The 57,671-nt window shown below is 38.9% G+C and carries 53 protein-coding genes (2 of these 53 only partly in view); 23 read left to right on the top strand and 30 right to left on the bottom strand.

Translation table 11 applies throughout. From position 1 onward, the window contains the following. On the top strand, window positions 1-1,061 hold the 3' portion of the coding sequence (locus FCR2A7T_RS02120) for a prolyl oligopeptidase family serine peptidase (protein ID WP_035116862.1). It extends 1,024 nt beyond the left edge of the window; only the last 1,061 of its 2,085 coding nucleotides appear in the window; its start codon lies off the left edge, out of view; its stop codon occupies window positions 1,059-1,061. Window positions 1,062-1,088: 27 nt separating this feature from the next. Here the strand turns inward: FCR2A7T_RS02120 and FCR2A7T_RS02125 are convergent, their stop codons facing one another. The 11 genes from FCR2A7T_RS02125 to porW all read right to left on the bottom strand — a co-directional run bounded on the left by FCR2A7T_RS02125 (window position 1,089) and on the right by porW (window position 10,643). Then, window positions 1,089-1,580, bottom strand: a complete 492-nt coding sequence (locus tag FCR2A7T_RS02125; protein ID WP_131473126.1) for a hypothetical protein — start codon at window positions 1,578-1,580, stop codon at window positions 1,089-1,091. Window positions 1,581-1,829: 249 nt separating this feature from the next. After that, on the bottom strand, window positions 1,830-2,690 hold the full coding sequence (gene atpG, locus FCR2A7T_RS02130) for an ATP synthase F1 subunit gamma (protein ID WP_023569623.1): 861 nt from the start codon (window positions 2,688-2,690) through the stop codon (window positions 1,830-1,832). A gap of 77 nt (window positions 2,691-2,767) precedes the next feature. After that, the gene (gene atpA / locus FCR2A7T_RS02135; RefSeq protein WP_023569624.1) at window positions 2,768-4,342 is read right to left on the bottom strand and encodes a F0F1 ATP synthase subunit alpha; all 1,575 of its coding nucleotides are present in this window, start codon (window positions 4,340-4,342) and stop codon (window positions 2,768-2,770) included. Between the two features lie 39 nt (window positions 4,343-4,381). Next, window positions 4,382-4,909: an ATP synthase F1 subunit delta gene (atpH, locus tag FCR2A7T_RS02140; protein ID WP_023569625.1), complete on the bottom strand. Its 528-nt coding sequence runs from the start codon at window positions 4,907-4,909 to the stop codon at window positions 4,382-4,384. A gap of 6 nt (window positions 4,910-4,915) precedes the next feature. Beyond that, window positions 4,916-5,416 carry a F0F1 ATP synthase subunit B gene (locus tag FCR2A7T_RS02145; protein ID WP_023569626.1) on the bottom strand — a complete coding sequence of 167 codons (501 nt, stop codon included), beginning with the start codon at window positions 5,414-5,416 and terminating at the stop codon, window positions 4,916-4,918. An 89-nt stretch (window positions 5,417-5,505) separates the two neighbouring features. Further along, on the bottom strand, window positions 5,506-5,697 hold the full coding sequence (gene atpE / locus FCR2A7T_RS02150; protein WP_008255642.1) for an ATP synthase F0 subunit C: 192 nt from the start codon (window positions 5,695-5,697) through the stop codon (window positions 5,506-5,508). 33 nt (window positions 5,698-5,730) lie between these two features. Next, a complete protein-coding gene (gene atpB, locus FCR2A7T_RS02155) occupies window positions 5,731-6,879 on the bottom strand; it encodes a F0F1 ATP synthase subunit A (RefSeq protein WP_023569627.1) in 1,149 nt (382 codons plus the stop codon). Window positions 6,880-6,960: 81 nt separating this feature from the next. Continuing rightward, a complete protein-coding gene (locus tag FCR2A7T_RS02160) occupies window positions 6,961-7,392 on the bottom strand; it encodes a hypothetical protein (RefSeq protein ID WP_023569628.1) in 432 nt (143 codons plus the stop codon). After that, window positions 7,385-7,609, bottom strand: coding sequence for an AtpZ/AtpI family protein (locus FCR2A7T_RS02165; RefSeq protein ID WP_035116872.1), 225 nt, complete (start codon window positions 7,607-7,609; stop codon window positions 7,385-7,387). Before FCR2A7T_RS02165 ends, FCR2A7T_RS02160 begins: the two co-directional genes overlap by 8 nt. Further along, window positions 7,581-7,982: a bactofilin family protein gene (locus FCR2A7T_RS02170; protein WP_023569629.1), complete on the bottom strand. Its 402-nt coding sequence runs from the start codon at window positions 7,980-7,982 to the stop codon at window positions 7,581-7,583. The genes FCR2A7T_RS02165 and FCR2A7T_RS02170 overlap by 29 nt, the downstream gene beginning before the upstream one ends. Window positions 7,983-7,985: 3 nt before the next feature. After that, on the bottom strand, window positions 7,986-10,643 hold the full coding sequence (gene porW, locus FCR2A7T_RS02175; protein WP_035117025.1) for a type IX secretion system periplasmic lipoprotein PorW/SprE: 2,658 nt from the start codon (window positions 10,641-10,643) through the stop codon (window positions 7,986-7,988). 270 nt (window positions 10,644-10,913) lie between these two features. Here porW and FCR2A7T_RS02180 point away from each other — a divergent pair, with 270 nt between their 5' ends. Continuing rightward, window positions 10,914-11,966: a ferredoxin--NADP reductase gene (locus FCR2A7T_RS02180; RefSeq protein ID WP_023569632.1), complete on the top strand. Its 1,053-nt coding sequence runs from the start codon at window positions 10,914-10,916 to the stop codon at window positions 11,964-11,966. A 63-nt stretch (window positions 11,967-12,029) separates the two neighbouring features. On the opposite strand, the gene FCR2A7T_RS02185 is transcribed toward FCR2A7T_RS02180, so the two are convergent. Both FCR2A7T_RS02185 and FCR2A7T_RS02190 read right to left on the bottom strand, forming a co-directional pair. Next, window positions 12,030-13,067, bottom strand: coding sequence for a glycosyltransferase family 9 protein (locus tag FCR2A7T_RS02185; protein ID WP_035116874.1), 1,038 nt, complete (start codon window positions 13,065-13,067; stop codon window positions 12,030-12,032). Between the two features lie 11 nt (window positions 13,068-13,078). Next, window positions 13,079-13,684 (bottom strand): DUF4254 domain-containing protein, encoded by a 606-nt coding sequence (locus FCR2A7T_RS02190; protein ID WP_023569634.1) that lies wholly within the window; start codon window positions 13,682-13,684, stop codon window positions 13,079-13,081. A 67-nt stretch (window positions 13,685-13,751) separates the two neighbouring features. Here FCR2A7T_RS02190 and upp point away from each other — a divergent pair, with 67 nt between their 5' ends. Further along, a complete protein-coding gene (gene upp, locus FCR2A7T_RS02195; protein WP_023569635.1) occupies window positions 13,752-14,405 on the top strand; it encodes a uracil phosphoribosyltransferase in 654 nt (217 codons plus the stop codon). On the opposite strand, the gene FCR2A7T_RS02200 is transcribed toward upp, so the two are convergent. Next, complete coding sequence (locus tag FCR2A7T_RS02200; protein WP_023569636.1) at window positions 14,400-15,329, bottom strand: DUF6427 family protein; 930 nt, start codon at window positions 15,327-15,329, stop codon at window positions 14,400-14,402. The two genes, upp and FCR2A7T_RS02200, sit on opposite strands and share 6 nt — an antisense overlap. Window positions 15,330-15,453: 124 nt before the next feature. Between FCR2A7T_RS02200 and FCR2A7T_RS02205 the strand changes: the two genes are divergently transcribed. Then, complete coding sequence (locus FCR2A7T_RS02205) at window positions 15,454-15,684, top strand: DUF6341 family protein (protein WP_023569637.1); 231 nt, start codon at window positions 15,454-15,456, stop codon at window positions 15,682-15,684. A gap of 48 nt (window positions 15,685-15,732) precedes the next feature. Here FCR2A7T_RS02205 and purD read toward each other — a convergent pair whose 3' ends face one another. After that, entirely contained in the window at window positions 15,733-17,004 is a 1,272-nt protein-coding gene (gene purD, locus FCR2A7T_RS02210) for a phosphoribosylamine--glycine ligase (RefSeq protein WP_023569638.1), read from the bottom strand. A gap of 115 nt (window positions 17,005-17,119) precedes the next feature. Here purD and FCR2A7T_RS02215 point away from each other — a divergent pair, with 115 nt between their 5' ends. Genes FCR2A7T_RS02215 through FCR2A7T_RS02225 form a run of 3 tightly spaced genes read left to right on the top strand, consistent with a single transcriptional unit; the run spans window position 17,120 to window position 20,690 of the window. Further along, entirely contained in the window at window positions 17,120-18,433 is a 1,314-nt protein-coding gene (locus FCR2A7T_RS02215; protein ID WP_035116876.1) for a phenylacetate--CoA ligase family protein, read from the top strand. After that, window positions 18,430-19,524 carry a non-hydrolyzing UDP-N-acetylglucosamine 2-epimerase gene (wecB, locus tag FCR2A7T_RS02220; RefSeq protein ID WP_035116878.1) on the top strand — a complete coding sequence of 365 codons (1,095 nt, stop codon included), beginning with the start codon at window positions 18,430-18,432 and terminating at the stop codon, window positions 19,522-19,524. The genes FCR2A7T_RS02215 and wecB overlap by 4 nt, the downstream gene beginning before the upstream one ends. Continuing rightward, a complete protein-coding gene (locus FCR2A7T_RS02225; RefSeq protein ID WP_035116880.1) occupies window positions 19,524-20,690 on the top strand; it encodes a glycosyltransferase family 4 protein in 1,167 nt (388 codons plus the stop codon). The genes wecB and FCR2A7T_RS02225 overlap by 1 nt, the downstream gene beginning before the upstream one ends. Here FCR2A7T_RS02225 and FCR2A7T_RS02230 read toward each other — a convergent pair. From FCR2A7T_RS02230 to FCR2A7T_RS02240, 3 genes are read right to left on the bottom strand one after another with little or no spacing between them, the layout of a single operon-like run. Further along, complete coding sequence (locus FCR2A7T_RS02230; RefSeq protein ID WP_023569642.1) at window positions 20,687-22,039, bottom strand: undecaprenyl-phosphate glucose phosphotransferase; 1,353 nt, start codon at window positions 22,037-22,039, stop codon at window positions 20,687-20,689. The two genes, FCR2A7T_RS02225 and FCR2A7T_RS02230, sit on opposite strands and share 4 nt — an antisense overlap. Beyond that, the gene (locus FCR2A7T_RS02235; RefSeq protein ID WP_023569643.1) at window positions 22,040-23,023 is read right to left on the bottom strand and encodes a UDP-glucuronic acid decarboxylase family protein; all 984 of its coding nucleotides are present in this window, start codon (window positions 23,021-23,023) and stop codon (window positions 22,040-22,042) included. Continuing rightward, the gene (locus tag FCR2A7T_RS02240) at window positions 23,023-24,126 is read right to left on the bottom strand and encodes an O-antigen ligase family protein (protein ID WP_158634616.1); all 1,104 of its coding nucleotides are present in this window, start codon (window positions 24,124-24,126) and stop codon (window positions 23,023-23,025) included. Before FCR2A7T_RS02240 ends, FCR2A7T_RS02235 begins: the two co-directional genes overlap by 1 nt. A gap of 688 nt (window positions 24,127-24,814) precedes the next feature. On the opposite strand from FCR2A7T_RS02240, the gene gmd reads away from it, so the two are divergent. From gmd to FCR2A7T_RS02285, 9 genes are all read left to right on the top strand, one after another. Next, window positions 24,815-25,879, top strand: a complete 1,065-nt coding sequence (gmd, locus tag FCR2A7T_RS02245; protein WP_023569646.1) for a GDP-mannose 4,6-dehydratase — start codon at window positions 24,815-24,817, stop codon at window positions 25,877-25,879. A 2-nt stretch (window positions 25,880-25,881) separates the two neighbouring features. Further along, window positions 25,882-26,925, top strand: coding sequence for a GDP-L-fucose synthase family protein (locus tag FCR2A7T_RS02250; protein ID WP_023569647.1), 1,044 nt, complete (start codon window positions 25,882-25,884; stop codon window positions 26,923-26,925). A 15-nt stretch (window positions 26,926-26,940) separates the two neighbouring features. Then, window positions 26,941-28,260 carry a lipopolysaccharide biosynthesis protein gene (locus FCR2A7T_RS02255; RefSeq protein WP_023569648.1) on the top strand — a complete coding sequence of 440 codons (1,320 nt, stop codon included), beginning with the start codon at window positions 26,941-26,943 and terminating at the stop codon, window positions 28,258-28,260. Next, complete coding sequence (locus tag FCR2A7T_RS02260) at window positions 28,253-28,993, top strand: FkbM family methyltransferase (RefSeq protein ID WP_051369483.1); 741 nt, start codon at window positions 28,253-28,255, stop codon at window positions 28,991-28,993. The genes FCR2A7T_RS02255 and FCR2A7T_RS02260 overlap by 8 nt, the downstream gene beginning before the upstream one ends. A 12-nt stretch (window positions 28,994-29,005) precedes the next feature. Further along, window positions 29,006-29,731 (top strand): glycosyltransferase family 2 protein, encoded by a 726-nt coding sequence (locus FCR2A7T_RS02265; protein ID WP_023569649.1) that lies wholly within the window; start codon window positions 29,006-29,008, stop codon window positions 29,729-29,731. A 1-nt stretch (window position 29,732) separates the two neighbouring features. Beyond that, entirely contained in the window at window positions 29,733-30,449 is a 717-nt protein-coding gene (locus FCR2A7T_RS02270) for a class I SAM-dependent methyltransferase (protein WP_023569650.1), read from the top strand. A 77-nt stretch (window positions 30,450-30,526) separates the two neighbouring features. After that, complete coding sequence (locus FCR2A7T_RS02275; protein WP_158634618.1) at window positions 30,527-32,377, top strand: ArnT family glycosyltransferase; 1,851 nt, start codon at window positions 30,527-30,529, stop codon at window positions 32,375-32,377. 249 nt (window positions 32,378-32,626) lie between these two features. Then, complete coding sequence (locus tag FCR2A7T_RS02280; protein ID WP_131473125.1) at window positions 32,627-33,556, top strand: O-antigen ligase family protein; 930 nt, start codon at window positions 32,627-32,629, stop codon at window positions 33,554-33,556. A gap of 17 nt (window positions 33,557-33,573) precedes the next feature. Then, a complete protein-coding gene (locus tag FCR2A7T_RS02285) occupies window positions 33,574-34,662 on the top strand; it encodes a glycosyltransferase (RefSeq protein WP_023569653.1) in 1,089 nt (362 codons plus the stop codon). Between the two features lie 132 nt (window positions 34,663-34,794). Here FCR2A7T_RS02285 and FCR2A7T_RS02290 read toward each other — a convergent pair whose 3' ends face one another. Further along, entirely contained in the window at window positions 34,795-35,274 is a 480-nt protein-coding gene (locus FCR2A7T_RS02290; RefSeq protein ID WP_023569654.1) for a hypothetical protein, read from the bottom strand. Window positions 35,275-35,373: 99 nt separating this feature from the next. Here FCR2A7T_RS02290 and FCR2A7T_RS02295 point away from each other — a divergent pair, with 99 nt between their 5' ends. The 4 genes from FCR2A7T_RS02295 (at window position 35,374) to FCR2A7T_RS14620 (ending at window position 44,856) form a co-directional block, all read left to right on the top strand. Next, window positions 35,374-36,630 carry a WcaI family glycosyltransferase gene (locus FCR2A7T_RS02295; RefSeq protein ID WP_023569655.1) on the top strand — a complete coding sequence of 419 codons (1,257 nt, stop codon included), beginning with the start codon at window positions 35,374-35,376 and terminating at the stop codon, window positions 36,628-36,630. Then, window positions 36,608-37,879 carry an O-antigen ligase family protein gene (locus FCR2A7T_RS02300; protein ID WP_035116890.1) on the top strand — a complete coding sequence of 424 codons (1,272 nt, stop codon included), beginning with the start codon at window positions 36,608-36,610 and terminating at the stop codon, window positions 37,877-37,879. Before FCR2A7T_RS02295 ends, FCR2A7T_RS02300 begins: the two co-directional genes overlap by 23 nt. 133 nt (window positions 37,880-38,012) lie before the next feature. Then, the gene (locus FCR2A7T_RS14615) at window positions 38,013-41,369 is read left to right on the top strand and encodes a CotH kinase family protein (protein WP_023569656.1); all 3,357 of its coding nucleotides are present in this window, start codon (window positions 38,013-38,015) and stop codon (window positions 41,367-41,369) included. A 151-nt stretch (window positions 41,370-41,520) separates the two neighbouring features. Continuing rightward, complete coding sequence (locus FCR2A7T_RS14620) at window positions 41,521-44,856, top strand: CotH kinase family protein (protein WP_023569657.1); 3,336 nt, start codon at window positions 41,521-41,523, stop codon at window positions 44,854-44,856. Between the two features lie 10 nt (window positions 44,857-44,866). On the opposite strand, the gene rfbD is transcribed toward FCR2A7T_RS14620, so the two are convergent. From rfbD to FCR2A7T_RS02360, 10 genes are read right to left on the bottom strand one after another with little or no spacing between them, the layout of a single operon-like run. After that, on the bottom strand, window positions 44,867-45,733 hold the full coding sequence (rfbD, locus tag FCR2A7T_RS02315; RefSeq protein WP_035116892.1) for a dTDP-4-dehydrorhamnose reductase: 867 nt from the start codon (window positions 45,731-45,733) through the stop codon (window positions 44,867-44,869). Continuing rightward, window positions 45,727-46,278 (bottom strand): dTDP-4-dehydrorhamnose 3,5-epimerase, encoded by a 552-nt coding sequence (gene rfbC / locus FCR2A7T_RS02320; RefSeq protein ID WP_023569659.1) that lies wholly within the window; start codon window positions 46,276-46,278, stop codon window positions 45,727-45,729. The genes rfbD and rfbC overlap by 7 nt, the downstream gene beginning before the upstream one ends. Window positions 46,279-46,318: 40 nt before the next feature. Then, window positions 46,319-47,176 (bottom strand): glucose-1-phosphate thymidylyltransferase RfbA, encoded by an 858-nt coding sequence (gene rfbA, locus FCR2A7T_RS02325; RefSeq protein WP_023569660.1) that lies wholly within the window; start codon window positions 47,174-47,176, stop codon window positions 46,319-46,321. A 3-nt stretch (window positions 47,177-47,179) separates the two neighbouring features. Then, window positions 47,180-48,199 carry a dTDP-glucose 4,6-dehydratase gene (gene rfbB / locus FCR2A7T_RS02330; protein ID WP_023569661.1) on the bottom strand — a complete coding sequence of 340 codons (1,020 nt, stop codon included), beginning with the start codon at window positions 48,197-48,199 and terminating at the stop codon, window positions 47,180-47,182. Beyond that, window positions 48,199-49,182 carry a hypothetical protein gene (locus tag FCR2A7T_RS02335; protein WP_035116893.1) on the bottom strand — a complete coding sequence of 328 codons (984 nt, stop codon included), beginning with the start codon at window positions 49,180-49,182 and terminating at the stop codon, window positions 48,199-48,201. The genes rfbB and FCR2A7T_RS02335 overlap by 1 nt, the downstream gene beginning before the upstream one ends. 10 nt (window positions 49,183-49,192) lie before the next feature. After that, the gene (locus tag FCR2A7T_RS02340; protein ID WP_023569662.1) at window positions 49,193-50,881 is read right to left on the bottom strand and encodes a DUF6909 family protein; all 1,689 of its coding nucleotides are present in this window, start codon (window positions 50,879-50,881) and stop codon (window positions 49,193-49,195) included. A gap of 42 nt (window positions 50,882-50,923) precedes the next feature. Next, window positions 50,924-51,796 carry a carboxypeptidase-like regulatory domain-containing protein gene (locus FCR2A7T_RS02345; RefSeq protein ID WP_023569663.1) on the bottom strand — a complete coding sequence of 291 codons (873 nt, stop codon included), beginning with the start codon at window positions 51,794-51,796 and terminating at the stop codon, window positions 50,924-50,926. Between the two features lie 7 nt (window positions 51,797-51,803). Next, window positions 51,804-53,291: a GH3 auxin-responsive promoter family protein gene (locus FCR2A7T_RS02350; RefSeq protein WP_023569664.1), complete on the bottom strand. Its 1,488-nt coding sequence runs from the start codon at window positions 53,289-53,291 to the stop codon at window positions 51,804-51,806. Window positions 53,292-53,296: 5 nt separating this feature from the next. Further along, window positions 53,297-53,647: an SdpI family protein gene (locus FCR2A7T_RS14625; protein WP_051369485.1), complete on the bottom strand. Its 351-nt coding sequence runs from the start codon at window positions 53,645-53,647 to the stop codon at window positions 53,297-53,299. Then, window positions 53,647-54,120, bottom strand: coding sequence for a hypothetical protein (locus FCR2A7T_RS02360; protein ID WP_035116894.1), 474 nt, complete (start codon window positions 54,118-54,120; stop codon window positions 53,647-53,649). Before FCR2A7T_RS02360 ends, FCR2A7T_RS14625 begins: the two co-directional genes overlap by 1 nt. Window positions 54,121-54,329: 209 nt before the next feature. Here FCR2A7T_RS02360 and tatA point away from each other — a divergent pair, with 209 nt between their 5' ends. Beyond that, complete coding sequence (gene tatA / locus FCR2A7T_RS02365) at window positions 54,330-54,515, top strand: twin-arginine translocase TatA/TatE family subunit (RefSeq protein WP_023569666.1); 186 nt, start codon at window positions 54,330-54,332, stop codon at window positions 54,513-54,515. A 57-nt stretch (window positions 54,516-54,572) separates the two neighbouring features. Here the strand turns inward: tatA and FCR2A7T_RS02370 are convergent, their stop codons facing one another. Beyond that, entirely contained in the window at window positions 54,573-56,696 is a 2,124-nt protein-coding gene (locus tag FCR2A7T_RS02370; protein ID WP_023569667.1) for a Tex family protein, read from the bottom strand. 246 nt (window positions 56,697-56,942) lie between these two features. On the opposite strand from FCR2A7T_RS02370, the gene FCR2A7T_RS02375 reads away from it, so the two are divergent. Beyond that, entirely contained in the window at window positions 56,943-57,524 is a 582-nt protein-coding gene (locus tag FCR2A7T_RS02375) for a hypothetical protein (protein ID WP_023569668.1), read from the top strand. A gap of 75 nt (window positions 57,525-57,599) precedes the next feature. Then, a protein-coding gene (locus FCR2A7T_RS02380) for a DUF1294 domain-containing protein (protein ID WP_023569669.1) crosses the window boundary here: on the top strand, window positions 57,600-57,671 show its 5' end (the start). The gene runs 192 nt beyond the window's last position; the window shows 72 of its 264 coding nt (coding positions 1-72); its start codon is at window positions 57,600-57,602; its stop codon lies off the right edge, out of view.

Genomic DNA, 57,671 nt, shown 5'->3' on the forward strand with positions numbered 1-57,671 from the left:
ATATCGTTTGCAAATACAAAACGGTCGGGAAAAATTACCTGATTGTGTATGAGAACTCCGGGGCTTTTTTCAAGAAAATCGATCTTCCCGTGGGAGTCGATTTACGATTCAAATTTTATGATCCGGAAACCAAAACCCTTTTTGTTACCTTTTTTTCCCGAACAATTCCAAACCAAAATTATACCATAAATCTGTTGACCGGCGAAGCCAATGCGTATTACAATGACTTCATTAAACCCAAACCAACCATTTTTCCGTTAAATTATTTTGAGACAAAATCCGTTACCTTCAAAAGCAGAGACGGGAAAGATGTTCCGATTACGATTGTACATAAAAAAGGACTTCCATTAGACGGCAAAAACCCAACATTGCTTGAGGCCTATGGCGGATTTGGAATTGTCAGCGGTCCTGATTTTGAATCCGGTTTGCTTTATTTCCTTGGAAACGGCGGCATATATGCCTTTGCGGAAATTCGAGGCGGTGGTGAAAAAGGGATTAATTGGCACAAAGACGGAAAAGGCCTTAAAAAAATTAACGGGTTTAATGATTTCATCGATGCGGCAGAATTTCTGATTCGGGAAAAATACACCTCGCCCAATAAACTTGCGATTTCCGGGACTTCGCATGGCGGTTTGGTAGTGGGTGTAGCAATGACCCAACGACCGGATTTGTTTAAAGTCGTTGTTCCGGTTGCCGGGGTATTTGATATGGCCCGATACAATTTATTTACAACCGGAAAATACCATTTGGATGAATTTGGTGATCCGGATAACAAATCCGAATTTGAAGCGTTACTGAAGTATTCTCCCTATCACAACATACAGGAAAATGTAAATTATCCGATAACATTGGTGCTTTCGGGTGAAAATGACGACAGGGTGACACCTTTTCAATCGTATAAATTTGCTGCAAAACTTCAAAACAGAGTCGCTCAGAAAAATCCGATTTACATTAACGTTCTGAAAAAAACCGGACACAGCGGAAGAGGTCATACCTATGATGGTCGCATCGAATCGCAATCAGAATTTTTTGGCTTTTTGCTCTATCATTTAAACAAATAGCTTGCCACTCGTAAAATAAAACCTAAATTATTGGGGCTGAAATTCAGATTCCTGTTCGCTGACTTTTTTTATCAGATAGTAATTCAATTCCCTGTTTACAAAATATTCCAGCAAAGCCTGATCATCATCAATCGGAAAAGGCGGGTTTTCGAATAAAGTTGATTTAACGGTCGTGGATCCTGAAGAAACATCGTCGGCAGGATTTGCATTATTAGGAAAATTGGCAAGATAAAGTAATTCCGACAAGGCAATCACTTTGGTTTTTTGTCCTCTGAAATACAATTCGCCCAGAAAAATTGCATCGGAAATCGGTTCTTTTAACTCAATGTAAAAATGAGTTCCTGCACCGCCCCCGCGAACACCGGAAACCCAGTTTTCAAAATAAGTGTTTTTAATTTCTATCGGAGCGTTTGCTAACACTCCTTTGTCGGCCGAATCGTAATTTGTCGAATCAAATTCTTCCTTTGAGCAGCTTTGGAAGAAAAAAAATAGGGCGGTAAGTGCTAAAATTCTTTTCATTTCTTTGTTTTTTAAATGGATTGTTCCGGGTGAGGAATCGCAATAAAAAAACAGAACCTGACTCCTATTCCCGATAGGATATGAATGCATTACTCAACTGTTGATACAGAAAGCTGCAAAAAAAGTGAACCGCAAAAAAAGATTTTAAGCGTTTTAAGGTCGTAACAGATTGATAGTTAATCCGTTAAACAAAGGTAGTAAAAAAGGACCAACAGTTGTTGATCCTTTAGTCTATTTCAAGAAATATTCTTAATTATTTAAAGCTTCCGCTCCACCAACAATCTCTAAGATTTCGTTAGTAATAGCAGCCTGGCGTGCTTTATTGTATGTCAATTTCAATTGATTTCTCAATTCGGTTGCGTTGTCCGTTGCTTTGTGCATTGCGGTCATACGTGCACCGTGTTCTGCAGCGAAAGAATCTCGTACCGCTTTGTACAATTGTGTTTTTAATGACTTAGGAATTAAAGTCAACACAATTTCTTCTTTTGACGGTTCGAAAATATAATCGGAAGTGGTAACCGCTTTACTTTCAATTGGCGCCAATGGTAAGAATTGTTCGGTAACTACAATTTGTGTAGCAGCATTTTTAAATTGATTGTATACCAATTCGATTTTATCGTACTCTCCATCTACAAATAAATGGGTCAATGCTTCTGCTACGTGTGCAGCATTGTCAAAGGTTAAGTCGTCAAAAATATCGCTACGGTTGGCTACCACGTAATTCGTTTTCACCAAAGCATCGTGTGCTTTTTTACCGATAGCAAAAACACCTACCTGTTTTCCGGCATAAGTGGTTTCGGAAAGGTTTTTAACCTGTTTTAATACGTTGGCATTAAAAGCCCCACACAAACCTCTGTTTGATGTTACTACAACCAACAATACTTTTTTAACCTCACGCTGATCAGTATATTTTCCGGCGAAGTCACCTTCCAAAGAAGCACTCAGGTTTTGAATTAATTCGGTTAATTTTTCGGCATAAGGGCGCATTGCTGTAATCGCATCTTGTGCTTTTTTCAACTTTGCCGCAGATACCATTTTCATCGCCGATGTGATTTGCATCGTAGATGAAACCGAAGTAATCCTGTTACGTATTTCCTTTAAATTTGCCATTGTTACTTTGAAAATGTGACAATTTGAATATTTGAAGATGCAGTATCACATCTTCAAATCGTCAAACCATCAAATTATTAATATTTTGCAGAAATCTCTTTTGCGGCTTTCTCTAATACATCAGTGATGTTATCATCGAATTTACCCGCTTTTAAAGCGTCCAACACATCTCTGTGTTTCGCGTTCATGTATTCCAAGAAATCTTTTTCAAATTCTTTTACTTTTTCAACCGGAACGTTTCTCAATAAGTTTTTCGTTCCAGCATAGATAATCGCAACCTGCTCTTCTACTGTAAACGGAGTATTTACCGCTTGTTTCAAGATTTCAACGTTACGTTTACCTTTTTCGATTACGTTTAATGTAACCGCATCCAAGTCAGATCCGAATTTAGCAAACGCTTCCAATTCACGGAATTGCGCCTGGTCTAATTTCAAAGTACCGGATACTTTTTTCATGGATTTAATCTGTGCATTACCTCCAACACGCGATACCGAAATACCTACGTTAATTGCCGGACGAACCCCAGAGTTGAATAAATCACCATCCAAGAAAATCTGACCATCCGTAATCGAAATTACGTTGGTTGGGATATACGCAGAAACGTCACCCGCTTGTGTTTCGATGATTGGTAACGCCGTTAACGAACCACCACCTTTAACGATTGGTTTTAACGTTTCCGGTAAATCGTTCATGTTTTTAGCAATACTGTCATCCGCGATTACTTTACAAGCTCTCTCTAATAAACGAGAGTGAAGGTAGAAAACGTCTCCAGGATACGCCTCACGTCCCGGCGGTCTTCTTAACAACAAAGATACCTCTCGGTACGCCACCGCTTGTTTTGATAAATCATCATAAATGATCAAAGCCGGACGACCTGAATCACGGAAATACTCTCCGATAGCAGCACCTGCCATTGGAGCATATACCTGCATTGGAGCAGGGTCAGAAGCGTTAGCTGCTACGATAATCGTATACGCCATTGCGCCTTTTTCTTCTAATGTTTTTGCAATTCCAGCTACTGTAGACGCTTTTTGTCCTACGGCAACATAGATACAGAATACTGGTTTACCAGCATCGTAGAATTCTTTTTGATTCAAAATGGTATCGATACATACAGTAGTTTTACCAGTTTGACGGTCACCAATTACCAACTCACGTTGTCCACGACCTACCGGGATCATCGCATCGATAGATTTGATACCTGTTTGTAATGGTTCAGTTACCGGCTGACGGAAGATAACTCCAGGAGCTTTTCTTTCCAATGGCATTTCGTAAAGATCACCACCGATTGGTCCTTTACCGTCGATTGGGTTACCTAAAGTATCCACAACACGACCTACCATTTGCTCACCAACTTTTAAAGAAGCGATACGCTGAGTTCTTTTCACCGTTGAACCTTCACGGATTCCGGTAGAAGGTCCTAATAATACCACCCCTACGTTGTCTTCCTCAAGATTCAATACAATAGCTTCCAACCCGTTTTCGAATTGTACTAACTCACCGTATTGAGCGTTAGACAACCCGTAAACACGAGCGATACCGTCTCCTACCTGAAGAACTGTTCCCACTTCTTCTAAAGTAGCACCTGATTCAAAACCAGATAATTGTTTCTTTAATATTGCTGAAATTTCAGCAGCTTTAATTTCTGCCATTCTGTTTTATAATTTAAACGCCTTCCGACGTGGTAAATACTAATTTAAAAGTTCTCTTTTTAATGTTTGTAAGCTGTTTGCTACTGAAGCATTGTATTGTTTGTCGCCGATTCTTAAAATAAATCCACCAATAATGGACTCATCCACCACATTGTTAATGGTAACCGATTTATTAGAAAATTCTTTGATTTTTGCCAATACTTTTACCTCCAATTCCGGAGTGATAGGAAAAGCAGTCGTTACTTTGGCCACTTCCACACCGTTTAATTCATCAAACAAAAGAATGTATTGAGAAGCCACCGCTGGTAAAATCTCAAATCTTTTGTTTTCCAATAACAATCGGAACAAACTTTTTGTTTCATTTTGAACAGAAGCAAATACTTCGGATAAAGCAGAAACTTTTACTTCCCCCTTAACAGTTGGGTTGGATAAAAATTCTTTTAACTCAACGCTTTCCGCAACAGCTGTAACGATAGCCTTCATGTCATCGTTTACATTGTTTGCTTTACCGTTGGCGTTAGCAATATCTAAAATTGCTTTTGCATATCTAATCGCTGCTCTTGACATATACGATTAATTTAATTTAACTTCACCTAACATTTTCTCAACCAATGCGGATTGGGATTCTTTGTTAGAAAGTTCTGCTTTTAATAATTTTTCAGCGATGTCAACAGAAAGGCCAGATACCTGACTTTTCAATTCTGCTAAAGCGGCATTTTTCTCGCTTTCGATAGACGCTTTTGCCTGCTCAATCATTTTAGCACCTTGTACTTGCGCTTCTGATTTGGCATCAGCAATCATTTTTTCTTTGATTTCGCGAGCTTCTTTAATCATAGTATCACGTTCTGCACGAGCCTGATCCAATAATTTTTGATTGTCCGCTTTAAGGTTCATCATTTCTTTCTTTGCATTTTCTGCAGAAAGCAACGCGTCTTTAATTCCTTCTTCTCTTTCGTTAACCGCATCAAGAATAGGTTTCCAGGCAAATTTCTTAAGCAAAAGAATTAATCCTACGAAAAGCAAAAATTGCCAAAAAAACAAACCAAGCGAAAATTGATCTAGTAACTTTTCCATTATATAAAAATTCTAATTTAGAATACTTTTTAATTTTTTAAAACAACAGTTGTAACCAACCGTCACAACTGTTGTCTGCATTTTTCTGATTAAGCTGCGAATAAAGCTGCGAAACCAATACCTTCAATAAGTGCAGCTGCGATAAGCATAGCTGTTTGGATTTTTCCTGAAGCTTCTGGTTGACGAGCAATAGCGTCCATTGCTGAACCACCAATTTTACCGATACCTAAACCAGCTCCGATTACGATTAAACCAGCACCTACAATAGTTGGAATTTGCATAATGTATATATATTTAATTAAACATTCAATTTATTAATGATGATCATCGTGGTGATGCTCCTCGTTGGCCGCACCAAAATAAAGTGCCGATAACATGGTGAAAATATAAGCCTGTAAAGCGGCTACCAAAATTTCCAGTAAAGATAAAGCAAAAGCTAAGAAGAAAGACAAACTGCTTCCCAACCAGTTTTTGAAAATAAACATCAACCCAATGATACTCATTAATACTACGTGACCCGCTACCATGTTGGCATATAGACGAATCATTAATGAGAAAGGTTTGATAATGGTTCCTAACAATTCAATAGGTGCCAAGATAATTTTCATAGGTGTCGGAACGCCCGGCATCCAGAAAATGTGACCCCAGTAATTTTTATTAGCGGTAAGGGTTGTAATTACATAAGTAAGGATTGCCAAACAAGCGGTTACGGCGATGTTTCCGGTAACGTTAATCCCTAGTGGTGTTAATCCGAAAATATTCAGGAACCAGATAAAGAAGAAAATCGTCAACAAATAACTCATGTATTTTTTATAGTTCTTTCCGATGTTCGGAATAGCGATATCATCACGGATATAAAGAATGATTGGCTCGAAGAAACGACCTGCTCCCGAAGCGATTCCACCGTTTTTAGCATATGATTTTGCCAAATTGGTAAACAGGAAAAACATAATTAAAGCAACCACAAAAATCATGAAAACGTTTTTCGTAATGGAGAAATCCAACGGTTGTGCGTTGGTGGCATGGTGGTGTTCGTCTACCGCAACTTCTTCTTCTGCATTGGCAACTTTGTAGATTTTACCGTGGTACAATCTGTAATAGTTTCCATTGCTTTCTGCCGCATGCTCTCCGTGGTGAAATTCAGCTGAAGAAAAAACCTGAAGTCCGTTATCAATCAGAATAACCGGTAACGGAAAACCAATGTGCTTCTCAACACCTGCATCATCTTTATACGAAAACAAATGAAAATCATAAGAATCCATTAAGTGGTGCCCAATAAATTCTTTAATTTCCGTTTTCAAGTCCTTCGGAGCCTCTTCTGCATGATGCTGTCCTTCTGCAACGGCAGCCGCCTCAACAGGAACCGCAGTGGAATCCGTTGTTGTATTTGCATAGTTTACCAACGGTAAAAATGCTACTAAAGCTGCAACTATAAAGTGGAGTGGTTTTTTCGAAATCACCATAACTATTAATAACTTAATTTTAAGGATTCTTAAATTTGGTGCAAAGGTAAATATTTTATTAATATCGAACGGCTATTAGAATTATTTTTTAATGGAATTTATGTTTTGTTTATCCAATCCGTTTCCTTTATTTAATAATCGTATGGTTATTATCGTTTCTATTGCCAAAAAAAGAATAAAAATCACAAAAAAGTTTATTTTTTCCACAAAGTTCTGGTTCGTCTCCGCCAATATGGGACGCACTATAAAAAAAGACACTCCCATTTTCACGGAAGTAATGAGTAAAAAGGTCATTCCCACATAATCCAAGTTTTTATCTTTCACGATTAGAAGGATTATCAGGATGACCAGGGTAAAAACAAAAAAAACACCGTACAGGTTTTCCAGCGAATAATGAAACTTCTGATACGAAGCACTGAATTCCGGTAGTAACGAAATACTTTTATTACCGATATAAGCGATTAGGGTAAGCGAAAACGCAAGCAAAAGGGTTTGTACTTTTTCTTTATTCATTTTTATTCAGTTCGTTTACCTGTCGTATTACATTGTAAAGTGCCAAAAAAACACCTACGACAACTAAGATTTTATTATAGTAGACTTTCGGGTTCGGATGGTTCTCATCGAGCCATTGCCCCAACCAGGCGAAAGCAAAGATAACGATACCCATCTGAAACGGGATATTAATCAGTGCCAGCCATTTGTTAGGCGATTTTTTCTTCTGATCCTCCATTGGTTAAGGGATTTTTATGCAGATTTCGCATGACACACGAAGCGCTGAAATCGGCTCCGGGCTCCACCGACAATTTCCCTACGATGGCCTCGCCTTTTATGGAAGCTTTAGAGCGAATATTTAAAATATCGGTCACTTCGATTTTTCCGTTAAACTTCCCTTCGATGTCGGCAGTTTTACAAATGATATCACCCGTAACGCTGCCGGCCGGACCAATAACTAAACGCCCTGTAGAAGTAAAATTTCCGATCAGATGACCATCCAGACGGAAATCGGCTTGGGACACAATATTACCCTCTAGGCTTGTCCCTTCAACAATCCTGTTGGTTTTCCCTAACAAGTCGGTGTATGATTTCTGTGGTTTGTCGAACATGTCTTATTTTATTGTTGCCAGATAATCTGCAAGATTCTTTTTGATTTGAATAACTTTGTAATCTTCGTTCGAAATCACAAAAGCAGAATCCTGAATTTTGTAGCCTTTGAAATCCTTCAATACTGAAATCGTGGATTGCGCCCCTTCCTTACTGCTGAACCCGTGAACAATCAAAAAGCTCTTATCGGCTCGGTACACATCGTTCGATAACGTGATTTTTTCACTGTTCCGGTCTTTGATGTATTGCTGCAGTTTTTCGTTCAGCACTTTAACTTTAGCATCATTAGTATTAGGATACGGAATCTGGAATACGATTTTCCAACTGTTGGGTGTTGCTTTGCCCAATTCGAGTTGCTCTAATTTCGGGATATCGTTTTTCACTATAGCGTCTGCCTGCTTCCCTTCTTCGACGGTTGGATAATTTTGTGCGATGGCCATCAGGTTTTTCTTGTATTCGGAAACGCCATCCAATCGGGCAATAATTCGGGCACGCAACAATTCGAATTTCGGCGCCATTTCATCTCCTGAAAAATTCTGCAACATAGCTTCGGTTTGTTTTAGCGTTTCCTGATACTCCCCTTTTTCATACTGCTTGAATAACGTAGCATAAACCACCGCCGGACTGTCGGTAATCTGTACCGCATTGTTCAGTAAAATCTGTGCATAATGACTGTTTGGGTATCCTGAAATAATTTCCTGCTTCATCATTTCGGCTTTGGCCGGATTGATGATCTCATAAATCTTATACAAATTGTATTTTGTCGGTAACACCAAGCGTTCCTCTGGATTTTTGGTTAAGAGGGTTTCCAGTTTCGAGGCAGCCAATTCGTTTTCTCTGAATTTTTCCTTATAAATATTCCCCAATTGGAAATAGGCAAAATTGCGATCCCGCGACAAACTATCGATTATTTTTTGATCTGAAGGCAGTCTATTCAGATAAAAATCAGCCGTGTACTCCGGTTTTTCCGCTTTCACCAAGGCCTTCTCATCAGTTTTTACAACTTCTTCAATTGGCGTTTCTTCCTGAATATCCTGATTGTCGCCTGAAGCATCCGAAACGGAACCCCAACGCCAATCCTGTTTTAATTTACGGTCACCCCATTTTTTTCTAAACTCGGCTTTACCGTATGCTACCGTTGTCGGGTTGTAAAAGTAAAAACTGGATTGTCCGTCCATCGCGCCACGGGGTTGTATGGTTGGCGGCACCATTGTTAACGGCTCCATGGTAACCGGATCTCCGGACGGCGGCATCATTTTACCTCCCTTAATACCTTGAAGATCGTTTGCCCCTGTTTTATCGCCAGGGCTTTGCTGTTCTTTTTCGGCTTTTTTGGCCGCTTCAAGCGCTTTGCGTTCGTCTTCAATTTTTAATTTGGAAATGTATTCGTCATAAAAACGGCGTTGGTCATTCGGATGCATTGCTACAACTTTCAGAATACTGTCGTTATGATGAATGATGTCTTCGTATTTTATTACATCGTCCAGATTTTCACGTTTCTTTTTTATGGCGAAATACTCGCGTGAACGCTGGTCCAGCTTCATCATCGTACTGTCGTAATATTTTCCGGCAGTTCTGTATTTGGCCTCTTCAAAATAAATGGCAGCCAGATTGCGATAATTTACCGCCATCAGATAATTGTCCTGCGAAACAGAACGCAACGATTTATTGTAATATTTTTTGGCGTCACTTTTCTTATCCAACTTATCATAAAACAACCCTTTCTGATGATTGATTACATCCAGATAAGGTCGGTTTTCCCGGTCTTTTAAAAGCTTGTCGTATTGCTCTGAAAAGGCCAGCGTATCGCCTTTTTTATAATCAAACTGTTGTGCCTGTTTGGCGTGTGCCCAAATAACATAACGCCGTGGCGATTTCCGCTTCATGTCAATTACCTCCTGAAAGGCCGCATAGGCACTGTCGGGATAATTCAGACTTTCATATAATTGTCCTAAGATAAAATTGTACCGTGCCTTTTCTTCATTTTGCTCGGTAAGTTCGCGGGCGATTTTCAGTTTGGCAATGGCAGTATCTTTTACATTGGTATTCAGATAAGCCTGTGCTAAAATAGCATTCGCATCGGCATGTAGCTGTCCTTTTAATTTGCGGTCTTTTAATAAAATCTTTAAGTTTTTAATCGCCTGTGCGTCATTCTCCAGACGGATGTTGGTTTTTTCCCTCCAGATTTTGGCTTCATAAATTTTATCGCTGTTGGAATACTTATACAAGATATAATTGAAGGCTTCCAGTGCCGGAAGAAAACGGTTGTCGTAATAGCGGGATTTTCCCAACAACAGGTGTGCTTCATCCATTTGCGGATTTTTCTCACTGCCGTCGATATTCATGGAATGTTTCTGAATGGCCTTAATCGCTTTGGTCTCGGCACGGTCAAAATTAGCATTTTTGGTTTGCCCGGGTAAGATTGCTTCTGTTTTATCCTGCATACGCTCCACCGGGAGGATGGTCCAGAAATTATCTTTATAGGTGGTCTTCAGGTCTTCCACACCTTTATCGAAAGCTATCCGTCCATTGTATAAAATATTGTCTCTGGCAGCTAACGCATGCATGTTCCTGCTGACGAATGTGTTCTTTTTTGTGGAGCAGGCAATAAAAAAAGCCAAAAATCCAATGCCCAACAAATATTTTATTATCGTGTTTTTCAAGGTAAAACGTTTTATTCCTTTAACTTTCAAAATCGTTCTTTAGTATAAATACGGGTAAAAATACGTTTCTTTTTAATATGTGTGAAATTTGTAAGTAAAAATCGGCTGAAAGGGAAAGAAAGTCTTTGAAATTAATTGATCCCCGGAGTGAAATTCGGCAAGGATTATTGCAGTATTTTCAATACGCTGTCACTTTATTATTAATTTCTGCCTTTTATCATATTTAAAAATTTCAGAATAGTTATTTTTGCTCTTTAAACAAGTTAAATCATGTCTACATTTTATAAACTACTCATAAAAGAAGTACGACGCGAAACCCCGCAAGCCGTTTCTGTTGTATTCAATGTGCCGGAAGAATTAAAATCGCAGTATGCTTTTATTGCCGGACAATATGTGAACCTGAAGCTGACCTTGGACGGAAAAGAAATCCGAAGAGCGTATTCCATTTGTTCGTCACCCGAGAGCGGCGAATTACGCATTGCCATCAAAGCGGTTGCCAATGGTGTTTTTTCGCAGTTTGCCAACACCACACTGAAACAAGGTGATTTGATTGAAGTGGGAACTCCGGAAGGCCGATTCACATTCGAGCCCAAAGCCGACAACCAAAAAAATTATGCCGCTTTTGCTGCAGGAAGCGGAATCACCCCGATTATGTCAATCATCCTGTCGGCATTACACAACGAACCGAAAAGTACTTTTGTACTGACCTATGCCAATAAATCACCGGAAGAAACCATCTTCTACAAACAACTGCACGACTTACAATTGCAATACGTGGGGCGTTTCTTCGTTCATTTTACCTTTACCCAAGCCACTGTAGACGAGGCAATGTTTGGAAGAATTGAAAAATCCACCGTTAATTTTGTTTTGAAAAATAAACATGCGGAAAAGGAATTTGCCAAATATTACCTGTGTGGTCCGGAAGAAATGATTTCAACCGTAAGCCATGTTTTAAAAGAACACAATGTAGTTGAAAAAGACATCAAGTTTGAATTGTTCTCCACTACACCGAATGAAACCAAAACGGAAAATACTTTGGGCGGACACACCAAAATTACCGTGATGGTCGACGACGACGAAGTAAGTTTTGAAATGGCACAAAAACAAACCATTTTAGAAGCCGCTTTAAAACAAGGAATTGATGCACCATACTCCTGTCAGGGTGGAATTTGCAGCAGTTGCCTGGCACGCGTAACCAAAGGTTCGGCCGAGATGAAAAAGAATGCCATTCTTACGGATAAAGAAATTGCCAGCGGTTTAATCCTAACCTGTCAGGCGCATCCGACTTCCGATGAAATTTATGTGGATTACGACGATGTGTAATGGTTTCTAATCTGTTTTTTTTAGAAGACCCTGAACAAAATCCGATATTTTAAAAGAAAGGAGCTATTTCAGCTCCTTTTCTATTTTTTCTATAATCGTTTTAGGTAAAATGGTGCGCATTACGTCCTCATAACCTTCCACTTTTTTATTTCCATAAACAGAGGTTGGCAATAACGGATATTTCGTTCTGTCTGACGTCAAACAAAAATCGTCCGGTTGATTGAACGGTTTAAAACCGGCATGAGGATGTGTGGCGCCCCAAAGGGTAATTACTTTCACCCCCAACATGGCGGCTATATGTGCATTTCCGGAATCCATACTGAGCATTACATCCAAATTGGAAATCAAATCGAGTTCCTGTTGCAGTTGTAATTTTCCGGCGACCACTATTACATTTTCCAAGTTGTTTTTTAACCGGTTCAGAATTTCTATTTCTTTTGTTCCACCACCAAAAAGGAATACTTTATTATTTGCATCCTGTGCTAATGTATCAATTACCTGTTGCATTAAATCCTGCGGATACACTTTGCTCTGGTATTGGGCAAAAGGAGCAATTCCGATCCATTTTCCTGATTTTATTCCGGAAACCGTGATAATTTCTTCCGATAAAGAAGCTTTTTCAGGAAATTTTGGATTCGTCAGATCAATTGCAAAACCCAATTCGGCAAAAGTAGCGCAATGCCGTTCCACCATCGGTTTTACCGGAGCAAAAATTTTATTTTCGGTTCGGGTAAGGGCTTTTTTATCGGCCCGGCCTTTATCGGTTGCCGCCACTTTTTTTCCGCTTAGCCTAAATAAATTCCGCACCACTTTGGATCGCAATACGTTATGCAAATCGGCTACACTATCAATATTCTGTTGTCGTAAATCGGAATACAATCGCAACAAACCGGCAAACCCTTTATGTCGTTTTTGCAAATCGACCGCAAAAAAATTCACATTCGGAATCCCGTCAAAAAAAGGCTTGAAAAAAGGTCTTGAAACTACCGTAAGTTGCACTTCGGGATACTGCAAAACTAAGGCTCTCAGTACGGGAACCGTCATTGCGACATCACCCATGGCTGAGAGCCTTATTACAGCAATATGTATTGGTTTAGGCATCTTGGCGATGACTATTTTTTATTTTGATACAACACCGGATTCAGTTCCTCGTCGTTGTACATTTTCATTTGTTTGTACACTTTCATGTATTTGTCGCCGTTTTCTATGTCTTCGATTAACTGACCAATGGAAACAAACATGTCGCTTTTCTGATCCAGCAATACGTTTAATTTCTCCTGACATTTCGCACGGTGTTCCGGAGTAGCTTCAGCTCTGTTGGCTTCTTCACTCATGTGGTAAATTTTCAACGCCAGAATCGACAAACGATCCATTGCCCAAGCCGGACTCTCGGTGTTGATTTTTGCATTCGGTTTTACCTGAACATCTTTGTATTTCTGAAGAAAATAACTGTCGATGTACTCCACCATATCGGTACGCACCTGGTTGGATGCATCAATCTTACGTTTCAAATCCAAAGCCGCTACCGGATCGATGTTCGGATCACGAACAATATCTTCGTAATGCCACTGTACGGTATCCACCCAGTTTTTGGCATACAACAAATATTCTATGGAACCTTTTTCATACGGGTTCAAAACGGGTTGGTACACATCGTCGATTACGTGATAATCTCGGATACTTTGCTCAAAAATGGGAAAGGCGAATTCAGCGAACATAGTTTTAAATTTTATTTACAAATATAGTTTTTATACTTTTATAGTCCGAAAAATAAATTCAATTCCCATGCACATCCATTATATCTCCGAAAAAAACAGTATTCTGAATCATTTTTTAACGCAACTTCGCGATGTTACCATTCAGAAAGACAGCATGCGGTTCCGTAAAAACATTGAGCGCATCGGAGAAATCATGGCCTACGAACTGAGCAAAACGTTAGAATACAAAGACATTTCGGTGCAGACACCTTTGGGCATAAAACACACCACAACCATTGCGGACAATGTGGTTTTATGTTCTATTTTACGTGCCGGTCTGGCATTACACCAAGGGTTTATGAACTTTTTTGACGATGCGGAAAACGGATTCGTATCGGCCTACCGTCATCATTATGACAACGATGATAAATTTGAGATTTTAGTCGAATATCAGGCCGCACCCTCTTTTCAGGATAAAAATCTGATTTTAATTGATCCGATGTTGGCTACCGGACAATCGTTAGTTGCGGTTTTACACAAATTACATCTGGAGCAAAAACCCAAAGAAATTCATATTGCCGTTGTGATTGCCGCACCGGAAGGTATTGCGTTTCTGGAACAAAATCTGCCCGAAAACTGCCATTTGTGGGTAGCCGCTTTGGATGAAAAATTAAACGAAAAAAACTATATCGTGCCGGGATTGGGTGATGCCGGTGATTTGGCCTACGGAAGCAAATTATAATTGTCCGAAGAAAATAATTAACGATATCAGGACCAAGCCACCCAAAACGCTTTCTTTTACCCATTTGTTGTCCAATCCTTCCAGAAAATTGGTTCCTAAAACCGATAACGGAAAAAAAGTGACCATTAAAAAACTGTTGTTTTTACTGGCTGACAAAACGTAAACCGCTACACCGAGCAGGAATGTGAAAAGGATTTTCTTGTAGGATGACTGCATGTTTAACGGACGGTTTTGAAGTGCCAAAACCTGAGTAGCAAAAAACAATACGGCTACCGAAGAGAAGAAAGCCAATGCTATGTTTTGAAATGTATTTTCAAAATATGTAAAGTCAAAACTGATTTGTATTTTATCGGCAACAAAACCCAACAGGTTCCGGTCTATAAGCAATACCGCTAAAATGAACAGGACTAATACCGCAAAAAAAGCAATAAAAGGAATAAGCCAGTTGCGATAGTCTCTCGATACGTGGAAAACTATCGAAATAAAAACCAAAATCAGAAAGAGAATACACCAAAAGTGGAATAAGGAAGCAACGAAAATCCAAAAAGAGGCATCAAAAATCTTTTCTTTGGGCGTAACCAGCGATTGCATCGATATCAAACGCCTTAAGGCCAAAAGCAAGAAAAAATTGGCCAGGATAATATTGGAATTCACCAACGTAGTCGGAAAAAGAATCAGAAAAATAAAAAACAAAAAAGCGGCATAGCTGTTGTCTTTGCTCAGTCCGTTGCGTTTGGTAATGAACCGTACCAAAAATAACGACGCAATTAAAACCAATAATAATCCTGTTTTCTGAACAATAGTAAAATAATATTCCGTCCACGAAAAGTCCTTGGTTAAGTACAAAAAATAAAAAACAATCAGCAATAAACTGATTAAAACGTAATTAATTGGACGAGATTTATTAAAAAGGCTTGCTATCATGCAGATATTTTATATTTTTGTGACTGTAAAGATAACATTTGTACAAAAAAGAGACTAACAAGACCGAAGAAGTTTTTATTTTCTTGGCCTGTAAGTTCCAAATAAACTAAAAACATTACACAATATGAAAGCTTTTTTTGAAGGAATAGCCTATTTATTCGAAGAAATCCTTTTCGCTCCAATGGAATGGATGAGAGAATTGGAATTGTCTAACTGGTGGACCGCAAACGCAGTAAACTGGATTTTTATTCTGGTTTGTTGTTACTGGACTTGGTATTGGACAAAAGAATTGAAAATATTCAAAGACAAGGGAGAAGACGAGCAAGATACTACCGCTCACTCTTTCTTAAAATAAGATACCTAATAAAAAATCCCGACTTTCATCGGGATTTTTTATTTTCTATTACAAATCGAAACCAATGTCTTTTCGATAATACATATTGTCAAATTTGATTTTTTCGATATTTTCATACGATTTAGCAATCGCTTCTCTGAAATTATCACCATAGGAAGTCACCGCAATCACACGACCGCCATTGCTTACCACCTTACCGTCTTTCAAGGTCGTTCCGGCATGAAATGCAATCGAACCTTCTACCTTTTCCAGCCCGGAAATTACTTTTCCTTTTTCATAGTCTTCCGGATAACCGCCCGATACTACCATGATCGTTGTGGCGCTTCTCGAGTCGATTTCCAAAGTTACCTCGCCTAAAGTTTGATTGGCAACCGCTTGGAACATTTCCACCAAGTCGCTTTTTATTCTTGGCATCACCACTTCCGTTTCCGGATCGCCCATACGTACATTGTATTCGATCACAATCGGTTCGCCTTTCACGTTGATTAACCCAATGAAAATAAACCCTTTATATTCAATATTGTCTTTTTGCAATCCTAAAACCGTTGGTTTCACGATACGCTCTTCTATTTTTTTCATCAAAACGGCATCTGCAAAAGGCACTGGGGAAACCGCACCCATTCCACCGGTATTTAATCCGGTATCGCCTTCACCAATACGTTTGTAATCTTTCGCGGTAGGTAAGATTTTATAATTTTTCCCATCGGTTAAAACGAAACAGCTCAATTCAATACCGTCTAAAAATTCCTCGATAACCACTTTGGAAGAAGCATCGCCAAATTTCGCATCCACCAACATGTTACGCAATTCCTGTTGGGCTTCCGCTAAATCGTTCAGAATCAACACGCCTTTTCCTGCTGCCAAACCATCCGCTTTTAAAACATACGGAGGTTGTAATGTAGTTAGAAATTCGCAGCCTTTTTCAACCGTGTCTTTGGTAAAACTGTCGTAAGCGGCCGTAGGAATGTTGTGTTTTACCAAAAATTCTTTGGCAAATTCTTTACTGCCTTCCAATTGTGCGCCATGTTTTGACGGACCGATAACCGGAATGGTTTTTAAATCGGCATCGTTTTTAAAGAAATCATAAACCCCGTTTACCAAAGGATCTTCGGGACCAACGACTACCATATCAATTTTTTCAGTCAGCACTAAATTCTTAACCGCCGCAAAATCGTTGGGGTTGAGAACAACATTAGTTGCAATAGAAGCAGTTCCGGCATTACCGGGTGCCACGAATAATTTGGAGCAATGAGAACTCTGAAGCATTTTCCAGGCCAGTGCGTGTTCTCTTCCGCCGGAGCCTAACAATAAAATAGTCATGGTGTTGTGTTGTTGATTTGGGTGCAAAAATAGTCGGTTTTCAACGGAAAAAAAAGTTTCTAACGATAGTTTATGGCCATGGGTTTTATTATTTTTGGAGAAATTTACCCGATACGTGTTTCGATTATTTGATTTTTCACTGCAATTGAACGGTTTCCCGATGAAGGAAGCCCACGCTGCTTTTGATGCGATTCTTTCCATTCCGGAGGGAAAGTATCAGGACTACCTTGTAACGCAGCGCAGTGAAATTGTGAATTTCCATTTGAAAAACAATCCGTTTTACCGTAAATTGATCGGGAAAAATTCCGTTGAAAACTGGAACGATTTACCGGTACTCACCAAAAAAGAGTTACAACAACCCTTAACCAATCGCCTTTCCGATGGCTATTCTCAAAAAAATGTTTTCGTAAATAAAACTTCGGGATCCAGTGGCGACCCGTTTGTTTTTGCCAAAGACAAGCAGGCCCATGCGCTAACTTGGGCTTCGATTCTTCACCGTTTCGGTTGGTACGGGATTGATTTCAACACCTCGTATCAGGCACGCTTTTATGGTATTCCATTGGATTTCATCGGTTATCGAAAGGAACGGTTAAAAGATTTTTTAGGACACCGCTATCGTTTCCCGATATTTGACCTGTCGGATGCTTTTCTGGAAAAAGTACTCAAGCATTTCCGAAGTAAAAAATTCGATTACATCAACGGGTATACGAGCTCAATCGTATTGTTCGCTAAATTTCTGCAGACCAAAAACATTATTCTGAAGGAAATTTGCCCGACACTGAAAGTCTGCATGGTGACCTCCGAAATGCTCTTTGACGACGACAAAACACTCTTGAAAACGCAATTCGGCATTCCGATTGTGAACGAATACGGTGCTTCCGAACTGGACCTGATTGCCTTTCAAAACCCCAACGGCGAATGGCAGGTAAATTCAGAAACCTTGTTTTTAGAGATTTTAGATGAAAACAACCAGCCGGTTCCCAACGGACAGGAAGGGCGGATTGTCATTACGTCTTTATACAACAAAGCGCATCCTTTTATTCGTTACGATATCGGCGACATTGGAATTTTGGATGAAAGAAGCACTCCGAAAAAACCCATCCTGAAAAAACTCATCGGAAGAACGAATGATGTAGCACTACTGCCCAGCGGAAAAAAATCGCCGGGACTGACCTTTTATTACGTAACCAAAAGCATCATTGAAGACGATGGAAATGTAAAGGAATTTGTTATCCGTCAGACCAAAATCGACACTTTTGAAATTGATTATGTTTCCGAAAAAGAACTAACATCAGAACAAATTAAAGGCATTCAGGAAGCCATAGACAACTACCTAGAGCCGGGCTTACAATTTTCCTATCACCGAAAAAACAGTTTGCTTCGCAATTCGAGAGGCAAACTCAAACAATTCATATCCGAACTAACATGATTAAACTTACCATAGTAGCCGGCGCACGTCCGAATTTCATGAAGATTGCACCGCTTATTCATCAACTTCAGAAAAAACAGGAAGAAGGAAAAGCGATTTCGTTCCGATTGGTGCATACCGGCCAACATTACGATAAAAACCTGAGCGACACCTTTTTTGAAGAACTGAAGATTCCGAAACCCGATGCCAATCTGATGGTGGGTGGCGGAACGCAGGCCGAACAAACGGCAGGCATCATGATTGGTTTTGAGAAAGAACTGGCAGAAAATCCATCCGATTTGGTAATTGTGGTAGGCGATGTAACGTCCACCATGGCGTGCAGTATCGTTGCCAAAAAAGCCAATGTAAAAGTAGCCCATATCGAAGCCGGAATCCGTTCGTTTGATTTGACGATGCCCGAAGAGATCAACCGTATGGTAACTGACAGTATCACCGATTATTTTTTCACGACCTCGAGTTATGCTAATGAGAACCTGAAAAAAGCCGGAATCGAAGACGATTGTATTTTTTTTGTTGGCAATATTATGATCGATTCGTTGGTTAAAAATCTGGAACGCATTGAAAAACCTTCCTTTTTTGACGAACTTCAGACTTCCGATAAAAAATATCTGGTATTGACGATGCACCGTCCGGCCAACGTAGACAATAAAGAAAATCTGGAACGTTATCTGGACAACATCACTTCTTTTGCCAAAGATTTTACGATTGTATTCCCGATTCATCCGAGAACGAAACCTATTGTGGAAGCCATCGGAAAACACTATCCGAATCTGGAAATCGTCGAGCCACAACCTTATTTGAAATTTATCTATTTGCTAAAAAATGCCGCGGGTGTGATTACCGATTCCGGTGGGATTACCGAAGAAGCAACGTATTTGCATATTCCGTGCATTACCCTTCGCGAAAACACCGAAAGACCCGAAACCTGTGTATTGGGCAGTAATGTTTTGGTGGGCAACGATTTCAAGGCTTTGGAAGAAAATATTAAGAAAATTACCGAGAACAACTGGAAAAAAGTACAAATCCCCGAACTTTGGGATGGCCAAACCGCCAATAGAATTGTTGACATTTTATTTGATTTACCGCTATAATGCAAGACATTTTAATCATATCCAATTATTACCCGCCGGAAACCGGAGCGGCCGCCAATCGTATTGAAACACTGGCACACGGACTTCACGACAAAGGCTGGAACATTTCGGTTTTGTGTCCGCTGCCCAACTATCCGAACGGAAAAATTTTTCAGGGGTATCAGGGAAAAATGAAACACAAATCCGTCGAGAAAGACATTACGGTTTACCGCACCTGGGTATTTCCGAGCAACTCGAAAAACAAAGTTGTCCGACTGATTTCCATGCTGTCGTTTTCGTTTTCGTTGAGTCTTTTCTTATTGTTTACTAAAACTCCGAAAAAAGTAATTATCCAGTCGCCACCGCTTTTTGTTGCTTTTTTCGGTGTACTGATGAATAAATTCAAAGGCAAAAAAATCATTTTGAATGTTTCCGATTTATGGCCCTTGGCCGGAAAAGAACTTGGGGTAATGCACGAAAGTTTCAGTTACCGTATGCTGGAAAAAATTGAACGATACAATTATAAAAATGCGGATTTGGTTTTGGGACAATCGGAAGAAATCTGTACGCATGTTCGCGAAAGAGCAGCGACCAAAACCGTTTTGTACCGTAACTATCCGAAATTTCAATTGCAGGAGAACGCCGGCGCTGAAACTTCAGATAAAATTCACGTAGTTTATGCCGGACTTTTAGGAGTGGCGCAAGGTATTGTAACCCTTTGCAAAAACATCCGATTGCCGGAAAATGTAATTCTCGACATTTATGGCAATGGTGCGGAGAAAACGGAACTTCTGGAATTTATCAAGGAAAATCCAAATAAAAACATTCATTTTCATGGAGAACTCACGCGAACGGCACTTCATGAAGTACTGCTTCATAAAGCCGATTATGCATTGATTCCGTTGGTCAATCGGATTTACGGTTCGGTTCCTTCTAAAATTTTCGAAATGGCGCATATCGGTTTACCCATTATTTATATAGCCGGAGGCGAAGGCGGAGATCTTGTAAACGAATTTAAATTGGGAAAAGTGATAACTCCCCAAGAGTATGAGTCGTTGAATGAATTGTTAGCTACGCTTATAAAAACCGACAGTACTGCTAGAAAAAAAATCCAGGACACTGCCCAAGAATCTTTTTCGTTTGACAGGCAGTTGGAGCAAATCAATGAAGAAATTAGAATCCTCTAATATGCCTTTTCCTCGCCTTTGACAGCATTGAATACCGTCATAAAAATAATCTTCAGATCCAAAAGTAACGACCAGTTTTCCAGATAAAAAATATCATATTTCACACGATTTATGATGTCTTTGTCGCTTTCGACTTCACCACGATAACCGTTAGTCTGCGCCAATCCGGTAATACCGGGTTTTACAAAATGACGGACCATAAATTTATCAACGCTTTTGGCATACATCTCGGTATGACTAACCATATGAGGTCTTGGACCGACCACTGACATATCTCCCAAAAATACATTAAAAAATTGCGGCAATTCGTCGATACTTGTTTTTCTTATAAAACGTCCAATATTGGTAATTCTGGGGTCATTTTTGGAAACCTGTTCAATATCTGCAATTTCGTTAGGTCGCATGGAACGGAATTTATAACAGTCGAATTCGTGATAATTCAGTCCGTTTCGTCTTTGTTTGAAAAAAACCGGGCCTTTGGATTCTCTTTTTATCAGGAAAGCTAAAATTGGAGTCAACCAAGACAGTATTCCAACGATAACGATTAATGAAAACACGATGTCGAATCCTCTTTTCACGATCATATTTATCGTTTTATCTAAAGGAATATCCCGTAAAGAAGCCACAGGAATATAACCGTAATAATCGAATTTCATGTTGCGCGACAAAACCTCATTTTCATCGGGTAAAAATTTTAAGACCTTCAGGTTATTGTCGGTAAAATCTATGAACTGATTAATCAGTTCGTTTTCCATATCAGAAAGAGAGCAATAGATTTCGTCAATTTTGTGCTCCAAAACGAATGAAAAACAAGTGTTAATCTGCTCCGTTTTGTTTCCTTTCAAATCAAAAAGTGAAATCAGGTTGTATCCGTAATCCGGATTTTCGTTGAAAAAATCAGCCAATTGGGATACGTTTTCCCCATCGCCAACAATAACAACCCTTCTGAAATTCCCACCGAAAATAACACGAAACCGTCGTAAAAAATAAAAAATCGAAAGTTTCGCCAGAGAAATTAAAATTACTGAAAAGGTTGCAAATTTAAAAATTTGTGAAGGTTCGGAAAATTTTAAAAAGTACCCTAAATACGCAAAATTCAGAATAATGAATAAGGCATATTGATTGAAAATTTTTCGGAAGATATCAACCACTTTTGTGAAACGGTACACCTCATAAAAACCAACATTCCAAGCGATGATTATCCATGAAACCGACACGAAAAAATGGTAGTAAATTATATTGAGGGCATCCAATAACAGGACAGATGCCAGAACATTAATAATAATTAAGTCCAGCAAATAGGAGAACGGTCTTAAATAACCGGAATATCGTCCTGCTTGTTTTCCCACTTAGAAAATGTATTTTGAAAAATCCTTGTGTTCTTCTTTGGCTAATTCTTCCGGAGACAACGATTTGAAATACTCATACGTAATTTTCATGCCTTCGGAACGCGAGACTTTGGCTTCCCATCCTAAAATTTCTCTTGCTTTTGTGGTATCCGGCTGACGCTGCATCGGATCATTTACCGGAAGCGGATGGTAAACCACTTTTTGTTGGGTTCCGGTTAATTTAATGATTTCCTCAGCGAAATCTTTAATGGTGATTTCATCCGGGTTACCGATATTGACCGGCAAATGGTAATCGGAGTGCAACAGTCGGAAAATCCCCTCCACCTGATCGTCTACATAACAGAACGAACGGGTTTGGGAACCATCGCCAAAAATGGTTAAATCTTCACCGCGCAACGCCTGACCGATAAAAGCCGGAATTACACGACCGTCGTTTAGACGCATTCTTGGTCCGTAGGTGTTAAAAATACGGACGATACGGGTTTCCACACCATGAAATGTGTGGTAGGCCATAGTTATGGATTCCTGAAAACGTTTTGCTTCATCGTAAACGCCACGCGGACCAATGGTGTTCACATTGCCATAGTATTCTTCCGTTTGCGGATGAATTAACGGATCGCCATAGACTTCGGAAGTGGAGGCGATAAGAATTCGTGCTTTTTTCACGCGGGCTAATCCTAACAGATTGTGCGTTCCCAAAGAACCAACCTTTAGTGTTTGGATCGGAATTTTTAAATAATCGATCGGACTGGCCGGAGACGCAAAATGCAATATATAATCCAATTGTCCCGGAACATGGACAAACTTAGTAATATCGTGATGGTAAAATTCGAAATGTTCTAATTTGAAAAGATGTTCAATATTTTTTAAATCTCCGGTAATCAGATTGTCCATGCCAATAACATGATATCCCTCTGCTATAAAACGATCGCACAAATGCGACCCTAAAAATCCGGCTGCACCAGTAATTAAAATTCTTTTCATTATTTAAATTCTGTTTGGTCTTTATAATTGATTGTATTGAAAATACAAAAAAGTGTTATAAAAAAGACGATTCCTCGTTGACGACAAAAGATTGATTCCGTCAAAAGTAATACTATCATCGTTACGGCAAAAACTAAATGCAGTAAATTTTTCCCGGAGATGGCGTTTTTAAGGTTCAGAAATAACATTACAGTAAAAACTATAAATCCGAATACACCTAACTCTGCAAAAGTTTGCACGTATTGATTGTGAAAATTGAAAACACGATACCCTAAATTCAGTTGATGCTGAGTAATTTTTTTTTCAATTTCCTGTTGTGAGGCTTCATGCCCAAAACCTGAAAACACTATATTCTGTTCCGCCAACATTTCTGTAAAAATGCGTACCTGAAAAACCCTTAATGCGGTACCCGGAAAAAAATTATTAGGCTGAAATTTCTCATTGCTCCAAGCTTGTTTTAAACTAACATTATAAACCACATCCGTTTTAGTACCAAAATTCTCATTAATGGTATTATCGACAAAAGCGGTTTCATATTCCATCAGAAACTGTTCTCTTACCCTTTCCACAAATAATATGGAGAATATTGAAAAAAAGAAAACTGAAATTATAGTAAGTGCTTTTATATCTGTGGGCGTTTTAGAAAAAAAGCTGTAGTAGCAAACAATCAACAACAAATCAATAAAAAAGACACTTTTGGAGGATAATAAAAAAACAAAAAACAGTAAGGTGAATATACAAATTCGATCGATAATTGTTTTGTTTTTAATAGAGATAAAATAAAACATTCCAAAAGACGCAAAAGCAGCCATATAAATAGCGTTCAAATCTACGGTTACTAATTCGTGAAAGAAAAACACATTACGGTTTCCGGTACTAAAATAACGGATTAGAGCGTTTGAAAAATAGTAGAGCGTGTAAAAACACATGCCAAAACCATACAGCCGAAACACTTTATTTAAGGAACTTTTTTTTAATGGAATGATGAAAAAAAAGGCTAAAGGCATTAATAAAAACAAAATGTCTTTTTGCAAACCGGATACCGTTGCGTTGAAATCTTTTGTCCAAAACAACGAACAAACCATGATACAATATAAAATCATGGGTAATAATATTACTTTGTTGAAGTGAAAGTTAGATTTGTCAACCGAAAAAAGCGCAACAATAAAAAAAAGAATACAAGTAATACTCCCAAACGCAAAGTTTAAAGGGATTGTAATTAAAATTGCCGCTAAAAGATACGTTAAAACATCATATTCTTCTGTTAATTGTTTAAATTTCAGATGTGTGTTTTTTAAATAATGGTAAATATTCTTCATTTATCGCATCCCAATTAGACTCGGAAACTGTTGTTTTAAAGTCATTTTGAATTAACCGCAAGTTATAATTTTTTTTGACTAAAACTGTTAATTTTTTAACATCTTCGTCTCCTAAAAAAACCAACTCTTTTAAAAGGAAAATACAGTCGAAACCAAAAGCAGATTAACCTTAATAGTAACACAAACAATGCTACTGTTGATATAACAACCCGAAAGTCCAATCCCAGTTAGCGAAACAGTGAAAATTCTTAATTTATTACATCTGTTTTTCATTTATGCCACAAGCTGTTTTAATAAATAATTCCAAAAAGAAAATTAAAGTTCGATACAGAAAAAACAAAACGGTTTTCTTTCGGATTTCATTTCCAGATTGAAATCGGAAATCCGCAATAAAAAGTTCACTTATAAACAAATAAAACCGTGTTTGTTCCATACTAAAATTTATATTTGCAATAATTAAGACGGTTCTAAAATGAAAAAAGCATTAATTACAGGAATTAATGGGCAAGACGGTTCCTATTTAGCGGAACTATTATTGGAAAAAGGGTATGAAGTACACGGTGTAATCCGAAGAAGTTCAACGTTCAATACAGAGCGTATTGAACACCTTTACATCGATTCTCTATTACGGGATTTACACAACCAACAGAAGATTCTGCTTCACTATGGTGACATGACAGATTCTACCAATATCATCCGTTTGGTTCAGCAAATCAAACCGGATGAAATCTACAATCTTGCGGCGCAATCGCATGTAAAGGTTTCCTTTGAATTACCGGAATACACCGCAGAAACAGATGGGGTAGGTACTTTACGATTACTGGAAGCTGTTAGAATTTGCGGATTGGAAAAAACCACTAAAATTTACCAAGCATCTACCTCCGAGTTATACGGAAAAGTTCAGGAAATTCCACAAACGGAAAACACTCCTTTTTATCCGCGTTCCCCTTATGGTGTGGCAAAAATTTATGCCTATTGGATAACCAAAAACTATCGTGAAGCATACAATATCTTTGCGGTTAACGGAATTCTATTCAACCACGAATCCGAACGCCGCGGAGAGACTTTTGTTACTCGTAAAATCACATTGGCAGTAGCCCGAATTGCAAACGGCATTCAGGAGAAACTCTACCTAGGCAATCTTAATTCTCTAAGGGACTGGGGTTATGCCAAAGATTATGTGGAATGTATGTGGCTGATGCTGCAACAGGATGTGCCGGAAGATTATGTAATTGCTACCGGAGAACAACATTCGGTGAAGACCTTTTGCGAATTAGCCTTTAAAGAAATAGGCATTGAGCTGGAATGGAAGGGAGAAAATGAAAATGAAAAAGGAAGCTGTAAAAAAACTGGTCGCGTTTTAATTGAAGTGGATCCGAAATACTACCGCCCGGCAGAAGTGGAAACATTACTAGGTGACCCTACAAAAGCAAAAACCCAATTAGGTTGGAATCCAAGAAAAACCTCTTTCCAGGAATTGGTCAAAATCATGGTACAGCACGATTTGGAATATGTAATGAAACCGACTAAAATTTAACAATGGAAAAAACAGCCAAAATTTTCGTGGCAGGACATCGCGGTCTGGTTGGAAGTGCCATTGTTAAGAACCTGAACGAAAAAGGGTACCACAACATTATTACCCGAACACACGGTGAGTTGGATTTAAAAGACAACATTAAAGTGGAGGCCTTTTTTGAAGCCGAAAAACCGGAATATGTTTTTTTAGCTGCCGCCAAAGTGGGTGGTATTGTTGCCAATAATACCTACAGAGCCGATTTTATTTATGAAAACCTGATGATTCAGAATAATGTAATCCATCAGAGTTATGTTCATGGTGTTAAAAAGCTGTTGTTTTTAGGAAGCACCTGTATTTATCCCAAAAACAGTCCGCAACCCATGAAAGAAGATTACCTTTTAACGGGTGAACTGGAATACACCAACGAACCGTACGCTATTGCAAAAATTGCAGGCATCAAAACGTGTGAAAGTTATAATTTACAGTACGGCACCAACTTCATGTCGGTCATGCCTACAAATTTATATGGTCCGAACGATAATTTCGATTTGGAAAAATCACATGTTTTACCGGCGTTAATGCGAAAAATTCATTTGGCTAAATTATTGTCGGAAAACAAAATTTCGGAGGTGGTGGCGGATCTGAAGGTAAGTTCTTTCGAGGAGGCTCAACCGATTTTGGAAAGATTTAAAATCAGCGCCGAGGCCGTTGAAATTTGGGGTAGCGGGGCACCGATGAGAGAATTTTTATGGTCAGAAGACATGGCCGATGCCTGTGTTTTTATCATGGAAAACCGCGATTTTTCAGACTGTTATGTAAATAATAAGGACATTCGCAACACCCATATCAACATTGGAACCGGAAGCGATATTTCGATAAAGGAACTGGCCTATCTGATAAAAAAGATTGTGGGCTATCAAGGTGATTTCATTTTCAACAGTGAAAAACCAGACGGTACTTTGAAAAAACTGACCGATTGTTCAAAACTAAACGCATTGGGCTGGAACCATAAAGTTGATCTTGAGGAAGGTATTACAAGAATGTACCATTGGTTATTAAACAAGTAGGTTTTCGTCAAAACAATGTACAGGATTAAAAAACTGATAAACAACCACCTCTTCATGAGTGCCTTTTATAAAGGCTTTTCGGGTTTATCATTGTTTGTTTCCATTCCCATACTGATGCAGTATCTGGGCACCACCAATTACGGGGTTTGGGTACTGATTTTTACCTTATTCCAGCTAGTTTTGTTAATGGACTTCGGATTGGCGAGTGTTTTAAAAACGAAAATTCCGGAATTGGAATATTCGGGAAACATTGGAAAAGTAAATGCCTATATAAAATCGACCTATAAAATATCCGGTTACATTGCCTTAGCGCTGTTCTCTATGGCGGTACTTTTTTTCTGGCTTTTTGATGTTAAATCCCTACTGAAGATTCCTTTTGAAAGTGGTTTTGTTACTCGGATTTTTCTTCTGAACATCTTTTTTTTCTGTCTGAACTTCATAATGAATACCCACAAAGCTCTTTTTGTAAGTGTTCATAGGGGAAAATATGCCGAACAATCCATTGCGGTAAACCAAATCGTCTTTCTGATTGCCTTACTCCTTCCGGTAATTGTTTTTACCGATCAGTCCGATGAAACCAAACTTTATACCATCAGTATTCTAAACGGAATCGCTTGTTTTCTGGTAAACTTCGCCTATACGGTCTATTTTTTCAAAACCGAAAAATATACCCTGTTCACTTCTGAAAAACTGGATAAAAACTACCTCAAGGACATTTTACTGTTAGGCATAAAATATATGGCGATACAAGTCGGCACACTGTTCCTGTTTTCTTCCGACAATTATATACTGGCCTATTTTTTTGGTCCGAAAGAGATTGTTCCTTATGAGATTGTTTCCAAATATTTTCAATTCCCGCTAATGATTCTTATGGCTGGTATGGCGCCTTTATGGTCCATCTTTACCAAAAACTATCTGGAAAAAAATCAGCTTGTTTTGAAATCCACTTTCAGAAAATTCAATTATTTTTTTGTTTTAATTCTGGCTGGGGTACTGCTTTGTGTTCTGATTGCACCTCCCGTTTTTAAACTTTGGATCTCCGAAGACTTTTCCGTTCCGCTTTTTTTACTAATTATGGTAGCGATAATGACCGCTTTACGAATTTTCAGCACTTTTTACAGTTACTTTTTCAGTGGAATTGGAAATCTAAAAAGTTATTTACTACTTTTATCGGCTAGTGTCGTAGTAAAAATTCCACTCTCCTATTATTTTATTACATTAGGGTTTGGAATATCGAGTGTGGTTATGACCTCTGGACTTTGTTTGTTGGTATGGTGCATCCTACAACCGATCCAAGCCTATAAAATTGTGTCTAAATTAAAGATTGATGAATAAATTCATATATAAAAATAAAAGTATTTTATTAAAATTAAAACGATTGTTCAACGCCGTTACCGGTATCGAAATCGTAAAATACCCAACCGATGAGCTCTCAAGACGCATCGCTTTATTAAAACACCATAACATTGATGCCATCTTGGACATTGGCGCCAATATTGGTCAATATGGTGGTGAAATGCGCAATCTTGGCTTTAAAGGCACCATCTTTTCTTTTGAACCGATGAAAGAAGCCTACGGAAAACTGGTGAAAAATGCCGCTGGGGATTCCAACTGGAAAACATTCAATTTTTCTATTGGGGAAAAAGACGGGCAAACCACCATTAATGTGGCCAAAAATTCTGTGAGTAGTTCTTTGCTCGATAACCTGCCGCAATTAACCGAAAGCGCTCCCGAAGCCGCTTTTGTTGAAAAAGAAACAATCGAAATCCGAAAACTGGACAGCATTTTTGATGAGTTGAATTTAACAAATAAAAACGTTTATCTTAAAATTGATACTCAGGGATACGAAGAAATGGTTTTGCTTGGTGCTCAAGAAAGTCTGAAAAAAGTGAAAGGAATTCAGATTGAAATGTCTTTTATCCCTTCTTACAAAGGCACGCTCACTTTTGAAGAAATTAAAACCCGATTAACAAATTCAGGATTTCAGCTGGTTGCCATTGAAAACGGCTTCTATGACAGAAAAACCGGAAAACAACTTGAAGTAGATGGGATTTTCTACAGAAAATAATCAATCATAATTATGACTTTTAAAACACTTTCAATAATTATCCCGGCCTATAATGAAGGGAGAACGATTCACTTTATTCTGGATAAACTTAAAGCCGTTACACTGGAAAGCGAAATAGATAAGGAAGTAATCATCATTAACGATTGTTCGAAAGACAATACCGAAGAAGCTATTTTGGCCTACATGGCCAACAATCCGGAATTAAACATTCAATACTTCAAACACGAAGTAAACAAAGGAAAAGGAGCTGCATTGCATACCGGTATACAAAAAGCAACCGGAGAATACCTGATTATTCAGGATGCCGATTTAGAATACGATCCACAAGAATACAATTTACTTTTAAAACCCATACTGAACGGTTTTGCCGATGTAGTATACGGTTCCCGATTCATGGGCGGTAATCCGCATCGTATTTCCTTTTTCTGGCATACCATCGGGAACAAGTTCTTAACGTTCTTCTCCAACATGTTTACCAATCTGAATCTTTCCGATATGGAAACCTGTTATAAGCTTTTCAAAACCAGTATTATACAAGGCATCCCGTTAAGAGAAAACCGTTTTGGTTTCGAACCGGAAGTGACCGCTAAAATTTCTAGAATTCCCAATATCCGAATCTATGAAGTGGGGATTTCTTATTACGGTCGTACCTATGAAGAAGGAAAAAAAATTGGTTGGAAAGATGGGGTAAGAGCCATTTATTGTATTCTGAAATATGGTCTTTTAAAAATAAAATAACATGATTAAAGAGATTGATGTAGAAGGGCTAACCACTTTAACGGTAATTGAAAAAGCTGATCGTTTTAACAATTGGATGTATACCACAATTGCGCCGCATTGTACTGGAAAAATACTTGAAATCGGGAGTGGTATCGGCAATATTTCGCAGTTTTTTATCAAAAACAACCAAGATATTACGTTGAGTGACTTAAGAGATAATTACTGTGAAATTTTAAAACAGAAATTTTCCAATGATGTAATTAAAGTCGATTTGGTTCACCCGAATTTTGAAGAGGAATACAAGGATTTGTTAGCGACTTTCGATACCGTTTTCGCCTTAAATGTAGTAGAACATATCAAAGATGATGTGCAGGCGATTGCCAACTGCAAGAGACTATTAAAACAAAACGGAACCTTATTGATTTTGGTTCCGGCGTACCAGTTTCTATTTAACAACTTCGATGTAGAGTTGGAACATTTCAGAAGGTATACGCAAAAAGGATTAAAGTCAATCATTCAGAAAAACAATCTTACCACTATAAAAGAATTCTCTTTTAATTTTATCGGGATATTCGGTTGGTATTTTTCGGGCAATATTTTGAAAAAGAAAACCATTCCGGAAGGCCAAATGGGTTTTTTCAACCTATTTGTACCTATTTTCAAGTTAGCGGATTTTGTTACTTTCAGAAAAATTGGTTTGTCCGTAATTAATGTATCGGTTAAAAAAGAATCTTAGAATTTAAAACTATGCTGATTTTTATTTGCTTTCTTCAGTTAATAATAACCTTGTTTTATTTGCAGCCAAAAAAAACAATGGGGGAGTTAATCGTAAAATCTGCGTTGATTTTTTCAGGTTTTATAGTCTTGCTAACCGAAATATTAAGTCTGTTTAAAGCAATAAATCTGACGGCATTAATAATTAGTTGGTCGTTCTTTTCAATCATTTTATTGTATTTTCTGTATAAAAACAGGGAAAACTTCTTTTCACTAATACGTAGCAAGAAAAGCGATTTCGTAAAAAAATACCAAACCTTATATGTTTATGAAAAACTGCTTTTAGTAATCATAACCATATTTGTCTTATTGCTCCTTTTTCAAGGGATAATTTATCCGCCCAATAACTGGGACTCCCTAACCTATCACATGCCAAGAATAATGTATTGGATTGGCAATGAATCGGTTGCTCATTTCCCATCACATATTTTAAGGCATTTGTACCAGCCTCCATTTGCTGAATACTTTATCTTGAATCTTAATTTACTAAACGGAAATGATTATTTTTCAAATACGGTTCAACTGCTATATTTAATTCTTACTTTCTTTTCCATTTGGCTTTTATTAACACAGTTAGCCATCTCTAGATTCTATAAAATTCTAGCCCTGTTTATAGCAATTACAATACCTGCAGTCGAGTTGCAAGCTACTACCACAAAAAATGATATTGTGTGTTCTTTTTTTATACTAACAGCAATCGTATTTTGCATTAAAACCTATTATTCAAATAATTTCTCAAATTTCCTGTATCTCGGTTTGGCAATCGGTTTGGCCATGTTAACAAAAGGAACTGCATACCTTTTCCTGGCACCGATTCTTGCTGTTTATGGATGGCTGTTGCTTATCAAAATTATCAAAACAAAAGATTTCAAACTTCTTCTAAATGGCTTTGCTGTAGTTCTAGTAATACTCTCAATAAACATAAGTCACTTTACAAGAAATTACAAAATAGAAGGCAATATTCTTAATATCGATAAAAATGAAGCTTTGGCCTTCTCAAACCAAAAAATGGATGGAAAACTGTTGTTGTCGAATCTGTTAAAAAACGTTGGGCTACATTTGGGATACCCTATAGAAACAAAAGCGGATGCCGGTATCCGAAAATTACATACGTTAATGAATGTCCCTATTGACAATCCAGACACCAACTATTATAACATTAAATACGATGGTCCGAAAGAAAATACTACCAATGAAGATTTAATTCCCAATCTTTCCCATTTAATTTTATTTCTAGTATCCTTAAGTGCTCTATCGTTAATTTGTTTTAAAAAATTCAAAGAGAACATTTCCTCCTTTTTACTCATTCTGATAATTCTTTCGCAAATAATTCTTTTTTCAGCCATTTTAAAGTGGCAGCCATGGCACACGAGACTTCATATCCCTATTTTTTTGTTAATTGTTATCCTTATTAGCCTAACGATTGAAAAATCGAAATTGGCCCGTTTCTTTACGATAGGCAGTTTACCCATTTTATTTTTCAGTTTTTGTTTTTATTTTCTTTACAACAACGTCAGACCCATAATTACAAACCCGATTTACACAAAAGACATTTGTTTGAGTGACTCTAGGTACAAAAAATATTTTGCCCATCAATTACATCTCTATCCCGAATATTCAATCATTTTGGATAAAATATATTCTTCAAACCCAAAAAAAATAGGGTTAATAATTTCAGATTGGGAGTATCCTTTCTTGTCTGATTTCTATTATGATAAATTGAAAATTACGGCAATAAATGTTAACAATGTAACCGCTAAAATACCTCAGGACGATTCCAATATTGATGTGATTGTTTCAAATTCAGTAAAACAAAATTTTATTGCATTCAAAGGAAAAAACTATTACAACCAAACGCCTGACAACGTTTCCATTTGGTTTTACAAATAAAATATTATTGTGCAATTTTCAGTCAAAAAATATCTTCTGTATTCTTCGGTGTTTGCCATTTTCACCGAGGCCTTTTTCTTTAATTTCATTATTGACTGGAAGCTGTTGTATCTTATCATTATTGTCAATTATTTTATACTGGCACAAACCCAAAAAATAAGGCTGAACAATTTTTTCTTATTTCTTATAGGAGCTTTATTTATTCATGGGCTTATTGTCAACACACTAATTGGAGTGCCCCCCAACTATATGATTGCGCAGCTTATCGGGATTAGTATTATCAGTATCTATTATTATAATTTTATTCCGCTCTATGACAAAAACGACATCATCGCAGTATATGTTAAACTCTCGCTCTATGCTGCCATAATCGGATATGTTTTTTACTTCTTAAACATCAATCTTAACGACGGAAGACTACAGAGTATTTTCAAAGAACCGGCACACTATGTCATTGTGGTAATACCGGCTTGTTTTTACTTTTTGAAACAAAAAAACTATATCGCTTTTGCCACTATTTTCGGAACTCTTATTTTATCAAACTCTTCCCTAGGTTACATTGGTTGTGCCTTAATGTTCATCATCCCTAACCTGAATCTAAAACGACTGGCCTATTTTGCCGCCTCCGTTCCGGTAATCCTTGCGACATTTTATTATGTATATACCGAATACCCTTTCTTTCAGCTTAGAGTAAACGACACCTATGAATCCCTAAATTCCGTGAATACCGGAAAATTTAATGAGTATACGAATTTGAGTTCCTATGCACTTCTAAGCAACATCTTTGTTGCCAAGGAAAACATAAAAGACCATCCGTTTGGGAGCGGTATCGGCAGTCATGTTTACATGCACCGCTCTGTTTACAGTAAGGAAATGCGACCGCCGGAGTATCTAATCAAACAAAATCTGGAAAAAATAAACTCCAATGATGCCAACTCCCTTTTTACGAGAATGATGTCCGAATTGGGAATATTAGGCTTTATCGCCGTAATTTTATTTCTGATTAAAACCCTACCGGTTTTCAATGACAAGCGATTCATTCTTTCTCAGGGGATTTTTATTTATTTTTTATTGAAATTATTCCGGGACGGACATTATTTTCCACCGGAACTGTTTTTCTTTGTGTGGTTCTTTTATTTTGATTTTTTCCGAGCGGAGAAGAACGCAGCATCGGAATAATTTTAACAGTACCTCAAATGCCAAAATCAATACTGCATATAACCGAAAAGATAAATAAGGAGAGTGGTGGATTACGCACCGTAATAACCAATCTAAATGATTATCTGAACTCAGCAACCGGATTTGATTCTTCCATTATTACTTTTGCTATGGAAGATCATGATGCGTTTCAATTGTTTGATGTTTCTAAACCCGGTGCCTGGTTGTATTCCAAATCCTTTAAAAACTACTTAAACCAACTTGACACTTCCAATACCATCTTACATTTGCATGGTGTTTGGATGTATCAACAATACATTTCCTCCAAAACAGCGGTTAAAAAAAACATCCCCTACCTTTTAAGTAGTCATGGAATGTTGGAAAAGTATCTTTTACAACAGGGAAGGCTAAAAAAAACCCTGTACTGCAAATACATTTTAAAAGATATTTTAAAAAATGCCAATTACCTCCACGCCATAACTCCTATTGAGAGCGAATCGCTGTTTAGATTGTCGGGGGGAAATAAAAATATCGTGGAAATTCCGAATCTCATTCATTACAGCTCGATTCCCCAAGAAGTAACCTACAATCCTAATGAAGAATACATCCTCTATTTGGGGCGTTTTCATTCGGTAAAGGGTTTGGATATTTTACTCGAGGCCTATGAAAAAATCGACAACAAAAAAATACAATTATTACTGATTGGTCCGCATTCGGAATTAAAAGAAAGTCTGGAAAACAGGATTATCGAAAAAGGCATGCAGCACAAAGTTTTTTTTAAGGATTTTGTCAGTGGAATCGAAAAATTTAACGTGTTTAAAAATGCAAAAGTTTTTGTTGCCCCTTCGTATTCCGAAGTAATCGGAATGGTAAATTTGGAAGCAGCAGCCTGTAAAGTACCTGTGATATCCACTTATAATACAGGATTACATCCCAACTGGAATACCAGTGGCGGTATTCTTATAAAACCCCAATTGGATGCATTAGTAAGCGCATTGAACAATGCTGTGAACTGGGATACTACTGAAAGAATCGCCCGCGGAAATCAATTGGCCGATTTTGTCTTACAAAATTACAGTTGGGAAAAGAAAGGTGTTTTGTGGGAGCAGCTTTACAATACGCTTTAGAAAAACACCTCCACAAATAAAAAACCCGCGATTTCTTTGAGAAGACCGCGGGTTGTATAAATAAGCTCCTATTCTTGGAACCGTCAATTCTTTAGTTTAATGGCAACAACTCTTCAAGTTTTGCATTACCCCCTAATCCTGGAGGATAAGTTTTATCATGGTTAATACAAATGCAACTGCTTTTTCATCCCAAGACAATCCTTCGTTAGCATCGAAATAACCACCATATAATGTACCGTTCTCAAAACAGAAAACTCCTTTGTTAACAATGTTAAGAGTATTGATTTTTACTGTTTTTTGTTCTTTGTTAGTACTTAATGTAATCTTTACGTTTTGCAAAGACACGCCTGCAGGGATTTTAATATCCAATTTTTGAGCCAAAGGATTACCTTTTACTTTGAATTCAATTGGACCATCTTCTTTCCAATAGCCGTCAAGTTTGTAAACAACTTTTAATACGTCATCTTTTTCGTAAATTGCTTCAAGAACTACAGAATATTGGTCTTTTTCAACAGCAACTTCTTTTTTAGCTTCGTCTTTGTTTGCTTCCTTATCACGTCCGCATGAAGCCAAAACTACTGTTGCTAAAAACAATAAAACTATTTTTTTCATTTTTTTAAAATTTTACACGCAAATGTATTATAAAAAACAATACGCAAAAATATTTTTTTTAACTTTTTACATTCACAAAACCTATAAAAAACTATACATTTGCGAATCATATTACTTTCTTCCATGAAGAATTCTACCATAACGGTTTTTACTGCCAATTATTATCCCGAAGATACAGCCATTGGCCTTTATACCACACAATTTGCAAAACATCTTGTAAAAAAAGGGTTTGAGGTAACTGTCGTAACAGGGTTTCCCTATTATCCGCAGTGGAAAATAAAAAACGATTACATCCAACTCCCCGATTTCCATACTGAAAAAATCGACGGATGTACCATACTGCGATACAAACAATATGTTCCCAAAAAAGTAAATTTTTCAGGACGAATCCGTCTAATGCTCAGTCTGCTATACGGAACCCTGATCAATTACCGGAAAATCAAATCTTCGGATATTGTATTCTGTATTGTTCCTTTTACGCTTTCAATTTTCCCCGCAGCTTTGCTTGCCAGAAAAACAAAATCAAAATTATGGGTTCATATTCAGGATTTTGAATTTGATTTGGCACTGGAAACCGGGATTCTGAAAAACAATCTTTTCACACGACCGCTAAAAAAAATCATTTTTTGGACAGAGTCCTTTCTGTTAAACCGCGCCGATGTTGTTAGCAGCATCAGTTATAAAATGCTGGCGAAAATCAATGAAAAATCGGCTGTAAAAAACGTCGCATATTTTCCAAACTGGGTTTCTGCCGAGAATATTACTCCGCAAAATTATTTACAACACCGTTACATCAATCCGAAAAAATTCACCCTGTTGTATTCCGGTAATGTAGGAGAAAAACAAGATTGGGATTTCTTTGAAAAGCTTTGTGCTGCTGTAACCGATTCCGAAATCGAAATAGTAATTGTAGGTGACGGCGGTTATTTGGAAACGCTGAAATCACGAATGGAAAAACATTCTTTCGTAAAATTTTTCCCTTTGGTGGATTACAGCGAATTGTCCGATTTACTGTGTTCTGCCAACATGCATTTCCTATTTCAGAAAACGGATGTGGTAGACACCATTATGCCTTCCAAACTCTTGGGAATGATGGCCAGCGCAAGACCATCAATTGTCACAGGAAACAAAGAATCCGAAGTCGCCACCATTCTGGAAAAATCAAATGGCGGGAAATTTTTCAGCGACAATAGCATTGAAACGGTCTACGCAGAAATTATTCGTTTAAAAAATAATCCTGACACCACAAAACAAACCGGGATAAATGCAAGAAATTTTATCTTGGATGCTTTCTCGGAAGACATTATTTTAAACAAAATTACGGCTAAAATCAATGCGACTATCACTGAAAAATAATCTGGAAAAAGCGTTTTTGATACTAATCCCGCTTTTGTTCACCTTCCCTTTTTTTAAAGAAAGCCTCTCCACCTTTATTTTTATATTGGTAGCTGTCACCACTTTATTGTATACCGTTGCCACTAAAGAATATGCCTTAAAAAATAAAGAGCTGTTGTATTTTACAATCCCTTTTTGGATCATACTGATACGCAGCTTGTTCGATTTGGGTTACGAAAACAACTTCTCACCGGTAAAAAACGGGTTGTTTTTCTTGTTATTCCCGATAGTTTTCGGCTACATTCCCAAAAAGTTTTTCACCGAACAAAAACTTTTGCTTTACTTAACCATTTTAAAAAATATATGTGCCGTAATAGCGATAAGTTACATTCTGATGTTTTTGTATTATTACAATTTTAATGATTTTTTTATCTTCAAATACAACATTCCTAAATTCAGGGATTTTGTGTATAATGAAGTCCCTTTTTTTAAAATTCATCCTACTTATTATACCGCTTTTGTATTTCTGTGTACAGCTTTTTCCTTGGAAAACATTCTGAAAAAAAAGAAGTATTGGGACATTATTTATGTCTTGATTTTTGCAGTCATCACCTTTCTATTGCTTGTAAAAATTAACATGTTACTGCTTTTTATTTTGATAGGCGGCATGTTGTTGTTTCGATCTTCATTAAATTTGAAACAAAAAGGATTCCTGTTTATAAGTTTCCTAACCACGGTAGTATTGCTAATAACTTTTGTACCGGGAGTAAAAAACCGATTTACCGAAATGGTAGACAGTTTCAACAAGCCTCCAACAGGACTGGCCTATGATTCCACCAATATCCGTATTGCCATTGTAGAGTGCTCTTTGGAATTGGCCGAAAAAAATTACCTGTGGGGCGTTGGATTTTCAAACTTGGGTCCGGCTCTTGAAAACTGCTTTTCTAAAAATTACGACAGCAATTTCTATCTCGAAAATACCTATTTAACACACAACTACTATTTTTATATCTTTATTTCCAGCGGGATACTTGGTGCATTATTCCTTGCATTGTTTTTGTTTAAATTACTGAAAGCAGTGCGTCGTATCAATATATTTTTACTGACGGTTACAATTGGTAATGTTTTAATTTTAAACCTTTCCGAAGACTTCTTTTACAGACATTACGGCTTGTTTTTCTTTTGCTTAATCTTGTTCTCCTTCTTTAAGTTAAAAGAAAACACCTATCCTTCGGAACAAACAGTTCTGACTCAAAATACGATTCCTTAAAAATTACCCTTTAAGAATACAATTTAACCTTACGACTGTCTTTCATCGTCTATATCCCCATTTGACCGAAAAAAAGAACAACTCCAACAGATAATAAATAAATTTATATGTTTAATTATCAATAGGTTGTGTTATGAAATCGATATTTACGCTGCTCGCCCCCACCTTGTTGTTTATTGCAAATCCTACTTATTCACAAAGCATTACCATAAACGAAATCCTTTCATCCAACACTACGGTCAATCAGGACGAAGACGGCAGTTATGAAGACTGGGTTGAAATTTACAATTATGGGGCTTCGGCCGTAAACTTAAACGGTTTCGGACTCTCGGATGATGTCACCTTACCCCACAAATGGAGTTTCCCTGCAGTGACGTTAAATGCGGGACAGTATTTATTGGTTTGGTGTTCCGACAAAAACAAAACCGTCGTCGGAAGTCCGCTGCACACCAATTTTAAAATCGGGGCTGCAGGAGAAACGCTGTACCTTACCAATCAGTCCTCAGGTACTTTAGCCACTTTCCCTGCTGTCGCTTTACAGGCTAATATTTCTTACGGTAAAGTCCCTAACGGAACCGGTAGTTATTTTTATTTCAACGTTCCCACGCCAGGACAACCTAACACCTCAACAGCTTATACCGACGCTTTAACTCCACCCGTATTTTCTCAGGCTTCCGGGTTTTATACTTCCGGATTTAACTTGAGCCTGTCCAATCCGACTGCGGGCACCTCCATCATATACACCTTAGACGGCTCCGATCCAGATCCCAACAATCTGAGCGGAACAACCTACTCCTATAAAAACAGTTATGCCGAATTGGCCGGACAATCGGGCGGACCAATGCTGCAAAACAGTTTCCGGTCGTTTACTTACAGCGCACCAATATCCTTAACAAACCGATCGTCGCTTCCCAACAAACTGGCAGCAATATCATCTACGCATCACAATGTCCCTTTCTATATTCCTGCCAATCCAATTTTTAAAGGAACAGTAGTGCGGGCTAAAACCATTAAATCCGGAGCAATTCCCAGTAAAACGGTAACAAAAACTTTTTTCATTACCCCTTCGGGAAGCGGTGAATTTTCGTTACCGGTAGCTTCATTAAGTTTGAGTGAAAACAAACTTTTCGATTACAACAACGGAATCTTTGTTGCCGGCGCTTTATTCGATGGTTGGCGTGCCGCTAATCCAACGGTAGACGCAGACGAATACAACTTTGATGCAAATTTTCGGCTTTCTGGAGACACTTCGGAACGCAATGGCAACTTCAGTTACTTTGTGAATGGTGCTGAAGTAGTCAATCAGGACATTGGAATTCGGATCAACGGCGGATCAACGCGCGCATGGCAAAGCAAATCCTTCCGATTGGTTGCCCGGTCGGATTACGGAAACGAAAGTTTTAATTATCCTTTTTTTAATGGGGAAAGCCTTTCCGTTTTCAATCGTCTGATTCTTCGAAACGCCGGTGGTGATTTCTTCGATACCAAATACCGGGATGCACTGGCCGATGAATTAATGAAAGGAACCGGCATGGAAACCCAAGCTTATCAGCCCACAATCACCTTTGTTAATGGGGAATATTGGGGAATTCTGAATCTAAGAGAACGTTTTGATAAATACTATTTTAAAAATGTATGCGGTATCGGAGAAACCGAATTGGATTTGTTGGAAGACGATTTAAGAGCGACCGAAGGCGACCGGGTTCATTACGATAATATGGCGGCGTTTTTAACTAACAACAGTTTGGCCATAGCTGCAAATTTCGACTATATAAAAACACAAATGGATGTCGACAATATGCGGGATTACTACATTGCCAACATCTATTATGACAATACCGACTGGCCCGGATGGAATACACTTTTCTGGAGAAAACGAACCGCTTCTTACAATCCGAACGCATTGTACGGACTCGACGGACGCTGGCGTGCAGCCATGAAAGACAACGACGACTGTTTCGGACTGGCCGTTGGCGTAAACAACCACAATAATTTAGCCGTTGCAACCGATCCCAACGGACCATCTTACCCCAATCCGCCGGAATCGACGTTAATCTTAAGAAGTCTGTTGGCCAATCCAACATTTAAAAATGATTTCATCAACCGCTTTGCCGATTTAATGAATACTTATTATCTCCCAAGTCGCTTTATTGCCGTTTCCACCGCCATGAAAAATAAAATTCAACCGGAAATGCAGGAGCACCTGGACCGATGGAAAGCCACCGATTACGGCTGGTGGGAAGAAAGTATCAATTTAGTACACGATTTTGCCAACCAACGTCCTAATTATCAACGACAACACATCCGACAAAAATTTGGCATCAACAGTAATATCAATGCGACTTTAGATGTCTCGGATGCAGCACATGGGTATGTTAAAATCAATACTATCGATATTTTACCTTCCACACCGGGGGTAGCCGCCAACCCTTATCCTTGGACCGGCGTTTATTTCCACAATATTCCGGTAAAAATAAAAGCGATACCGCTACCAGGATATGCCTTCAGTTATTGGAGTGGCGCTTCGAGCAGTACTTCGGCGGAAATTACAATCACTCCGACTTCTAATTTTTCGCTTACCGCTCATTTCATTCCTTCGGGCAATCCAAGTACTCCGGTTCCGATGTTTTTTTGGATGATGAACGATGCCATTCCAAACGATGTGCCATTGGAAACGCTTAATTCCAGTTACGAAGTCGCTACCGAAGGGGTGATTCAATACCAATCCTGTCTGGTGGGGTATCCGTTTACCAGTGCAAGTCCAAGTTATCATCATGCCGCCATGGAAAGACGCAACAGCCCTACTCCGTTAAATTATATGCCTTCGGCCAACGGTAATATCACTTATGAACTTTCCGGAATGAAAGGGTTACAAATCAAACAGCCCTTCCAAAGCGGAGGATTGCAAAACACCCTGATTTTTAATCTATCGACACAAAACTACAAGGACATCAAATTCGCATTTGCCGTTTTAGATGAAGGAGCTGCTACCGGAGTTACACTGGAATATGCCACAAACGCCGGCGCACCGGTTTGGACAACGGCCGGAATGACTGCGAGTTCTTTTCCGATTACTACCACCTATCAACGCATTGAAGCCGATTTGAAATCCATCGCCACGGTAAATAACAATCCGAATTTTAAAATACGGCTTCGTTTTACCGGACCGAACATGACGGCCGATACCGGAGCAAGGGTTACTTTCAATAATATTAGTTTGGAAGGTACGCAGCAAACCCTTTCCACAGAGGAAAACACCCTTTCCGGTTTTATCGTTTATCCGAATCCGGTTACGGATGTCGTTCATATCGCCCATCCTTTAAAAAACACCTTGTTCAATTACAAAATTTACGGAATAGACGGTAAAGTGGTTTTAAAGGGAACACTTACGGATGATGAAATTAATCTTTCGCAATTAACGGCAGGTATTTACCTGTTACAATTAGATGGAGAAGGAAAAACCGAAACCAAAAAAATACTGAAACGATAATTCGGATGATTTGCATTTCAAAACGAAGTGCTTGAAAATACCTGTTTATTACCTCTTAAAACTGCATTTGTAAAGCTTTGCATTATCGGATTTACTGTTTCCATTAGGGTGATAATAAGGTTGTCAGTTACCTTGATAAAACGTATTACTCATGAAAAAAAATACATTTTGGACACTAACCGTTTTGGTTGTTCTAAGTATGAATCCGCTATTTGCGCAAAATATCGTTATTAACGAAATCCTAACCTCAAACACTTCATCCATAACCGATGAAGACGGAAGTCATGAGGATTGGATGGAATTGTATAACAATAGCGCCGTTCCTGTAAATCTGTTGGGATACGGACTGACAGATGATCCTTTGTTATTGTTTAAGTGGACGTTTCCTAATGTAACACTAAACCCCGGGCAATACCTTTTGGTCTGGGCTTCGGATAAAAACCGCACGGTCGTGGGAAGTCCGCTACACACCAACTTCAAAATCGGTGCCGGAGGAGAAACGTTGGTATTAACGAATGCCTCAGGAATCAATGTCGATACTGTTTCGCCGGTAAGTTTACAAAGCGACCTCTCTTATGGACGGTTACCCAACGGTACCGGTTCGTTCGTTTTTTTTGGTTCGCCAACACCAAATGCTGCCAACACCACTACAGGATATTCGCAAGCATTGAGTCCGCCTTTGTTTTCACACAACTCGGCATTCACCACAACCGGTTTTAATCTTTCCATTTCCTCTCCTGATGTGGGAACTACCATTTTGTACACTTTAGACGGTTCGGAACCTGATGAAAACAACTTGTCCGGAACCACTTATTCCTATAAAAAAAGTTATCCCGAAGAGCCCGGCCAACCATTTGGTCCATTCTTTCAATACAACTTCCAAACATTGCAATATTCTGCACCGATTCCCATTAGCGACCGGTCTTCACTGCCCAACAAACTTGCCAACATTTCCACCACCTTTGATTATGCACCGGAATATTTTCCTAACGGTCCGATCTTTAAAAGCACGGTAGTTAAAGCAAAAACCATCAAATCGGGAGCTTTGGCCAGTAAGACCGTTACCCGAAACTATTTTGTTTCGCCACAAGGAACCAATCGTTTTACCCTTCCGGTCGTTTCATTAAGTTTTGATGAAAATGATTTTTACGATTATACCGATGGCATTTCGGTAGCGGGCATTGATTTTGATAACTGGCGCATTGCCAATCCGACCGAGGAAACCAATGAAAACCTCGGTAATTTCAACCGATCCGGAGATTTGTATGAACGACCGGCTAACTTTAATTATTTTGTTAACGGTCAGGAAGTGATTAATCAAAAAGTCGGTTTGCGAATTCACGGCGATTATTCCAGACTGTACCCCAGCAAATCGATGCGTGTTTACGCTCGATCTTCCTATGGAAAAGACAAATTGGAATATCCTTTTTTTTCCGATGAACCCTATACCGCTTATGAACGCATGGTCGTAAAAAATGCGGGTGGCGATTTTTACAATACCATGTTTAGAGATGCTTTGTGCAACGAACTCGTGAAAGATTTACGCATGGAAACCGAAGCGCATAAACAGGTCATCACTTTTATTAACGGGGAATATTGGGGAATTTTAGCCCTACGTGAACGCTACGACAACAATTATTTCAGTTTGGTGTACAATTTTCCTTCCGATGGGGTTGACTTATTGGAAAACCAAGGAACCGTTAAAGAAGGTGATAATATTGATTACACTTCGTATTTCAACTATATTCAAAACAACGATTTATCCCTGCCTGCCAATTACACTTACATTCAAACCCGAATGGATACGGATAATTTCATGGACTATTACATCAGCAACATCTTTTTTAATAACGATGATTGGGTAACCAACAATGTGGTATACTGGCGCAAAAGAACCGCAGGCTATCAACCCAATGCTCCTTATGGTCATGACGGACGCTGGCGTTGGGCATTTCATGACGTAACCAGTACTTTTGGCCATCCCGAATTCAACACCTTAGCCGATGCCACCACCACGGATGACAGCGTGCACCATCTTTGGTCGACACTCATTCTTCGCAAACTTTTGGCGAATGACACTTTCAAAATTGCCTTCATTAACCGATTTGCCGATTTGATGAATACCAATTTCCTTTCCAGCCGAATAGTAGCACAAATTGATGCCATGGCGGCAGTCATCGCGCCGGAAATGAACGATCAGTATTTCCGTTGGAAAGGTCCCGTAGACGATGGCGACTGGCAATACCATTTAAACCAAGAAAAGGCCTTTGCGAATCAGCGACCAAGTTATCAAAGACAGCACATCCGACAAAAATTCGGTATCAGCAGTAATATCAATGCTACGCTAAATGTATCTGATATCGCACAGGGATACATCAAAATGAATACTATCGCCATTAAAGACGGTACACCGGGCCTCTCTGGAAATCCATATCCTTGGACCGGAATTTATTTTCACAATATTCCAGTAACATTAAAAGCAGTGGCACTTCCGGGTTATCAGTTCAGTCATTGGAGCGGTGCCTCCAACAGTACCAATGCAGAAATTACCATTACGCCCAACAATGATTTTTCGGTTACCGCGCATTTCACTCCTTCCGGAAATAATGAAACCCCGGAAGTCATGTATTTTTGGATGATGGACAGCGCCATTGCCAATAATGTTCCTCTAACAAGCATTGCTTCTACTTTCGAACTGGCTTCAGAAGGAACCTTACAATACCAGTCCTGTCTAATCGGTTATCCATTTGACAGTTCCAATCCGAACTGGCGAAAAGCCTCTATGGAACGACGCAACAGCCCTACCCCATTAAACTATCTTCCCGAAGCCAACGGAAACATTGACTACCTGAATTCTAACATGCGTGGAATTCAAATCAAACAGCCTTTCCAGAATAGCGGGTTGGAAAACACCCTGATCTTTCAGTTTTCTACCAGTGGACATAAAAACATCAAGTTTGCATTTGCCGTTTTGGATGAAGGAGCGGCCACCGGTATCACCATCGATTATGCCACAAATGCCGGAAGTCCCAACTGGACAACAACCGGATTGACTCCAAATTCCTTTTCCATAAACAATAGCTACAAACGTATTGAAACCGATTTTTCATCTGTTACTGCTGCCAATGACAATCCGGATTTTAAAGTGCGGTTGCGGTTTACCGGTCCGAACATGACAGCCGATACTGGGGAACGGGTGACTTTTAACAATATAAGTGTGGAAGGAGTGGCGGTAACGTTATCAATTCCGGATGATGCGATTCCGGATTTTGTGGTCTATCCGAATCCGGTAACCGATGTGCTTCACGTTGCGCTTCCGTCAAGCCAAGCGTACTATAAAATTTTCGGAATCGACGGTAAAATGATCCAAAGCGGTAAAATGGAGTCCGACGAAATAAACATGACGCATTTCCCTTCCGGAATGTATTTGCTGCGATTGCAAACCGATGAAGGAAAAACAACCGTTCGGAAAATTGTCAAAAAATAAGTGTTGTAAATTAGGTCACGGACGGGAACGGCTGCAACGCCTCTTCCCATTTTTGAATGTTCAGTCCGAACACTTCTTTAATCTTGCTTTTGTCCAAAACACTGTATTTTGGTCTTTTGGCCGGTGTGGGATAACTTGTTGTGGGTATTGGGTTTACAGCAATTGAAACGTTGTTTACCTCAAATATTTTTTGTGCAAAATCGTACCAACTGCACTGTCCTTCGTTACTGAAATGGTAGATTCCGAAACAAGAAGCTTCGACAGGCTCAACATGACAAAAAGCAATGATAGCCATTAGTGTCTCGGCTAAATCAACCGCGTGGGTTGGTGTCCCGATTTGATCGCTCACTACCGACAACACGTCTCTTTCGGAAGCCAAACGCAACATCGTTTTCATAAAATTATTCCCAAACTGCGAATACACCCAAGAGGTTCGGATGATGAAATGTTTTTCCCAAACTGCCGCTATGGCTTTTTCACCCTCCCATTTGGTTTGCCCGTAAATGCCTGTTGGATTTGGAGTATCTTCTTCGGTGTAAGGGGTTGTTTTTTCACCATCGAAAACAAAATCGGTGGAAACATGTAATAAAATCGTGTGGTGCATTTTACAAACCCGGGCAAGATTTTCAGCTCCGGTTGCATTAATCGCATGCGCTTTTTCGGGTTCGCTTTCTGCTTTATCTACAGCCGTATAGGCCGCGGCATTGATACAAAAATCGGGTTGGAATTTATCGAAAATTGCTTTACAGTGTGCAATATCAGTTATATCCAATTCTGTTGAACCGCAAAAGACAAAATCCACATCAGGATGTTTTCCGGAAAGGAATTGTAACGCTTGTCCCAACTGACCGTTAGCGCCTGTGACTAAAACTACCATACTTTTTTAGCGAATTCCAAGGTGGGCAAAACCGAATCTTTTTCGGAAACCAACAATTCTTCCTGATTTAATTGCCAATTGATATGCAATACAGGATCGTTGTAAATGATACCCCCTTCCGATTCTTTATTGTAGAAATTATCGCATTTGTAAAAGAACGTTGCCGTTTCGCTCAATACGACAAACCCGTGTGCAAAACCTCTTGGAACAAACATCTGTTTTTGGTTTTCCGCTGATAATTTTTCTGCTACGTACTGACCGTAGGTTTCAGATTCCGGACGAATATCAACAGCCACATCCAGAACTTCACCCTGAAGCACACGAACCAATTTCGCCTGAGCATGGTCACCGGTTTGATAATGCAATCCGCGCAAAACACCTTTGGTAGAAAACGATTGGTTGTCCTGCACGAAATGTACTTTTTGTCCGGTTCCGTTCTGAAACGTTTGTTCGTTAAAACTCTCCATGAAATAACCACGGGAATCGTTTATTATTTTGGGTTCCAGGATAAAACACCCCGATAATTTAGTAGGTCTGAAATTCATTTTTTTAAGTAACTGAGTTGCAACGTTACTAAATATTAATTTAAATTAAGCTCATTAAATGTTTACCGTATCCGCTTTTTAAAAGTGGTTCGGCCAATACTCTCAACTGATCGGCATCGATAAAGCCCATTTTGTAAGCGGCTTCTTCAATCGCACCGATTTTTAATCCCTGACGTTCTTCGATAACCTCAACAAACTGTCCGGCCTGCATAAGCGATTGGAACGTTCCGGTATCCAACCAGGCGGTTCCCCGGTCTAAAATGCTTACCTGCAATTTACCGCGATGCAGGTATTCTTTGTTTACATCTGTAATTTCGAGCTCCCCACGATGACTTGGTTTGATGTTTGCGGCAATCTCCAACACGTCATTGTCGTAGAAATAAATTCCGGGAACGGCATAATTTGATTTCGGCTGTAAAGGTTTTTCTTCAATAGAAAGTACTTTGCCATTGGCATCAAAATCGACTACACCATAACGTTCCGGATCGTGCACATGATAGGCATAAATGATTCCGCCATCCGGATTGTTATTGGCTTGAAGCAATTCGGCCAAACCGGTTCCATAAAAAATATTATCTCCCAAAATCAAAGCTACTTTATCGTTGCCTACAAATTCTTTGCCGATGATGAACGCTTCCGCCAATCCGTTGGGATGTTCCTGTACGGCATATTCAAAGCGACAGCCCAATCGACTTCCGTCCCCCAACAATTGTCGGAACAGTGGCAAATCGTGCGGTGTCGAAATGATTAAAATTTCCCGGATTCCTGCCCACATCAAGGTGGATAGCGGATAGTAAATCATGGGTTTATCATAAATCGGCATCAGTTGCTTGCTTACCGCTAACGTTAACGGATGCAAACGGGTTCCAGAGCCTCCTGCTAATATAATTCCTTTCATAAATTACAAGGCGTAAATGTATTTCTCCAAGTACCAGGCAATCGTTTTACGGATTCCGGTTTCAAAGTTTTCATCTGCTTTCCAGCCCAATTCCGTTTCGATTTTTGTAGCATCGATGGCATACCGCAAATCGTGCCCCGGACGGTCTTTCACAAAGGTGATTTGATCCTGATATTTTCCGGTTGCTTTGGGTTTCATTTCGTTTAACAATTCGCAAATCGTGTTGGCGATATACAAATTGTTGCGCTCGTTTCGGCCCCCAATATTATAGGTTTCACCTGCTTTCCCTTTTTGGAAAACCAGCTCGATTCCTTTGCAGTGGTCCAAAACATACAACCAATCGCGCACATTTTTTCCATCGCCGTAAATCGGAATATTTTCTCCGGTTAATGCCTTACGGATAATGGTTGGAATCAGTTTTTCGTTGTGTTGCTTCGGTCCGTAATTGTTGGAACAGTTGGTGGTTACCACATTCATTCCGAAGGTGTGAAAATAGCTTCTCACTACCATATCAGACGATGCTTTGGAAGCCGAATACGGACTGTTAGGCGCATAAGGTGTTTCTTCCGTAAACAAACCGGTTTCGCCTAAAGTTCCGTAGACCTCATCAGTGGAAATATGATGAAAACGACTGTTTTCATAACCAGTTTTGTATTGATTAGGCGCACTCATCCAATGCTTTCTCGCGACATCCAAAAGATTGAATGTTCCTAAAACATTGGTTTTAATAAATGCTTCCGGTCCGGAAATGGAATTATCCACATGGCTTTCGGCAGCGAAATGAATCACATCCTGAAAATCATATTTGCTGAACAGCTCTTCCACAAAAACTCTGTCGCAAATGTCGCCTTTTACAAAAGTATAGCGCGAATGGTTTTCGACCTCTTTCACGTTTTCCAAATCACCGGCATAGGTAAGAATGTCCAGATTGACCAAATGATAGTCCGGATTGTTTTCTATAAAATACGGGACAAAATTTGCACCTATAAATCCGGCCCCGCCGGTTACTAAAATATTTTTCATTAAGCTAAATTTCTTTTGGCCAATTGTTCTTTGTAAAACCGTATTAACTTGGTAAATAAAACAAACAATACTATTAACAATATCGGTAAAATAAATTTCTTTTTCCCGTAGCTGAATTTGGTGTTTTCTACATTTAGCGTGGTACTTATTTCCTTAATAATCTTATCTGATGTAACTAATTCTATACGCTTTGCACCCTTTTCATTAATTAATCCTTCTTTGGTTTTCAATACCTCATTCAGCTGAGTATTATCATTGTAATAAACTAGTTTGTCACTTTTCTGATTGCTGTTAACCGTTTTTGAAAACTGATCCATTACCCCGTTAATCTGAGCAATGATACTGTCATTTTCTTTGATTTTTACAGCAATATTATTCAGGTACTCTTTTTGAATTTTTTTATAGAAATCACTATCATTCAAGAAATTTAATACCGGATTTAGCGTGGATTCTTCTTCACTTTTTCCTCTCGTTGTGTATGAAATCAGATGGTATTTGTAATTTTTACTCGTCATGTTTTCCTTCACAATTTTCTTCAAATCACCATCTTCAGCCATCAACTTTAACAGCTCGAAATTTTGTTCACTGTTATTGATAAATCCATAAACATCGATAATCGGTTCTATTTCAATTCTTGTAAACTTAGTTGGATTTTTAATTCCTATTTTCTTTAGAAAAATACTGTCCCCTTCCTTAATTTTGGAATCAATCAGGAAAATTTTGGAATACAGATAATCCGTACTTCCAAAATTTGGCGTTACAATAACCTCGTGGTCGTATACTTTAGTTTTAATGTCTAAATAAAAACCCAATCCGGCTCCTATAATAAACAATACTCCTATAACTACAATATTATTACGGATGAATAAAATGCCGTCAAATAACCAGTCGACAAATGATTGAATTATACCCCCTATTTTCTTTGAAAGTTGAGTTAAATCAATTTCCTGATCGTTCGGGTTACTTTGAGGACTATTGCTCATAAAAAATGAATTATTTTACGTTAAAAATCTGTTCTATTATTTTAATGGTAATAAGGTAGGTTGGCTTAACACCGGTTGTTCCCAATCCTCCGGACGCCAAGGTACTTCCTGTTTCCAAAGGATTATCCGAAGCATAATACGCATAGCGTACTTTTACATTCGGGTTGATGCTCTTACGGATTTTAGAAGCCGACTGAATTGCCTTTTGGTAATAAGCCCCTTCCATTTCCAATCCGATAGCACCCCAGGTCGAGTCGTGGAAAAACTGCAACAAATCTTTGTTCTGAAGCGACGTTCCCAAAACCGTAACCATTGGCCCGGCAAAAACCGGAATATCGTTGCCTTCAAACATTTCCGCTGTCAATTCGTTTTCGAACGGATAATTATCAGCAGTTCCTTCATTCACATGGGCGTTCGGAATCATGATATCCCCTTTTCCACCCTGTAAAATCCCGGCTTTCCCCATGATGGAAACCGACTCCACATTCAGGAATATTTTTCCGTTAGCGGTTTTATAAGGTTTCAACAACTCGTCAATCGTTTCGAAAGCCTGCTCTCCGAAGGCATAATCCATTACAATCAATACTGGCTTTTCTTTTCCGAAAGTCGCTTTTGGAAACGCTGATTTTTTGATGTCGATTTTAGCGGTATCAAAAATCTGCACGTCGATATTCGTTCCTGATGTATCCGGCAGTGAAATCATCCCGTGTTGTAACGCAAATTCTTCCACTTTCTTGCGCAAGGCGTCGTTTCCGGATTTACTCAGATCTTCAAAAATCTGAAATTCATCCGCCGCTTTGTATTTGCTGCCCAAAACCGGTTCGGCAAAAACCGAATTCATCACACTGTGCATGTTCGCACTGATGATATGAATTGGGCGCGCCAATAAATCGTTTTGTTCTAAAACTTGTTTAATATTATTGGCCCAGATTTCTCCGTAAATGTGATGTCCCAAACGTTCTCTTAAAATCGGACTGAATGTAATCGTACGTTTGTTGTTGTCCACCACTTCCTCAATGGCCAATTTTCCTAACCAATAAATTACGTGTAAGAAACGGTCTGGTTTTTCTTTGGTTCCGAAGCCTTCATAGATGTCGATAACTTCCGCAAAGGTTCTTCCTAAAATATTCGACGCATGAGAAATTGCTTTCTCTCGGTCAATCAGGGTTAATTTTTTATTCTGAAGTACTACCTGTTCTAATTTTTCCCAATCGCGGGTCAATCTTCCTTCTTCATCAATTAAAACACGGTCTTTAATTTTGTGGGATTCGATGAAAATGAAGGTCAAATGCGTTAAAATATCATAAATATCCGAACGGCCACGGGTGATTTCAATGTTCATCTGTTCGTCGTCAATTCGGTAACAGTTTCTTCTTCTTTTGGGAGGGACAATCGGTAAAAAATGCGATTTCGAATAGCCTTCATCCGAAGTTAAATTGATGTAACGGCATTCTTCGATCCCAACCGGTAAACGTTCGATAACGTATAGTAATCCGTTCAATTCGACCTTTTCTTCGGCAATAGTTCCGTAGATTTCAGGTCGTAAGGACAATAATGCTTCACGTAAAGTTTCCCCTGAAACCCCCATCGGTTTGTAGAAACCGCGGTTAAACAAATGACGCATGGTAATGTACAGTCGTTCGATAGCTGCCGACGACTCTTGCGCTCTGGAGCGCGAAATGTTCTTTAATTCTTTCATTAAATATCTTATTTTCTAACCCACAAATATAGGTTTTTATTTTTAGTTCGTTAATTTCAGATGGATAACCGGTTCGTAAACCCTCATTTTGGGATACGAAGTGTCGCTCGGATCCGGAACCTGCTTGTTCCATTTTCCACCTGAAAACGTGTAAAAAAAGTCCCGCTCCACAAAATTATAGAGCACTAACGGCGCAAATGTAATCTGTGTTTTTACGAGTTTCGTATTGGAATCGGTATTCTTTTTTTCAATCCTGTTGTTGGCAATCAGCAACTTTTCATAGGCTACAAAAATTCCTGTTTTCGGCAGAATCAAATTGAAATCCGATACATCAATTTTTTGTTTCACCACACCTTTTTTCAGGGAAACAATAAAATCTTTATCTAAAAGTTCGTCGCCGGGAAACCCATTGGCATCCACACTGTATAAATGAATTTTAATGCTGGCGTTGTCAATACTGCTGTCGGTTAAAATGGAAATTTGTTTTATAAATCTTGTTTTGTTGTACGACTGTTTATACGGGAAGAATTTGGCGTCAATTTTCGGACCGTTGTCAAAGGCTTGGAGAATTTCGGTTTTGGATTGGCCAATCTCTATTTCCTTGGTTTGTTTGCGATTGGACACAACAATTTCCTTCAGGTCGTATGCCGTCGATTTTAAAATAACCTCTTTTGCGTCGGCTGCTTTGATGATTTTCTTTTCAAAACCCAACGATGAAAAAATCAGCTTTTTATTGTTATCCGAAACGTGAATTTCAAATTGTCCGTTTTCTTCGGAAGTGGTACCGATAGTTTCATTTTCCACCCAAATACTCACATACGGAATCGGTTTGTGGTTTTCATCCACAACGATGCCTTTTATTTGAGCTGAAACGAAAGTCGATAAAAACAAAAAAAGAACGGTAATAGGTTTCATTATTACTTTACAGTTTTTCAAGTTGTTCCGCAATTTTACGGTCGTTCGACAATCGTGGCAATTTATTTTGTCCGCCTAATTTCCCGATGGATTTCATATAATCCTGAAAACCATTTTTCGGAATCATTTTAATAACAACGGTTCGCAATACGTGTCCCGCAATCAAATCGTCGTAATACACATTCTGCTTGCGCATTGCGGCATCGATTTTTAACGCAAATTCGTCCGGATTATTGGGTTCGTTCTCAAATTCGATGAACCATTCGTGATACGGCAACCCTTCTCTCGGAGTGATTTGCGGTGCTACGGTAAATTCATTCACGCGTACTTCCGTTCCTTCCATCGCTTCCTGCAACGCGGCTTCCACTTCTTTTCCGATAACGTGTTCGCCAAAAGCGGAAATGTAGTGTTTGATCCGACCGGAAACGATAATACGAAAGGGTTTCAGACTCGTGAACTGAACGGTATCACCAATGTTGTACGCCCAAAGTCCGGCGTTGGTAGATAAAATTAAAACGTAATTAATACCCAATTCCACCTCACCAATCGTGTGGCGTTTTGGGTTTTCGGTGTGAAATTCATCGGCTTTGATGAATTCGTAGAAAATTCCGGAATTCAGCAACAGCAACATGCCTTTTTCATTTTGGGAATCCTGATAAGCGAAAAACCCTTCGGAAGCCGGAAACAACTCAATCGAATCTACTTTACGACCGATAAGGTTTTCGAATTTCGCGCGGTACGGCTCGTAATTCACCCCGCCGTAAATAAACAGATTGAAATTTTTGAAAATATCGCCTACGGGTTTGTTCGCTTTCGCCGATAATTTTTCGAAATACATCTGTACCCAAGACGGAATTCCGGAGATGACCGCCATATTCTCGTTGATGGTTTCTTCTACAATCGCATCGACTTTCGTTTCCCAATCGTCAATGCAATTGGTTTCCCAACTTGGCATGCGGTTTTTCTGCAAATATTTCGGAACATAATGCGCGACGATTCCTGAAAGACGTCCGAGTTTGATGCCGTTTTTTTCTTCCAGAATCGGACTTCCTTGTAAAAAAATCATTTTTCCGTCGACAAAATCGGCCTTTCCGGTTTCGTGGATGTAACTCAGAATTGCATTTCGGGCCGCTTCGATGTGATAGGGCATGGATTCCTTCGTAAGCGGAATATATTTTGCTCCGGAAGTCGTGCCGGAAGTTTTGGCAAAATAAATCGGTTTTCCTTTCCACAACACATTTTCTTCGCCTTTCACTACCCTGTCGACATACGGTTTTAATGCTTCATAATCGCGAACGGGAACTTTTTGAGCAAAATCTTCGGTTGTTTTTATTTCCGAAAAGTGATGGTCTTTTCCAAACTGCGTGTTTTTTGCTTCAGCGAGTAACTGCTCAAAAACTCTTTGCTGGATTTCCACAGGATTAGTAACCCATTTTTGGGTTTTATGGTGGATGAGGGCAGCGAACTGTTTGGCAAAAAATGCTTTTAAAGACATTGGTATCAGGTGTTTGGAAATTTATTTTTAAGCGCGGTTTCAGTCGAAAAAAGAATGTAGAAAACCACCAGTAACGGAAAGATGATGCCCGGCACCATGAGCAATTTACCGTCTATTTTAATCAGCAATCCTAAGAATGAGGAAAGCAATAAAAAAACACTGCCTTGGGCCATTTTTAGGGTTGAAAAGCGTTGTGCAAAATGCCAGCGGTCTTCCGATTTCATAGAATTTGACGTTCGGTATCCGTAAAGGGAATTTATTTTTTTAGGCGGAAAAACATACATCACTATGGCGGCAATCATAAAAATAATACCGCACAATAACGGCATTTCCCATAAATTGGCTGTCCACTCCATTAGTTCTTTTTGGTTTTGGATTCGACTTCTTTTCGCAATTCCAATTCGTTTTCAGACGGTTGTAAATCTGCTGCTTCCGGATCAATTTTCTCAGCTACGATAATCGAATCGATGTTTAATTTGGCATATTCCAAATCGCCGTTTAACACTTTTTTGATGGATTCTACATACTGATTGTTACGCTTCATGGCCTGTTCCAGCGAATCGGATTTTAATGTGAGTTCTACTGCTTTCTTTTTTAAATCGGTAGAGGCGTAACCGGGAATGTATTCGCGCAACGGTGTAAAGGCTATAATATAAGTCGTGACAAAAATAATCAATACGGCTCCTATGGTGGCTACCACGAAAACATTCATCAGGGTCAACCGGAGGGAAAACATTTCTTCAAACGTATCTTCATTCAGGATGACCAAACGGTTTTTACTGAAGAGTTTTTTCTTGATTTTCTGGCGTTTCAGTCTTTTCTCGGACATGCTTTCGGTTTGATTCACAAATATAAAAAATATCGCCTTGGATTGCATTAGGTTTTGGTAAACCTTTTCGTCTTTTTGGTTAAAGAAAACCTAAATTTCGGCTACTTTCTTTAAAAACAAAGCAATAGTTGTTTGACAAATAGTTTTTATGTCTAACTTTGTCGCATAAGTTTGAAGTAAATTATCAAAAACATAATTATTAAAGAGTCATGGGAAAATTAGGGGCAACCGAAATAATTTTAATCGTAGTAGTGATTGTTTTACTTTTTGGAGGTAAAAAAATTCCGGAATTAATGAAAGGGCTTGGAAGCGGAATCAACGAATTTAAAAAAGCATCCAAAGGAGAAGATCAGGCTCCAGCAGCAAAAAAAGAAGACGAAGAAAACAAACAATAGTTTTTTCAATACCAAATAAAAATCCCAAACGCCATAAGGTATTTGGGATTTTCTTTTTTATAAAATCATCGAAAGCTGAATGCGTTTTCGGGCTTCATCCACCTCGGTGACTTTCACCTGCACGTGTTGGTGGAGTTTCACGACTTCGTTCACATCCGACACAAAACCTTCCTTGAGTTGCGAAATGTGAACCAAACCACTTTCCTTAATACCCACATCAACGAAACAGCCGAAATTGGTAATATTGTTCACGATGCCCGGCAACACCATTCCGGTGCGCAGGTCTTTTATCGTTTTTACATTCGGGTCGAACTCGAATACTTTGGCGGCTTTCCTCGGATCCAGTCCCGGTTTTTCCAGTTCTTTCAGAATGTCTTTCAGTCCCAAAATCCCGATATCGTTCGTGATATAATTTTCCGGTTTAATGGCAGCGATTTTTTCTTTGTTGGCGATAAGTTCATGGGTTTTGATGCCCAAATCCTTCGCCATTTTTTCCACAATGCCGTACGCTTCCGGATGCACGGCCGAATTGTCCAACGGGTTTTTTCCTTCCTTGATTCGGATAAACGCCGCCGCCTGCTGATAGGCTTTTTCGCCCAAGCGGGGTACTTTTTTTAGTTGCTTTCGGTCCTCGAATGGACCGTTTTCACTTCTGTACGTTACAATATTTTCGGCCATCTTCTCGCCTATTCCCGACACATAGCTCAACAACGATTTACTCGCCGTATTGATATTGATGCCCACCGAGTTCACGCAACGGATAACCGTATTGTCCAGTTCCTCTTTCAGTTTGGTCTGATCGACATCGTGTTGGTACTGGCCTACGCCGATGGATTTCGGATCGATTTTCACCAATTCCGCCAACGGATCACTCAATCGTCTTCCAATGGAAACCGCGCCACGCACCGTCACATCATAACTCGGAAACTCTTCTCTCGCGATTTTTGAGGCCGAATACACCGACGCACCGGCTTCGGAAACCACAAATACCTGCACCGGTTTGTCAAAAGCGATTTTCTTGATGAAAAATTCCGTTTCGCGCGAAGCCGTTCCGTTACCAATCGAAATCGCTTCAATATTATAAGCATTCACCATCGAACGGATTTTTTTCATCGCCATTGCAGTTTCATTCTGCGGCGCATGCGGGAAAATGGTTTCGTTGTACAATAAATCGCCTTTTTCATCCAAACAAACCACTTTACAACCGGTTCGGAATCCTGGGTCAATCGCGAGAATTCGTTTTTCGCCCAACGGAGACGCCAACAAAAGCTGACTCAAATTGGCCGCAAAAACCTGAATGGAATTCACATCCGCTTTGGCTTTGGCTTCCTGAAGCGTTTCATTCGAAATCGCCGGTTCCAGCAAACGTTTGTAACTGTCTTTAATCGCTAACTTCAACTGACCCGCCGTCTCGTTATTGTTTTTGATGATGTTGTCTTCGATAAAACCAAGGGCTTCCTCCTTTTCCACTTCGACCGACACTTTGATGAAGCCTTCATTTTCCGCACGAAGCATCGCCAGTAATCGGTGTGCCGGTGCTTTGGAAACCGGTTCGCTCCAATCAAAATATTGTTCGAATTTTTTGGCGCCTTCCTCCTCTTTTTTGGCTTTCACTACTTTAGTAGAGATAGTCGCCTTGCGCTGAAACAATCTTCGCAAGTTTTTACGGATGAAAATGTTTTCGTTGATCCATTCCGCAATAATGTCGCGGGCACCTTGCAAGGCTTCGTCTTCATTTACCACTTTATCATTCAGGTATTTGGAAGCGAGATACTCGACATCATCCGAATTCTGTGCCATGATGATTTTCGCCAACGGTTCCAATCCGTTTTCACGGGCCGTATCGGCTTTGGTTTTCTTTTTCTTTTTGTACGGCAGGTAGAAATCTTCCAGTTCCTGCAAATCGAAACTGTTTTCGATTTTACTTTTTAATTCCGGGGAAAGCACATTTTGTTCTTCAATCGATTTTAAAATGCTTTCTTTTCGTTTTACAATTTCGGCAAACTGCTTGCTGTATTTGGCAATGTTTTCAATTTGCACCTCATCAAGATTACCGGTTTTGTCTTTACGGTAACGGGCGATAAAAGGAATGGTACAGTCTTCCGCCAAAAGCTGTAAAGTACTTTCTATGTTTTTGGAAGCCGTCGGAACAAACTTCAGAATATAATCGATTGCAGTCATGAAATTTTGAAATGAAATAAGAGCGCTAAAATAACATCTTTACGGTTTATTTTTCCTGTCGCGGTACTATAATTTGCTTTTTGTACAGATTATCCGATTCTTTTTGAACATCAACGAAAAAACAGGGCTTTCCGATGTGTTTCGCACTTTTTTTCATAACTTTATAATAGCTTCATTTTCAGTGTTATAAACTTTAAAAAAACTACTAACCTACACAAAGGGAAGTCCAATTAACACATTCAAAAAATGAAAACAATTACTTTAAAAGCAATCTTTTTTATCGCCGTTATTTTTATGTTGCTGGCCTTTGAAATACCTTCCGGTTGGTTCAAAGCGGGCAGTAAATCCGACAGTTATGAAATGGGAATCGACAAAGGTGCCGGTATGGACGGAAAAAACGCTGCCACCATCAAATCCATCGAAAATGTAGTTGAAGGCTATGGTACTCTGATGCAAAGTTCTTCACCGGATAAATTCAAAGGCAAAAGAATCCGGTTGAGCGGTTACATCAAAACCAAAGATGTAACCGGTAAAGCAGGATTTTGGTTGCGCATCGGTCAGGCCAATTCTCAAAGTTTTCTTGCCTTTGACAACATGATGGAACGTCCGGTGGTGGGTACTAGCGACTGGAAAAAATACGACATCGTGCTGGACGTATCCGATAAGGCTTCCAAAATATCTTACGGTGCTTTGCTGCGCGGCACCGGACAAATGTGGTTCGACAAATTAACGTTTGAAGTCGTCGACAATTCCGTGCCGACCACCGGTAAAAAAATTATAACCGTAAAAACCGTGAGCGAACCGTTAAATCTTGATTTTGAAAATTGATGAATCAGAAAACAATCATCTAAAATAATCGTAACAAATTTTGCCATTGCCTATCTTTGCGAAAAAACAACGCAAATGCACCCGATTACGGTATATTTTTTGGCAATGAACACTTTGGCTTTCCTTTTTAACGGAACAGATAAGTGG

The sequence above is a fragment of the Flavobacterium cauense R2A-7 genome, assembly GCF_000498475.1.
In the GTDB taxonomy this organism is placed as follows: domain Bacteria; phylum Bacteroidota; class Bacteroidia; order Flavobacteriales; family Flavobacteriaceae; genus Flavobacterium; species Flavobacterium cauense.

Bases quoted from the DNA above. Each gene is read 5' to 3' on its own strand.
- FCR2A7T_RS02125 (WP_131473126.1), bottom strand. From the start codon at position 1,580: ATGAAAAGAATTTTAGCACTTACCGCCCTATTTTTTTTCTTCCAAAGC.
- atpG (WP_023569623.1), bottom strand. From the start codon at position 2,690: ATGGCAAATTTAAAGGAAATACGTAACAGGATTACTTCGGTTTCATCT.
- atpA (WP_023569624.1), bottom strand. From the start codon at position 4,342: ATGGCAGAAATTAAAGCTGCTGAAATTTCAGCAATATTAAAGAAACAA.
- atpH (WP_023569625.1), bottom strand. From the start codon at position 4,909: ATGTCAAGAGCAGCGATTAGATATGCAAAAGCAATTTTAGATATTGCT.
- FCR2A7T_RS02145 (WP_023569626.1), bottom strand. From the start codon at position 5,416: ATGGAAAAGTTACTAGATCAATTTTCGCTTGGTTTGTTTTTTTGGCAA.
- atpE (WP_008255642.1), bottom strand. From the start codon at position 5,697: ATGCAAATTCCAACTATTGTAGGTGCTGGTTTAATCGTAATCGGAGCT.
- atpB (WP_023569627.1), bottom strand. From the start codon at position 6,879: ATGGTGATTTCGAAAAAACCACTCCACTTTATAGTTGCAGCTTTAGTA.
- FCR2A7T_RS02160 (WP_023569628.1), bottom strand. From the start codon at position 7,392: ATGAATAAAGAAAAAGTACAAACCCTTTTGCTTGCGTTTTCGCTTACC.
- FCR2A7T_RS02165 (WP_035116872.1), bottom strand. From the start codon at position 7,609: ATGGAGGATCAGAAGAAAAAATCGCCTAACAAATGGCTGGCACTGATT.
- FCR2A7T_RS02170 (WP_023569629.1), bottom strand. From the start codon at position 7,982: ATGTTCGACAAACCACAGAAATCATACACCGACTTGTTAGGGAAAACC.
- FCR2A7T_RS02180 (WP_023569632.1), top strand. From the start codon at position 10,914: ATGTCTACATTTTATAAACTACTCATAAAAGAAGTACGACGCGAAACC.
- FCR2A7T_RS02185 (WP_035116874.1), bottom strand. From the start codon at position 13,067: ATGCCTAAACCAATACATATTGCTGTAATAAGGCTCTCAGCCATGGGT.
- FCR2A7T_RS02190 (WP_023569634.1), bottom strand. From the start codon at position 13,684: ATGTTCGCTGAATTCGCCTTTCCCATTTTTGAGCAAAGTATCCGAGAT.
- upp (WP_023569635.1), top strand. From the start codon at position 13,752: ATGCACATCCATTATATCTCCGAAAAAAACAGTATTCTGAATCATTTT.
- FCR2A7T_RS02200 (WP_023569636.1), bottom strand. From the start codon at position 15,329: ATGATAGCAAGCCTTTTTAATAAATCTCGTCCAATTAATTACGTTTTA.
- FCR2A7T_RS02205 (WP_023569637.1), top strand. From the start codon at position 15,454: ATGAAAGCTTTTTTTGAAGGAATAGCCTATTTATTCGAAGAAATCCTT.
- purD (WP_023569638.1), bottom strand. From the start codon at position 17,004: ATGACTATTTTATTGTTAGGCTCCGGCGGAAGAGAACACGCACTGGCC.
- wecB (WP_035116878.1), top strand. From the start codon at position 18,430: ATGATTAAACTTACCATAGTAGCCGGCGCACGTCCGAATTTCATGAAG.
- FCR2A7T_RS02225 (WP_035116880.1), top strand. From the start codon at position 19,524: ATGCAAGACATTTTAATCATATCCAATTATTACCCGCCGGAAACCGGA.
- FCR2A7T_RS02235 (WP_023569643.1), bottom strand. From the start codon at position 23,023: ATGAAAAGAATTTTAATTACTGGTGCAGCCGGATTTTTAGGGTCGCAT.
- FCR2A7T_RS02240 (WP_158634616.1), bottom strand. From the start codon at position 24,126: ATGATTTTATATTGTATCATGGTTTGTTCGTTGTTTTGGACAAAAGAT.
- gmd (WP_023569646.1), top strand. From the start codon at position 24,815: ATGAAAAAAGCATTAATTACAGGAATTAATGGGCAAGACGGTTCCTAT.
- FCR2A7T_RS02250 (WP_023569647.1), top strand. From the start codon at position 25,882: ATGGAAAAAACAGCCAAAATTTTCGTGGCAGGACATCGCGGTCTGGTT.
- FCR2A7T_RS02255 (WP_023569648.1), top strand. From the start codon at position 26,941: ATGTACAGGATTAAAAAACTGATAAACAACCACCTCTTCATGAGTGCC.
- FCR2A7T_RS02260 (WP_051369483.1), top strand. From the start codon at position 28,253: ATGAATAAATTCATATATAAAAATAAAAGTATTTTATTAAAATTAAAA.
- FCR2A7T_RS02265 (WP_023569649.1), top strand. From the start codon at position 29,006: ATGACTTTTAAAACACTTTCAATAATTATCCCGGCCTATAATGAAGGG.
- FCR2A7T_RS02270 (WP_023569650.1), top strand. From the start codon at position 29,733: ATGATTAAAGAGATTGATGTAGAAGGGCTAACCACTTTAACGGTAATT.
- FCR2A7T_RS02275 (WP_158634618.1), top strand. From the start codon at position 30,527: ATGGGGGAGTTAATCGTAAAATCTGCGTTGATTTTTTCAGGTTTTATA.
- FCR2A7T_RS02280 (WP_131473125.1), top strand. From the start codon at position 32,627: ATGATTGCGCAGCTTATCGGGATTAGTATTATCAGTATCTATTATTAT.
- FCR2A7T_RS02285 (WP_023569653.1), top strand. From the start codon at position 33,574: ATGCCAAAATCAATACTGCATATAACCGAAAAGATAAATAAGGAGAGT.
- FCR2A7T_RS02290 (WP_023569654.1), bottom strand. From the start codon at position 35,274: ATGAAAAAAATAGTTTTATTGTTTTTAGCAACAGTAGTTTTGGCTTCA.
- FCR2A7T_RS02300 (WP_035116890.1), top strand. From the start codon at position 36,608: ATGCGACTATCACTGAAAAATAATCTGGAAAAAGCGTTTTTGATACTA.
- FCR2A7T_RS14615 (WP_023569656.1), top strand. From the start codon at position 38,013: ATGAAATCGATATTTACGCTGCTCGCCCCCACCTTGTTGTTTATTGCA.
- FCR2A7T_RS14620 (WP_023569657.1), top strand. From the start codon at position 41,521: ATGAAAAAAAATACATTTTGGACACTAACCGTTTTGGTTGTTCTAAGT.
- rfbD (WP_035116892.1), bottom strand. From the start codon at position 45,733: ATGGTAGTTTTAGTCACAGGCGCTAACGGTCAGTTGGGACAAGCGTTA.
- rfbC (WP_023569659.1), bottom strand. From the start codon at position 46,278: ATGAATTTCAGACCTACTAAATTATCGGGGTGTTTTATCCTGGAACCC.
- rfbA (WP_023569660.1), bottom strand. From the start codon at position 47,176: ATGAAAGGAATTATATTAGCAGGAGGCTCTGGAACCCGTTTGCATCCG.
- rfbB (WP_023569661.1), bottom strand. From the start codon at position 48,199: ATGAAAAATATTTTAGTAACCGGCGGGGCCGGATTTATAGGTGCAAAT.
- FCR2A7T_RS02335 (WP_035116893.1), bottom strand. From the start codon at position 49,182: ATGAGCAATAGTCCTCAAAGTAACCCGAACGATCAGGAAATTGATTTA.
- FCR2A7T_RS02340 (WP_023569662.1), bottom strand. From the start codon at position 50,881: ATGAAAGAATTAAAGAACATTTCGCGCTCCAGAGCGCAAGAGTCGTCG.
- FCR2A7T_RS02345 (WP_023569663.1), bottom strand. From the start codon at position 51,796: ATGAAACCTATTACCGTTCTTTTTTTGTTTTTATCGACTTTCGTTTCA.
- FCR2A7T_RS02350 (WP_023569664.1), bottom strand. From the start codon at position 53,291: ATGTCTTTAAAAGCATTTTTTGCCAAACAGTTCGCTGCCCTCATCCAC.
- FCR2A7T_RS14625 (WP_051369485.1), bottom strand. From the start codon at position 53,647: ATGGAGTGGACAGCCAATTTATGGGAAATGCCGTTATTGTGCGGTATT.
- FCR2A7T_RS02360 (WP_035116894.1), bottom strand. From the start codon at position 54,120: ATGTCCGAGAAAAGACTGAAACGCCAGAAAATCAAGAAAAAACTCTTC.
- tatA (WP_023569666.1), top strand. From the start codon at position 54,330: ATGGGAAAATTAGGGGCAACCGAAATAATTTTAATCGTAGTAGTGATT.
- FCR2A7T_RS02370 (WP_023569667.1), bottom strand. From the start codon at position 56,696: ATGACTGCAATCGATTATATTCTGAAGTTTGTTCCGACGGCTTCCAAA.
- FCR2A7T_RS02375 (WP_023569668.1), top strand. From the start codon at position 56,943: ATGAAAACAATTACTTTAAAAGCAATCTTTTTTATCGCCGTTATTTTT.